General features: G+C 73.6%; 47 protein-coding genes and 3 pseudogenes (1 of these 50 running past the window's edge). 28 read left to right on the forward strand and 22 right to left on the reverse strand.

Annotated features, from left to right (window positions below; all coding sequences use genetic code 11):
* Positions 1-199, reverse strand: a pseudogene (locus RBH18_RS15450) (hypothetical protein); the annotation flags it as partial.
* Between the two features lie 254 nt (positions 200-453).
* On the opposite strand from RBH18_RS15450, the gene RBH18_RS15455 reads away from it, so the two are divergent.
* On the forward strand, positions 454-2055 hold the full coding sequence (locus tag RBH18_RS15455; protein ID WP_306208221.1) for a DEAD/DEAH box helicase: 1602 nt from the start codon (positions 454-456) through the stop codon (positions 2053-2055).
* A gap of 102 nt (positions 2056-2157) precedes the next feature.
* Here RBH18_RS15455 and RBH18_RS15460 read toward each other — a convergent pair whose 3' ends face one another.
* Both RBH18_RS15460 and RBH18_RS15465 read right to left on the reverse strand, forming a co-directional pair.
* The gene (locus tag RBH18_RS15460; protein ID WP_306208223.1) at positions 2158-2529 is read right to left on the reverse strand and encodes a VOC family protein; all 372 of its coding nucleotides are present in this window, start codon (positions 2527-2529) and stop codon (positions 2158-2160) included.
* Positions 2526-3170: a hypothetical protein gene (locus RBH18_RS15465; protein ID WP_306208225.1), complete on the reverse strand. Its 645-nt coding sequence runs from the start codon at positions 3168-3170 to the stop codon at positions 2526-2528. The genes RBH18_RS15460 and RBH18_RS15465 overlap by 4 nt, the downstream gene beginning before the upstream one ends.
* Before the next feature lie 17 nt (positions 3171-3187).
* On the opposite strand from RBH18_RS15465, the gene RBH18_RS15470 reads away from it, so the two are divergent.
* Positions 3188-3364, forward strand: coding sequence for a hypothetical protein (locus RBH18_RS15470; protein WP_306208227.1), 177 nt, complete (start codon positions 3188-3190; stop codon positions 3362-3364).
* Between the two features lie 3 nt (positions 3365-3367).
* Here RBH18_RS15470 and RBH18_RS15475 read toward each other — a convergent pair whose 3' ends face one another.
* From RBH18_RS15475 to RBH18_RS15485, 3 genes are all read right to left on the reverse strand, one after another.
* The gene (locus RBH18_RS15475; RefSeq protein ID WP_306208319.1) at positions 3368-4369 is read right to left on the reverse strand and encodes an App1 family protein; all 1002 of its coding nucleotides are present in this window, start codon (positions 4367-4369) and stop codon (positions 3368-3370) included.
* Between the two features lie 136 nt (positions 4370-4505).
* Positions 4506-5192 carry a hypothetical protein gene (locus RBH18_RS15480; protein WP_306208228.1) on the reverse strand — a complete coding sequence of 229 codons (687 nt, stop codon included), beginning with the start codon at positions 5190-5192 and terminating at the stop codon, positions 4506-4508.
* A 148-nt stretch (positions 5193-5340) separates the two neighbouring features.
* Positions 5341-5712 carry a hypothetical protein gene (locus tag RBH18_RS15485; protein ID WP_306208230.1) on the reverse strand — a complete coding sequence of 124 codons (372 nt, stop codon included), beginning with the start codon at positions 5710-5712 and terminating at the stop codon, positions 5341-5343.
* A 162-nt stretch (positions 5713-5874) separates the two neighbouring features.
* On the opposite strand from RBH18_RS15485, the gene RBH18_RS15490 reads away from it, so the two are divergent.
* The 8 genes from RBH18_RS15490 to RBH18_RS15525 all read left to right on the forward strand — a co-directional run bounded on the left by RBH18_RS15490 (position 5875) and on the right by RBH18_RS15525 (position 15423).
* The gene (locus RBH18_RS15490; RefSeq protein ID WP_306208232.1) at positions 5875-6720 is read left to right on the forward strand and encodes an NAD-dependent protein deacetylase; all 846 of its coding nucleotides are present in this window, start codon (positions 5875-5877) and stop codon (positions 6718-6720) included.
* Between the two features lie 320 nt (positions 6721-7040).
* Entirely contained in the window at positions 7041-8048 is a 1008-nt protein-coding gene (locus tag RBH18_RS15495) for a LacI family DNA-binding transcriptional regulator (protein ID WP_306208234.1), read from the forward strand.
* 112 nt (positions 8049-8160) lie between these two features.
* Positions 8161-9843, forward strand: a complete 1683-nt coding sequence (locus RBH18_RS15500) for an ABC transporter substrate-binding protein (RefSeq protein ID WP_306208236.1) — start codon at positions 8161-8163, stop codon at positions 9841-9843.
* Positions 9844-9918: 75 nt separating this feature from the next.
* Positions 9919-11007, forward strand: a complete 1089-nt coding sequence (locus RBH18_RS15505; RefSeq protein ID WP_306208238.1) for an ABC transporter ATP-binding protein — start codon at positions 9919-9921, stop codon at positions 11005-11007.
* Positions 11004-11984, forward strand: coding sequence for an ABC transporter permease (locus RBH18_RS15510; RefSeq protein WP_306208240.1), 981 nt, complete (start codon positions 11004-11006; stop codon positions 11982-11984). The genes RBH18_RS15505 and RBH18_RS15510 overlap by 4 nt, the downstream gene beginning before the upstream one ends.
* Positions 11985-11987: 3 nt before the next feature.
* Positions 11988-13061: an ABC transporter permease gene (locus RBH18_RS15515; protein ID WP_306208242.1), complete on the forward strand. Its 1074-nt coding sequence runs from the start codon at positions 11988-11990 to the stop codon at positions 13059-13061.
* Positions 13058-14065 (forward strand): ABC transporter ATP-binding protein, encoded by a 1008-nt coding sequence (locus tag RBH18_RS15520; protein ID WP_306208243.1) that lies wholly within the window; start codon positions 13058-13060, stop codon positions 14063-14065. Before RBH18_RS15515 ends, RBH18_RS15520 begins: the two co-directional genes overlap by 4 nt.
* Entirely contained in the window at positions 14062-15423 is a 1362-nt protein-coding gene (locus tag RBH18_RS15525) for a GH1 family beta-glucosidase (RefSeq protein ID WP_306208245.1), read from the forward strand. The genes RBH18_RS15520 and RBH18_RS15525 overlap by 4 nt, the downstream gene beginning before the upstream one ends.
* Here the strand turns inward: RBH18_RS15525 and RBH18_RS15530 are convergent.
* A complete protein-coding gene (locus RBH18_RS15530; RefSeq protein WP_306208246.1) occupies positions 15374-16246 on the reverse strand; it encodes a LysR family transcriptional regulator in 873 nt (290 codons plus the stop codon). The genes RBH18_RS15525 and RBH18_RS15530 overlap by 50 nt on opposite strands.
* Positions 16247-16335: 89 nt before the next feature.
* Between RBH18_RS15530 and RBH18_RS15535 the strand changes: the two genes are divergently transcribed.
* The gene (locus RBH18_RS15535) at positions 16336-17313 is read left to right on the forward strand and encodes an NADP-dependent oxidoreductase (protein WP_306208248.1); all 978 of its coding nucleotides are present in this window, start codon (positions 16336-16338) and stop codon (positions 17311-17313) included.
* Between the two features lie 120 nt (positions 17314-17433).
* Here RBH18_RS15535 and RBH18_RS15540 read toward each other — a convergent pair whose 3' ends face one another.
* Positions 17434-18690 (reverse strand): ROK family protein, encoded by a 1257-nt coding sequence (locus RBH18_RS15540; RefSeq protein WP_306208250.1) that lies wholly within the window; start codon positions 18688-18690, stop codon positions 17434-17436.
* Positions 18691-18792: 102 nt separating this feature from the next.
* Here RBH18_RS15540 and RBH18_RS15545 point away from each other — a divergent pair, with 102 nt between their 5' ends.
* Genes RBH18_RS15545 through RBH18_RS15560 form a run of 4 tightly spaced genes read left to right on the forward strand, consistent with a single transcriptional unit; the run spans position 18793 to position 20411 of the window.
* Positions 18793-19614, forward strand: a complete 822-nt coding sequence (locus RBH18_RS15545; protein WP_306208252.1) for a class I SAM-dependent methyltransferase — start codon at positions 18793-18795, stop codon at positions 19612-19614.
* A 58-nt stretch (positions 19615-19672) separates the two neighbouring features.
* Complete coding sequence (locus tag RBH18_RS15550) at positions 19673-19882, forward strand: hypothetical protein (protein WP_212987039.1); 210 nt, start codon at positions 19673-19675, stop codon at positions 19880-19882.
* The gene (locus tag RBH18_RS15555) at positions 19857-20087 is read left to right on the forward strand and encodes a hypothetical protein (protein WP_306208257.1); all 231 of its coding nucleotides are present in this window, start codon (positions 19857-19859) and stop codon (positions 20085-20087) included. The genes RBH18_RS15550 and RBH18_RS15555 overlap by 26 nt, the downstream gene beginning before the upstream one ends.
* Before the next feature lie 30 nt (positions 20088-20117).
* A complete protein-coding gene (locus tag RBH18_RS15560; protein WP_306208259.1) occupies positions 20118-20411 on the forward strand; it encodes a DUF4287 domain-containing protein in 294 nt (97 codons plus the stop codon).
* An 88-nt stretch (positions 20412-20499) separates the two neighbouring features.
* On the opposite strand, the gene RBH18_RS15565 is transcribed toward RBH18_RS15560, so the two are convergent.
* The 6 genes and pseudogenes from RBH18_RS15565 to RBH18_RS15590 all read right to left on the reverse strand — a co-directional run bounded on the left by RBH18_RS15565 (position 20500) and on the right by RBH18_RS15590 (position 32443).
* Positions 20500-23226: a DNA topoisomerase (ATP-hydrolyzing) gene (locus RBH18_RS15565; protein WP_306208321.1), complete on the reverse strand. Its 2727-nt coding sequence runs from the start codon at positions 23224-23226 to the stop codon at positions 20500-20502.
* Positions 23227-23250: 24 nt separating this feature from the next.
* Positions 23251-23751, reverse strand: a pseudogene (locus RBH18_RS15570) (LAGLIDADG family homing endonuclease); the annotation flags it as partial.
* Between the two features lie 312 nt (positions 23752-24063).
* Positions 24064-24324, reverse strand: a pseudogene (locus tag RBH18_RS15575) (DNA gyrase subunit A); the annotation flags it as partial.
* 13 nt (positions 24325-24337) lie between these two features.
* Positions 24338-26395 (reverse strand): DNA gyrase/topoisomerase IV subunit B, encoded by a 2058-nt coding sequence (locus RBH18_RS15580; RefSeq protein WP_306208261.1) that lies wholly within the window; start codon positions 26393-26395, stop codon positions 24338-24340.
* 123 nt (positions 26396-26518) lie between these two features.
* Positions 26519-31768 (reverse strand): diguanylate cyclase, encoded by a 5250-nt coding sequence (locus RBH18_RS15585; RefSeq protein WP_306208263.1) that lies wholly within the window; start codon positions 31766-31768, stop codon positions 26519-26521.
* Between the two features lie 39 nt (positions 31769-31807).
* Positions 31808-32443, reverse strand: coding sequence for an adenylate/guanylate cyclase domain-containing protein (locus RBH18_RS15590; RefSeq protein ID WP_306208265.1), 636 nt, complete (start codon positions 32441-32443; stop codon positions 31808-31810).
* A gap of 172 nt (positions 32444-32615) precedes the next feature.
* Here RBH18_RS15590 and RBH18_RS15595 point away from each other — a divergent pair, with 172 nt between their 5' ends.
* Together RBH18_RS15595 and RBH18_RS15600 are read left to right on the forward strand one after the other, a co-directional pair.
* Complete coding sequence (locus RBH18_RS15595) at positions 32616-35417, forward strand: helix-turn-helix transcriptional regulator (RefSeq protein ID WP_306208267.1); 2802 nt, start codon at positions 32616-32618, stop codon at positions 35415-35417.
* A gap of 180 nt (positions 35418-35597) precedes the next feature.
* Positions 35598-36362 carry a DUF5995 family protein gene (locus tag RBH18_RS15600; RefSeq protein WP_306208269.1) on the forward strand — a complete coding sequence of 255 codons (765 nt, stop codon included), beginning with the start codon at positions 35598-35600 and terminating at the stop codon, positions 36360-36362.
* 68 nt (positions 36363-36430) lie between these two features.
* Here the strand turns inward: RBH18_RS15600 and RBH18_RS15605 are convergent, their stop codons facing one another.
* The 3 genes from RBH18_RS15605 to RBH18_RS15615 are packed head-to-tail and all read right to left on the reverse strand — an operon-like array spanning position 36431 to position 38955.
* Positions 36431-36892, reverse strand: a complete 462-nt coding sequence (locus RBH18_RS15605; protein WP_306208271.1) for a hypothetical protein — start codon at positions 36890-36892, stop codon at positions 36431-36433.
* 34 nt (positions 36893-36926) lie between these two features.
* The gene (locus RBH18_RS15610) at positions 36927-38273 is read right to left on the reverse strand and encodes a sensor histidine kinase (protein ID WP_306208273.1); all 1347 of its coding nucleotides are present in this window, start codon (positions 38271-38273) and stop codon (positions 36927-36929) included.
* On the reverse strand, positions 38266-38955 hold the full coding sequence (locus tag RBH18_RS15615) for a response regulator transcription factor (RefSeq protein WP_306208275.1): 690 nt from the start codon (positions 38953-38955) through the stop codon (positions 38266-38268). Before RBH18_RS15615 ends, RBH18_RS15610 begins: the two co-directional genes overlap by 8 nt.
* Before the next feature lie 260 nt (positions 38956-39215).
* Between RBH18_RS15615 and RBH18_RS15620 the strand changes: the two genes are divergently transcribed.
* The 3 genes from RBH18_RS15620 to RBH18_RS15630 all read left to right on the forward strand — a co-directional run bounded on the left by RBH18_RS15620 (position 39216) and on the right by RBH18_RS15630 (position 42238).
* Positions 39216-39689 carry a hypothetical protein gene (locus RBH18_RS15620; protein WP_372338921.1) on the forward strand — a complete coding sequence of 158 codons (474 nt, stop codon included), beginning with the start codon at positions 39216-39218 and terminating at the stop codon, positions 39687-39689.
* A gap of 500 nt (positions 39690-40189) precedes the next feature.
* Positions 40190-40873 carry a DUF305 domain-containing protein gene (locus RBH18_RS15625; RefSeq protein ID WP_306208278.1) on the forward strand — a complete coding sequence of 228 codons (684 nt, stop codon included), beginning with the start codon at positions 40190-40192 and terminating at the stop codon, positions 40871-40873.
* Between the two features lie 360 nt (positions 40874-41233).
* On the forward strand, positions 41234-42238 hold the full coding sequence (locus RBH18_RS15630) for a glutathione S-transferase family protein (RefSeq protein ID WP_306208280.1): 1005 nt from the start codon (positions 41234-41236) through the stop codon (positions 42236-42238).
* Positions 42239-42694: 456 nt separating this feature from the next.
* Here RBH18_RS15630 and RBH18_RS15635 read toward each other — a convergent pair whose 3' ends face one another.
* Positions 42695-43339, reverse strand: a complete 645-nt coding sequence (locus RBH18_RS15635; protein ID WP_306208282.1) for an NAD-dependent epimerase/dehydratase family protein — start codon at positions 43337-43339, stop codon at positions 42695-42697.
* A 64-nt stretch (positions 43340-43403) separates the two neighbouring features.
* On the opposite strand from RBH18_RS15635, the gene RBH18_RS15640 reads away from it, so the two are divergent.
* From RBH18_RS15640 to RBH18_RS15660, 5 genes are all read left to right on the forward strand, one after another.
* Positions 43404-46241, forward strand: a complete 2838-nt coding sequence (locus RBH18_RS15640; RefSeq protein WP_306208284.1) for an SWIM zinc finger family protein — start codon at positions 43404-43406, stop codon at positions 46239-46241.
* Positions 46238-47299 carry an ATP-binding protein gene (locus RBH18_RS15645; RefSeq protein WP_306208286.1) on the forward strand — a complete coding sequence of 354 codons (1062 nt, stop codon included), beginning with the start codon at positions 46238-46240 and terminating at the stop codon, positions 47297-47299. The genes RBH18_RS15640 and RBH18_RS15645 overlap by 4 nt, the downstream gene beginning before the upstream one ends.
* Positions 47292-49625 (forward strand): DUF5682 family protein, encoded by a 2334-nt coding sequence (locus RBH18_RS15650; protein ID WP_306208288.1) that lies wholly within the window; start codon positions 47292-47294, stop codon positions 49623-49625. Before RBH18_RS15645 ends, RBH18_RS15650 begins: the two co-directional genes overlap by 8 nt.
* Complete coding sequence (locus RBH18_RS15655) at positions 49622-50932, forward strand: VWA domain-containing protein (protein ID WP_306208290.1); 1311 nt, start codon at positions 49622-49624, stop codon at positions 50930-50932. The genes RBH18_RS15650 and RBH18_RS15655 overlap by 4 nt, the downstream gene beginning before the upstream one ends.
* Before the next feature lie 79 nt (positions 50933-51011).
* A complete protein-coding gene (locus RBH18_RS15660; RefSeq protein WP_306208291.1) occupies positions 51012-51770 on the forward strand; it encodes a class I SAM-dependent methyltransferase in 759 nt (252 codons plus the stop codon).
* Here RBH18_RS15660 and RBH18_RS15665 read toward each other — a convergent pair.
* Positions 51754-52410 carry a 4'-phosphopantetheinyl transferase family protein gene (locus tag RBH18_RS15665; protein ID WP_306208293.1) on the reverse strand — a complete coding sequence of 219 codons (657 nt, stop codon included), beginning with the start codon at positions 52408-52410 and terminating at the stop codon, positions 51754-51756. The two genes, RBH18_RS15660 and RBH18_RS15665, sit on opposite strands and share 17 nt — an antisense overlap.
* Positions 52411-52438: 28 nt before the next feature.
* On the reverse strand, positions 52439-53248 hold the full coding sequence (locus tag RBH18_RS15670) for an alpha/beta fold hydrolase (protein ID WP_306208295.1): 810 nt from the start codon (positions 53246-53248) through the stop codon (positions 52439-52441).
* A gap of 70 nt (positions 53249-53318) precedes the next feature.
* Here RBH18_RS15670 and RBH18_RS15675 point away from each other — a divergent pair, with 70 nt between their 5' ends.
* Together RBH18_RS15675 and RBH18_RS15680 are read left to right on the forward strand one after the other, a co-directional pair.
* A complete protein-coding gene (locus tag RBH18_RS15675; RefSeq protein WP_306208299.1) occupies positions 53319-53768 on the forward strand; it encodes a nitroreductase family deazaflavin-dependent oxidoreductase in 450 nt (149 codons plus the stop codon).
* Positions 53769-53815: 47 nt separating this feature from the next.
* Positions 53816-54961: a DUF5925 domain-containing protein gene (locus RBH18_RS15680; protein ID WP_306208301.1), complete on the forward strand. Its 1146-nt coding sequence runs from the start codon at positions 53816-53818 to the stop codon at positions 54959-54961.
* Here RBH18_RS15680 and RBH18_RS15685 read toward each other — a convergent pair whose 3' ends face one another.
* On the reverse strand, positions 54962-55462 hold the full coding sequence (locus RBH18_RS15685; protein ID WP_306208303.1) for a MarR family winged helix-turn-helix transcriptional regulator: 501 nt from the start codon (positions 55460-55462) through the stop codon (positions 54962-54964).
* 55 nt (positions 55463-55517) lie between these two features.
* Between RBH18_RS15685 and RBH18_RS15690 the strand changes: the two genes are divergently transcribed.
* Positions 55518-56747: an MFS transporter gene (locus RBH18_RS15690; protein WP_306208305.1), complete on the forward strand. Its 1230-nt coding sequence runs from the start codon at positions 55518-55520 to the stop codon at positions 56745-56747.
* On the opposite strand, the gene RBH18_RS15695 is transcribed toward RBH18_RS15690, so the two are convergent.
* Positions 56677-57470 carry the 3' portion of a helix-turn-helix transcriptional regulator gene (locus tag RBH18_RS15695; RefSeq protein ID WP_306208307.1) on the reverse strand. The gene runs 133 nt beyond the window's last position, so only the last 794 of its 927 coding nucleotides appear in the window; the start codon falls outside the window, past its right edge — the gene reads right to left on this strand; the stop codon is at positions 56677-56679. The two genes, RBH18_RS15690 and RBH18_RS15695, sit on opposite strands and share 71 nt — an antisense overlap.

The following is a 57470-nucleotide window of genomic DNA, read 5'->3' on the forward strand; positions in this document are numbered from 1 at the left end:
CGGCGTACCCCGCGGACAGCAGGTCGTCGCGGTTCACGTGGGCCGGCACCCGGGCCAGCATCTCGCGGACCAGGTGACCGACCAGCGGCATGTGCGCCCGGACGACGTCCTCGCGCCGGCGATCGACCGGGAAGCCGTCGGCTCCGACACCGTTCTCGCGGTTGTCACGGCGGCGGTCGACCTGGACGACATCGCTCATGGGGGCTCTCCTCGAAGTCCCGCCGGATGGGGGGCAAGATCCCGGCGCTGAGGAGATACGGTCCGGCTCGCTGAGTGCAGTACGGGTCACTCTCGGGTGCAGCCGGGTTGCGGTGGGTGGGCGCGTACACTTGATCTCGCCCTTCGGGTCGGCCACCGCGAGCAGCGACTTAGGGACGCGTCGGAAACAGCGACATCGTCGAAGGACGCGCCGGGCGGGCCACGACCCCACTGACTTATGGAGTTCTCCACCTGATGACCTCGTTCACCGACCTCGGCGTGCCCGCCGAGCTCGTCTCGGTCCTGACCGCGTCCGGCATCACCGCGCCGTTCCCGATCCAGGCCGCCACCCTTCCCGACTCCCTGGCCGGCCGCGACGTGCTGGGCCGCGGCCGCACCGGCTCCGGCAAGACGTACGCGTTCGCCATCCCGGTCGTCGCGCGCCTCGCCGCCTCGGCCACCCCGCGCCGCCCCGGCCGCCCGCGGGCGCTGATCCTGGCGCCGACCCGCGAGCTGGCCACCCAGATCGACGCCACGCTGGCCCCGCTCGCCGAGGCGATGGGGCTGCGCACGCTGACGATCTTCGGCGGGGTGGGCGCCAACCCGCAGATCCGCGGCCTGCACAACGGCGTCGACATCGTGGTGGCCTGCCCGGGCCGCCTCGACGATCACATCCGCAACGGCCACGCCTCGCTGGACGCGGTCGAGATCACCGTGCTCGACGAGGCCGACCACATGGCCGACCTGGGCTTCCTGCCCGTCGTCCGGCGGCTGATGGACGCCACCCCGCGCGGCGGCCAGCGGATGCTCTTCTCCGCGACCCTCGACAACGGCATCGACGTGCTGGTCAAGCGCTTCCTGCCGAAGCCGGTCACGCACCACGTCGACGCCGCCGCCGAGGCCCCGGTGCAGATGAGCCACCACGTGCTGCACGTGCGCGCCGACGACCGCTTCCCGGTGCTGGTCGACCTGGTCGCGGCCCCCGGCCGTACCGTCGTCTTCACCCGCACCAAGCGGCGGGCCAAGACCCTCACCCGCCAGCTCATCCAGGCCGGCGTGCCCGCGGTCGAGCTGCACGGCAACCTCGCGCAGAACGCCCGCAACCGCAACCTGTCGGCCTTCTCGGACGGCAGCGCCGCGACGCTGGTGGCGACCGACATCGCCGCCCGGGGCATCCACGTCGACGACGTCGCGCTGGTCATCCACGCCGACCCGCCGGTCGAGCACAAGGCCTACCTGCACCGCTCCGGCCGCACGGCCCGCGCGGGCGCCGAGGGCACGGTCATCACGCTGATGACCGACGACCAGCAGGGCGACGTGCGCGACCTCACCCGCAAGGCGGGCATCAAGCCGACCACCACGCGCACCCGGCCCGGCGACGCGCTGCTGTCCCGCCTCGCGCCCGGCGAGCGGACGTTCGTGGCCCCGGCCGAGGCGGCGGCCGCGGTCGCGGGTCCGGCGCCGGCCCCGGCGGGCCGCCAGGCCCGATCCACGGGTACGTCCACCGCTGACGGCTCCGCCCCGTCGACCGGCCGTCCCCGCCGCCGTCGCGGTGGCGCGGGCCGCTCGACCGGCGCCGCCCACGAGACGGGCACGCCGCGCACCCAGGAGACCCGCGCCACCCGCGCGGCCGCGACCACCGGCGGCGCACGTTCCCAGGGCGCCGGGGGCGGACGCTCGCAGGGCGCCGGCGGTGCACGCTCGCAGAGCGGCGGCGCGCGCAGCCAGGGCGCCGGCCGGGGTCAGGGCACGCGCACGGCGGCGCCCGCTCCCCGCAACGACGGCGGGCAGGCCAAGCAGGGCGGCGGCGCGGCCGCGTTCTCCGCGTCGAGCCGCGCGGGCCGCCGCGGGCGCTGACCCGCGCGGGCACTGACCCGCGGGCGCTGACCCGCAACGGCGCTGACCCGCAACGGCGCTGACCCGCAACGGCGCTGACCCGCAAGGGTCAGACCGCGAGGGTCAGATCGGCGAGCGCTCCAGCACGCAGAACTCGTTGCCTTCGGGATCGGCGAGGACGGTCAGGTCGTCCTCGCCGGTCTGGCCGATGTCCACCCGCCGGGCGCCGAGGGCGAGCAGCCGCGCCACCTCGGCGGCCCGGTCACCGTCCCATGCGACCAGGTCGGGGTGCGCCCGGATCTTGCCCGCCTTGGGACCGGCGCTCGGCTGCAACCACAGCGTGGGCGTGCCGGGCGGGGCATCGGCGGGCGGATACAGCTTGGCGGCGCCGTCGTCACCCTGCCCGATGCGATAACCGAGCGCCCCGGCCCAGAAGCGGGCCATCCGCCCGACGTCCTGGACGTCGAGGGTCCACTGGACGAAGCGGCTGGTCACGGGGTGCGCACGGCGATCTCGGCACCGAGGCGATACCCGTCGGCGAGCTCGAGGTCGTCGCCGCTCCAGAAGCGCCCCGGGTCGTACCAGCCATGGTTGCGGCCGCGGGGCAGCAGGCCCATGTCCTCGTACGTGATGGCGACCACCTCGGCGCAGTAGGCCGTCTCCAGGCCCGCCTCGGCCGGGACACTCTCCTGCCACGGCAGGCGCACCTGGGGCAGGCGGCCGCGGGCCCAGCGGAACGCCAGCTGCGCGCTGGACGGGAACGGCGTGCCGTCGAGCCGGGCCACCGTCTTCAGCGCGCGGTCCTCCATCTCCTTGGTGGCCGGCTGCTCCAGCTGACGCAGCCAGCCGCGCTGGCCGTACCGGTGGGCCCAGACGGTGACCGCGTCGCGCAGGTCGTGCAGCTGCACCCCGCGCTGGAAGGTGCCGGACCACATGTCGGGCAGCGACTTGCCCAGCTCCGCGTGCCACATCAGCGGCGGCATGTCCTCGATGACGATCGACATGCCGACGTGGTTGACTGGGCTGTTGGTGAGGGTCTGGATGGCACGGTCCGGTCCCGAGCGGCCCCGGAAGATCCAGATGTCGCCGGTCCGCGTGAGTTCGATCGCGTCTTCGAGACTGATGTCGGCAACCACGTGTCTATCCTCGGCTGATGCGTTGGTGGAAGATTGCGGGACTGGCCGGGCTGGCGGGCGTTGCCGCCACGGGAGCGGTGCTGGCACGACAGGAGCGGAAGCGGCGGGCGTACACGCCGGACGAGATCCGGGAGCGGTTGCACGCCCGGGTCGCCGAGGCCGACAGGGTGGTGCTGCCCATCGAGGAGAGCTGAGGCTCAGACAACGTCGGTGTCCCGGAGCAGGGACCACAGGCCGGCGCCGTCCGGTGCGCTGAACCACGTCTTGCCGCCCGAGCCGACCGCCTCCGGGGTGCCCGAGGGCCCCGGGACGGCGCCGGCGAGGACGGCCTGCGTGGGTGACAGGCGGCGGATGGCGACGGCCGCGACGTTGTCCGGGTGCGCGTGCGCGAACTCGGAGTAGATCTCCTGGTCGTGCTGGCCGTCGTCGCCGATGAGCAGCCACTTGATGTGCGGGAACTCGGCGGAGAGCCGGGCCAGCGTGTTGCGCTTGTGCTCTTGGCCGCTGCGGAACCACCGGTCCGGCGTCGGACCCCAGTCGGTGAGCAGCAGCGGGCCGGCCGGATAGAGGTGCCGGGACAGGAAGCGGCTCAGCGTGGGCGCGACGTTCCAGGCGCCGGTCGACAGGTAGAAGACGGGGGCGCCGGGGTTGGCCGTGACCAGCCGCTCGTAGAGAACGGCCATGCCGGGCACCGCGATGCGCGCGTGCTCGTCCAGCACGAAGGTGTTCCACGCGGCGAGCAGCGGGCGCGGCAGGGCGGTGACCATGACCGTGTCGTCGATGTCGCTGATGACGCCGAACTTCTGCGCCGGATCGACCACCCGGATCGGCGCCTCGACCGGCTGCGCGCCCTCGGTGGTCAGCCGGACCTTGCCCCAGCCGGGCTCGAGGTCGCCGCGGACCCGGGTGTCGACGTAGCCGCTACGGTCGGTGCGGGTCTCGTGGACCTGGTCGCCGATCTGGATGCGCACGGGCGCGTTGTGCACCGGGGACGAGGTGAAGCTGCGCCAGCCGCGCACCTTCTCCAGCCGCTTGGCCGCGTCCTGGCGGCGGGTGAGCACCACCCGGGCCATGACCCGCGCCCAGCCGGGGGCGCCGTAGCCGGTGTAGGCCGTGATCACGGGCTGCCAGCCGCGCTGCCGCAACCGCCGCTCGATCACCTCGTGCACGGCATCCTCGATCCGCGCGGCGCGGTGCATCCGCACGGCGGGGGGTCGACCCGCCGGGGTCAATGACACGTCGGCCTCCTGCCAGTGGTCTTCGGGCCCCTGTGACGGTACCTGCCCTGAATGTGCCCCGCGCCGCAAGCACCCAACCGTCGATGGACGGCCTTGCTCAGTGCACGGCCACGGGCGTACGCGCGGGGCGGCCGGCGGGCACCCCAGCCCGGCGGCGCCCGGCGGTGCTGATGTCGCGACCGGTGCTGAGGGCGGCGGCCATGGCCTCGGCGCGCAGGCTGCGCAGGACGGCCGCGGCCTGCTCGGACTCGTGCCAGGCGGCCCGCTCACGCTCGACGGCGGCGCGGTAACGGTCCTGGCGGTGGTCGCGCACGGCCCAGCGCAGGGCGGCCTCCTGGGCCACCGGGTGCTTGCGGGCGTTCCAGCCGCCGCGGTGCGCGAGGGCCTCGTTGAGCTGCGCGATCGACAGCTCCCGGCGGCGGCACGCGGCGAGGGCGTTGCGGTGCAGGAAGCGCTCACGGTCGGCGATCTCGGCCCGGGTGCGGCGCTGCTTGAGGACCGGGAAGGCGGCGGCCCGCAGGCACCGCCGCGCCTCACGCTCGGCGGCGTCGAAGGCGGCCCAGGTGGTGTCGACCTCGGCCTGCGCCAGCTCCCAGGTCTCCCGGCTCAGGCGCGCGGCCTCGGCGGCCTGCCGGGCGGCGCGGTCGAGCTCGCCAGCTCGGCCGACGGCCTCGGACGGGCCGGGCTGCCGGGCGGCCCGGGGCCGGCGCGGCAGGGCGAGAGCCGCGATCGTGGCGGCGAGGACGAGCAGCAGAATCATCCAGACGAAGACGACGGTGTCCATCTCGGCTTCTCTCGTGCGTCGGTCACTCTCGGTGGGGGGATTTTCGACCGGCCCGGGTACGCACACAGCGCGACGAGCCGCACCATCGCCGGCCCGCGGCACGGGGCTTCCCGGGGGCGGCGCAGCGACGGAACAGTGCGGAAGGGCGTCAGGCGGCCGGCGGCGCGCGCCCGGCAACAGTGCGCTGATCGGCGCCGGAGTGCGGCAGGGCCAACTCGCAAAGGGCGGCGGATGCCTCGTCGCCGTCCGGAACGGACCCGGCGGACGGCGGGGCGGCCGCCACGCCGTTGTCCGGAGCGGGCTCGACGGACGACGGGGAGACGGCGGCCGAGAGGTCGATCACGCCGTCGGTGACCGGCGCGTCGACCACGGTCACGATCGAGGCGGGGCCGGAGACCTCCGGGGCGGGGCTCAGCGAGGGCACCGCGAAGGCGAGCGCGATCAGCGCCAGGCCGGTCAGGAATTGCAGCAGTCGCCGCCCGTCCCAGAGACGGGGGTGCAGGCGCGCGACGGTGGCCACGGTGTCAACTTACCCGCAACCGCAGGTCCGTGCACAGAACGCATCGACTGAGTGCTTCGTCCCACTCCACCGGGTGACCATGGGCGCCTGACGGACCGTGACGGACGGGCCTCGGAGCGCGAGGAAGTGGGTGACCGGGCGGCCGTGAGGGACCATGGGGAGGTGGAGACTGTCGCGGGCGTCGGCGAACTGGCCGAGTGGATCACGGACGGCGGCGTGGTGGTGCTCAGCGGCGCCGGCCTGTCGACCGAGTCGGGCATCCCGGACTACCGGGGGCCGTCCGGGCTGGCGCGGCGGGCGACCCCGATGACCTACCAGGCCTTCACCCGTGATCCGGAGGCCCGGCAGCGCTACTGGGCGCGCAGTCACCTCGGGTGGCGCACGATCGGCGAGGCCCGGCCCAACGACGGGCACCGGGCCGTCGCCCGGCTGCAGGAGCTGGGCCGCCTCGACGGCGTCATCACCCAGAACGTGGACGGCCTGCACCAGGCCGCGGGCGCGCACGGCGTCGTCGAGCTGCACGGCAACCTGTCCTGGATCGTGTGCCTGGGCTGCGGCGACCGCACGCCGCGCGCCGAGCACTCCGCCCGGCTCGACGCCGCCAACCCCGGCTTCGGGGCGCGGATCTCGGCAATCAACCCCGACGGCGACGTGGAGATCGACGACGCGGAGCTGACCGGCTTCACGGTCGTGGACTGCACGGCGTGCGGCGGCATGCTGAAGCCGGACGTCGTCTACTTCGGCGAGACCGTGCCGGCGCCGCGGGTGAGCCGGAGCTTCGAGCTGGTCGCCGGGGCGCGCACGCTGCTGGTGCTGGGCTCGTCCCTCACGGTCATGTCGGGCCGCCGGTTCGTGCTGCGGGCCGCGAAGGACGGCACCCGCGTGGCGATCGTCAACCAGGGCGTGACCCGCGGCCACCCCTATGCGGGGCTGATCGTCGACGCGCCCCTCGGCCACGTGCTGCCGGAGCTGGTCCGGCACGTGGAAGGCGTCCCCCTGCGCGGCTGACCGCACGCCGCCCGACTCGGAGCCGGCGCGCGTCCCCGCTCCCCGTACGCATCGGGAGCCGCGCCGGGCGGCGGCTCGGCCCGGCTGGGTCACGAGATCGTCACGGAGTCCGGGAGCCCGGTTGCCCGCTTCTCGCACATTGACCAGGATTTGTGAAGTGTCTTAAACGATTCAGGCTGCCCGTGGTTACCCAGCCGAAACCTAAATAAAGACGTCGACGCGTTGACGTGACCCGGGTCACGGGAGTTAACTGCCGGAACCGCTCCCGAAACCGGTTCCGAAACTGCGGTGTTACCGCGTTGACACAAGTCGGAGGACCAGTGCCGATCACCATCGCCGATGTCGCGGCCCGGGCCAAGGTCAGCAAGACCACGGTCTCCCGGGTCCTGAACGGCAAGGGTGAGCTGGACGAGTCCACCGCCGCCCGGGTCCGCGCGGTCATCGAGGAGCTCGGCTACGTGCCCAGCTCGCGCGCGGTCGGGCTGGCCCGGGGCCGCACCCGCGTCGTCGGCATGCTGGTCCCCTCGCTCACCTGGCCGTGGATCGGCGAGGTGCTGCAGGGCGCGGTCGACGTGCTGGAGACCGAGCGCTACGGCCTGCTGCTGTTCACCTGCAACCGCGGCGAGGAGTCGATGCGCCAGTTCGGGGCGCAGGTCAACGCGAAGAGCTTCGACGGCCTGCTGGTCATCGAGCCCGAGGGCACGCTCGACTACATCGCGACCCTGCACGCCCGCGGGCTGCCGGTGGTGCTGATCGACGACCGCGACCACCAGCCCGGGCAGATCCCGAGCGTGGGCACGACCAACTACACCGGCGCCGGGTCGGCCGCGCGGCACCTGCTCGCCATCGGCCGGCACAAGCCGCTGGTGGTCGCCGGGCCGGACCGGTTCGGCTGCACGGTGCAGCGGCTGGAGGGCTTCGCCAAGGAGTTCGCCGAGGCGGGGCATCCGATCGCGCGCGAGCGCGTGCTGCCCGGCGACTTCACCATCGCGTGCGGCTTCGAGGGCGTGAACGCGGCCCTGGCGCAGGGGCTGGAGTTCGACTCGATCTTCGCCCACAACGATCTCTCGGCCGCCGGGGCCATGCAGGCCGTGCTCGACAGCGGCCGGCGCGTGCCCCAGGACGTCGCGGTGGTGGGCTTCGACGACATCCCGCTCGCGGCGCACACCACGCCGCCGCTGACCACCGTGCACCAGCCGCTCCGCGAGATGGGCGAGGCGGCGGCCCGGACGCTGCTCGCCCACTTCGAAGGCTCTCCCCTGCCCAACCGACCGACCGTCATCCCCGCCACGTTCACCGTCCGCGGCTCCTCGGCCGCGCCCTCCTAACCCTCGGGAAAAAAGCTGAGGCGGGTCGCGCGAGCGACCGGCCGTCCCGCCCTGCGCGCACAACCAGGGCACCCCTCTCACCCCTCACCACACCCCCTTCCAGGAGTCAGAGATGCAGAGAAGGAAACTGTTCGCGGTCGCCCTGGCGGGCGTGCTCGCCACGGGCGGGCTCGCCGCCTGCGGCGACTCGCCCAACGCGGGCAACAAGAACGCGGCCGGCGCCAAGAACTACCTCACCATCGGCATGCCGAACGGCCCGCAGACCGAGAACCACAACCCCTTCCTCACCACCTCGGCCGCCGCGTCGATCGGCTGGCGCTGGGCGCTCTACGAGCCGCTGATGATGTGGAACCCGGTCAAGCCGGCCGAGCCGTACAAGCCGTGGCTGGCCACCGGCGCGGAGTGGGCGCCGGACTTCAAGAAGGTCACCGTCACCCTGCGCGACAACGCGACCTGGTCCGACGGCAAGCCCGTCACCGGCGACGACGTGGCGTTCACCTGGAACCTGCTCAAGAAGTTCGAGGCGCTCAACCTCGCGGCCATCCCGTACGGCGACATCACCGCCAGCGGCAACACGATCACCGCGACGTTCACCCGGTCGATGTTCGTCTACAAGGACGCGTGGCTGGGTCAGACCCCGATCGTGCCGAAGCACCTGTGGGAGGGCATCAAGGACCCGACCACCGACACGGTGAAGAACCCGGTCGGCTCGGGCCCGTACACGCTGAAGTCCTTCACCCCGCAGACCACCACGCTGGTCGTGCGCGACAAGGGCTACTGGCAGGACCTGCCCCAGGTCAAGGAGCTGCGCTACACGTCGTACACCGACAACAACGCGCAGACCACGGCGCTGGCCGACGGCTCCAACGAGTGGAGCTTCGTCTTCATCCCGAACTACAAGCAGGTCTTCCTGGACAAGGACCCGGCGCACTACAAGGTGTGGGCGCCGCCGGTCCTCGGCATCCACGGCCTCTACATCAACACCACGAAGGCCCCCTTCAACGACCCGAAGCTGCGCCAGGCGATGAGCATGGTCGTCAACCGCGAGGACATCTTCAACCAGGCCGAGGCGGGCTACTTCCACCCAATCGTCAACAGCGTGACGGGCCTGCCGTCGCCGGCCGGTGACGCCTACGTCACCGAGGCGTACAAGGGCAAGAACCAGGCCGTCGACGTGGCCGGCGCCAAGGCGCTGCTGCAGAGCGCGGGCTACAAGCTCAACGGCACCACGCTGACCGACCCGAGCGGCAAGCCGGTCACGCTGACGCTGACCGACCCCAGCGGCTGGTCGGACTACCAGACCTCGCTCGAGATCGTGAAGAGCAACCTCGCCGAGATCGGCATCGAGGCCAAGGTCGACAAGGCCAACCAGGACGCGTGGTTCCGCAACGTGGAGGAGGGCAAGTTCGACGCCACCTTCCGCTGGACCAACGGCGGCTCGACGCCGTGGAACCTCTACCAGACGGTGATGGACGGCAAGCTGCTCAAGCCGATCGGCACCGCCTCCCCGGGCGGCAACTTCGGCCGCTTCGACAGCCCCGAGGCGACGCAGGCGCTCGAGGCCTACGCGAACGCCGCCGACGACGCCGCGCGGACCACGGCGCTGGCGACGATCCAGAAGATCTTCGTCGAGCAGGTCCCGATCATCCCGGTCGGCGCGGACAACGTCGGCATGGCCTACAGCACGAAGAACTGGGTCGGCTGGCCCGACGACACCAACCCCTACGGTGCCGGCCAGCCCACGCAGGCCAACGCGCTCGACGTGATCCTGCACCTCAAGCCCGCCAACTCCTGATGCGCTCCGCCGCCCCTCTCCCCCCGCGATCGGGAGAGGGGCGGCGGCCGGCATTCCCCCGAAGAAGGAACTGACATGACGTCGATTCCCGAGGCCCCGGCCGCGGCCGGCGAGGTGGTGCTCGAGGCGACCGGCCTGACCAAGCACTTCCCCGTCCGCCGCTCGCTGCGCGACCTCTTCAAGCGCACCAACGAGGCGGTGCACGCCGTCGACGACGTGCACCTGACCCTGCGGCGCGGGCAGGTCGTCGCCCTGGTCGGCGAGTCCGGCTCCGGCAAGTCCACGGTGGCCCGCCTGCTGGCGCAGCTCTATCCGCGGACCGACGGCGACATCGCCCTGCACGGCACAAGTACGCGGGTGAAGGGCGGCCGGGAGTTCCGGGCGTACGCCCGCAAGGTCCAGATGATCTTCCAGGACCCGTTCGCGTCGCTGAACCCCGTGCACACCATCCGCTACCACCTCACCCGGTCGCTGAAGATCCACGGCAACGCCGGGACCAGCGCCGAGGACCTCGAGAACGCGCTGACCGACCTGCTCACCCGGGTCAGCCTGACCCCGCCGGAGCGCTACCTCGACAAGTTCCCGCACGAGCTCTCCGGCGGCCAGCGGCAGCGCGTCGCGATCGCCCGGGCGCTCGGCGCGAACCCGGAGGCCCTGCTCGCCGACGAGCCGGTGTCCATGCTGGACGTGTCGATCCGGCTCGGCGTGCTGAACCTGCTGCGCGACCTCAAGGAACGGCTGAACCTCGCGATCCTCTACATCACCCACGACATCGCGTCGGCCCGCTACTTCGCCGACGAGACCCTGGTGATGTACGCCGGCCGGATGGTCGAGGGCGGCGACAGCGAGACGGTCACCCAGGCGCCCGCCCACCCGTACACCCGGCTGTTGATCGAATCCGCGCCGGACCCGGACCGGATCGCGAGCATGGCCGCCGACGAGGGTGACCGGGGCGACGGCGAGCCGCCGAGCCTGATCCGGCCGCCCGCGGGCTGCCGGTTCCACCCGCGCTGCCCGGCGGCGATGGAGCGCTGCACGACCGACCTGCCGGTGCGCATCGAGATCGGCGACAACCCGGGCCACTGGGCCGCCTGCTGGCTCTACGACGCGGAGACCGTGGCGTCCAGCCCGAAGCTGGCGCCGGGCACGGAGGTGGTCCGGTGAAATACCTGATCCAGCGGATCCTCTTCTACGTCTTCACGGCGTGGGCGGCGATCACGCTCAACTTCTTCATCCCCCGGATGATCCCGGGCGACCCGGTCAAGTCGCTGCTGTCGCGCTTCCAGGGCGAGATGAGCACCGAGGCGATCCACTCGCTCTACGTGCTCTTCGGCCTGGACAAGCAGGAGAGCCTCTGGCAGCAGTACCTGGACTACTGGGGGCAGCTGTTCCACGGCGACCTCGGGCTGTCCTTCACCGCCTTCCCGTCCCCGGTCTCCGAGGTCATCTCCGACGCGCTGCCGTGGACGCTGGGCCTGGTCGGCATCACGACGATCATCAGCTTCTTCCTGGGTACGGGTCTCGGCGTGCTCGCCGGCTGGCGGCGCGGCTCGTGGGTCGACGGCCTGCTGCCGGCCACCACGTTCCTGTCCTCCGTCCCGTACTTCTGGCTGGGCCTGCTCGCGATCTTCCTGCTCGCCGGGCCGGACAGCTTCTTCCCGTCCAGCGGCGGCTACGAGCCGGGGCTGGTCCCGGCGTGGGACCAGTACTTCATCCCGAGCGCCCTGCAGCACAGCCTCCTGCCCGCGCTGACGATCCTCGTCTCGTCGGTCAGCGGCTGGATTCTGAGCATGCGCAACATGATGGTGACGGTGTCGGCGGAGGACTACATCACCGTCGCGCACGCCAAGGGCCTGTCCGACCGGCGCGTGGCGCTCAGCTACGCGGCCCGCAACGCGTTGCTGCCCAACGTCTCCGGCTTCGCGCTGTCGCTGGGCTTCATCGTCGGCGGCACGCTGCTGGTGGAGATCGTGTTCTCGTACCCGGGACTGGGCTTCCTGCTCTTCCGGGCGGTCACCGCCAAGGACTATCCGCTGATGCAGGGCATCTTCCTCGTCATCACGATCTCGGTGCTGGTGGCGAACCTGATCGCGGACATCGCGTACCTGCTGCTCGACCCGCGCACCCGCAAGGAGGGCTGAGCGATGACCATCCCCACCTCGACCACCGAGCAGGTGATCCCGGGCCAGGGTGCCATGGCGCAGCCCGCGGTGAAGGCGAAGCGGCAGCGGTTCCGGTTCATCGCCAACAAGAAGGCGTTCACCGGCGTCGTGGTGCTCGGCCTCTACATCCTGTTCGCGATCATCGGGCCGTGGGTCACGCCGTACGACCCCGACGCCCGCAGCGCCGACCTGGTGCAGCCCCCGTCGTCCGCGCACTGGCTCGGCACCACGCACCTCGGGCAGGACGTGCTGAGCCAGATCCTCGACGGCACCCGCACGGTCATGGTCGTCGGCCTCGCCGCCGGCGCCATGGCGACGATCCTGTCCGTGCTCATCGGCGTCACCGCCGGCTACCTGGGCGGCGGCTGGGACGACAGCCTCTCCGCCCTGTCGAACGTCTTCCTGGTCATCCCGGCCCTGCCGCTCATCATCATCGTGACGGCGGCCGTGCCCAGCGGCGGCGCGGTGCTGGTCGCGCTGATCATCGGCTTCACGTCGTGGGCCTGGAACGCGCGGGTGCTGCGCGCGCAGACGCTGTCGCTGCGCCGGCGCGACTACATCGAGGCGTCGCGCGCCAACGGCGAGAAGACCTGGCGGATCATCATCTTCGAGATCCTGCCCAACCTCACCGCGATCATCGCGTCGGGCTTCGTCGGCACGGTCATCTTCGCCGTCACGTCCGAGATCACGCTGGCCTTCATCGGCATCGGCGCGGACTCCGGCTGGAACTGGGGCACGATCCTCTTCTGGGCGCAGAGCCAGCAGGCGCTCGGCCAGGGCGCGTGGTGGTGGTTCGTGCCGGCCGGCCTCGCGATCGCGTTCCTCGGCACGGCCCTGTCGCTGATCAACTTCGGCATCGACGAGTTCGTCAGCCCGCGCCTGCGGAGCGCGGGCAAGACCAAGGTCAAGACCGCTTCCGGCCGTACGGTCCGGATGCGCGTCGGTTTCACGCCGGTCCTGAGCAACTCGTCCGCGCCGCACACCCACGCCAGGCCGATCCCCACCATCACCTCGGCGGCGGCGACTCCCGTGCTGAAGAAGGAGGCTTCGCAGTGAGCGGCGAGCCGATCCTCGAGATCAAGAACCTGAACGTGGACTACGGCCTCGGCGACCAGGCCGTGCACGCCGTCCGCGACGTCAACCTGACGCTGCACCGGGGCGAGGTGCTCGGCCTGGCCGGCGAGTCGGGCTCCGGCAAGAGCACCCTCGCGTACGGGCTCACCCGCCTGCTCGCCCCGCCGGGGGTCATCAGCGGCGGCGAGGTCATCTATCACTCGCCGGACCACGGCACGTACGACGTGCTGGCCCTGAACGACAAGGGGCTGCGCGAGTTCCGGTGGGCCGAGACGGCGATCGTGTTCCAGGGCGCGATGAACTCGCTCAACCCCGTGCACAAGATCTCGACGCAACTCACCGACGTGCTCGAGGCGCACGAGCCGAAGATGTCGGCGGCCGACCGCACCGCGCGGGCCCGCGAGATGCTCAAGCTCGTCGGGATCGCGCCGGACCGGATGGACGCGTACCCCCATCAGCTCTCCGGCGGCATGCGGCAGCGCGTGATGATCGGCATGGCGCTCATCCTGCAGCCGCAGGTGGTCATCATGGACGAGCCGACCACCGCGCTCGACGTGGTCATGCAGCGGCAGATCCTGGGCCAGCTCATCGAGCTGCGCGAGCGGCTGGGCTTCTCGGTCATCTTCATCACGCACGACCTGTCGCTGCTGGTCGAGTTCTCCGACCGGATCGCGATCATGTACGGCGGCCGGATCGTGGAGGAGGCGCCCGCCGGGGCCCTCTACAAGGACGCGCTGCACCCGTACAGTGCGGGGCTGCTCGGGTCCTTCCCCGCCCTGCGCGGGCCGCGCCGCGAGCTGACCGGCATCCCGGGCTCGCCGCCCGACCTCAAGGGCATGCCGACCGGGTGCTCGTTCCACCCGCGGTGCCCCAAGGTCTTCGACCCGTGCGCGGACAACATCCCCGTGCTGGGCCCGCCGGCGACGCCCGACGGTTCCACGCGCACGGTCGCCTGCTGGCTGCATCCGGTGGCGGTCACCGCATGAGCCACGGGTTTCCGGCCTCGTTCCAGTGGGGCGTGGCGACGTCGGCGTACCAGATCGAGGGCGCGGTGGCCGAGGACGGCCGCACACCGTCCATCTGGGACACATTCTGCCGGGTGCCGGGCGCGATCGACGGCGGCGACAACGGTGACGTGGCGTGCGACCACTACCACCGGATGCCCGCCGACGTCGCGCTGATCAAGAGCCTGGGCGTGGACACGTACCGGTTCTCGGTCTCCTGGCCGCGGGTGCAGCCCGGCGGCCGGGGGCCGGTCAACCCCGCGGGCCTGGCCTTCTACGACCGGCTGACGGACGAGCTGCTGGGCGCGGGCCTGAACCCGTGGGTGACGCTCTACCACTGGGACCTGCCGCAGGAGCTGGAGGACGCGGGCGGCTGGCCGGCGCGGGACACGGCGTACCGGTTCGCCGACTACGCGATGCTCGTCTTCGACAAGCTGAGCGACCGGGTCGACGCGTGGACGACGCTGAACGAGCCCTGGTGCTCGGCGTGGCTGGGCTACTTCGAGGGCGTGCACGCTCCCGGGCGGCGCTCGTTCGACGACGCGATCGCCGCCGTGCACCACCTGCTGCTCGGGCACGGGCTGGCGACGCAGCGGATGCGGGCGGCGGCAACGCGCGACCACACGTTCGGGATCACGCTGAACATGGGCCAGGCCGACCCGGCCACCGACTCGCCGCTGGACGTGGCGGCGGCGCGGCGGGCGGACGGCATGGGGACGCGCATTTATCTGGATCCGCTGCACAAGGGGGCGTACCCGGCGGACGTGGTCGCGGATCTCGCCGCGCGCGGCACGTCGTTGCCGATCCGGGACGGGGATCTGGACATCATCTCGACGCCGCTCGACGTGCTCGGGGTCAACTTCTACTTCGGGCAGGACTTCAGCGGGACGTCTCCCGCCGGCAGCGAGACCGACGAAGCCGGTCGTCCCGTGGTGCGCGAGGTGCCCATCCCCGACCGGCCGAGGACCGCGATGGGCTGGCCGGTCACGCCGGAGCGCTTCACCAAGCTGCTGGTCCGGCTGCACCGGGACTACCCGGGCCTGCCGCTGATCGTGACCGAGAACGGTGCGGCGTTCGACGATCCGCCGCCCGCCGACGGGACGGTGGCCGACCTCGACCGCCTCGACTATCTGCGCACGCACATCGCCGCCGTGGCGGACGCGCGGGCGCAGGGGGCCGACGTGCGGGGCTACTTCGCGTGGTCCCTCATGGACAACTTCGAGTGGGCGTACGGGTACGCGAAGCGCTTCGGCATCGTGCACGTCGACTACGAGACGCAGCAGCGCACCCTCAAGCAGTCGGCGCAGTGGTACCGGGATCTGATCTCCCGCTCGCGCTGAGCCTCGTCCGGGCGATCCCGAGGAACTCCCTGATGAGGGGGTTGGGGTCGCCCGGCCGGCTCGCCAGCACCACCCGGCTCGCCGGCGCGTCCACGATCGGCACGGCCACCAGGTCCGGGCGGAGCGTGCTGCGCCTGTCCCCCACCGGCACCACGGCTATCGCCCGGCCGGTCGCGACGAGCTCCAGCTTGTCCGCATAGCCCTCGACCGGGTGCGGATCGGGACCCAGCAACTGGTACGCACCCCAGCCGTCCGCGGTCAGGGTGCACGGGTACGGCTGCTCGTCCGCGAAGTCCTCCGCACGCACCGTGCCCCGGTCCGCCAGCGGGTGGCCGGCCGGGACGACGAGCATGCGTGGCTCCTCGTACAGCACGTGTTCGTCGGCTTCGATCGGCACCGGCGCACGGGCGACCAGGACGTCGGCATCCTTCAGCCCGCCGCAGTCCATGTGCCGGGTGGTGATGCCGGCCTCGGGGTGCCGGCGGCGCAGCTCCTGGACCGCGGGCGTGACGATCAGATCCTCGACGTAGCCGACGGTGAGCCGGCCCGCCGGGGTGTGCGCCCGGGCGGTGCGGACCGCGCGGCGGGCGGCCCGCAGCAGCGCGTGCGCCTCCGGGAGGAACGCCTTGCCGGCCTCGGTGAGCTGGTTGCCCCACGGGGTGCGGTCGAGCAGGCGCACGCCGAGCCGCTCCTCCAGCCGCTGGATCTGCCGGCTCAGCGACGGCTGGGCCAGGTGCAGCTCGGCGGCGGCGCGCCCGAAGCTGAGCTGCTCCGCGACGACCGTGAAGTAGCGGACCAGCCGCAGGTCGAGATCATCGTCCACCGGTCGAACGTACCCCCATGCGATGTCCGCATCGGCCCATGCGAACCAGGTCTTGGACAGGTCCCACGCCCCGGCGCTTGACTCGGATCATGAAAGCGATCCAGGTGCACGAACAGGGCGGTCCCGAGGTTCTGCGGTACGACGAGGTGCCGGTGCCCGTGCCGGGGCCGGGCGAGGTGCTGATCCGGGTGCACGCCGCGGGCATCAACCCGCCGGACTGGTACATGCGCGCCGGGCTGTCGGAGATCCCGGGCGACGCGACGGCGCGGCTCCGGTTGCCCGCGATCCCGGGTACGGACGTCTCGGGCGTGGTGGCAACCGCCGCCGGGCCGTTCGCCGCCGGGGACCCGGTGTTCGGGATGGTGCGCTTCCCGAGCCTTCGCGGCGGGGGTTACGCGGAGTACATCACCGCGCCCGTCACGGACCTCGCCCGCAAACCGGCCGGCATCTCGCACGTCCAGGCCGCGGGGGCGCCGATGGCGGCCCTGACCGCATGGCAGTACCTCATCGCGCTCGGACACGACGCACCCAACCCGTTCCAGTCCTTCCCGCACCGCCCGGTGCCGCTCGGCCCCGGCATGACAGTGCTGGTCAACGGCGCCGCGGGCGGGGTCGGTCACATCGCCGTGCAGCTCGCCAGGTGGCGGGGCGCCCGGGTCGTCGCCGTGGCCTCGGGCGGGCACGAGGCGTTCCTGCGCTCGCTGGGCGCCGACGAGTTCGTCGACTACACCCGGGGCGAGATCGCCGTCCGCGACGTGGACGTGGTGCTCGACACCGTCGGCGGTCCCGGGGCCGGGCGGCTCCTGCGCACGGTGAAGCGCGGCGGCGCGGTGTTTCCGGTGTTCCCCGGCGAGTACGACGCCGCGGAGGTGGCCTCGCGCGGTGTCACGGTGTCGGGCACGCAGGTGCGGTCGAGCGGGGCGCAGCTCGCGGAGGTGGGCAGGCTGCTGGAGGCGGGCACGGTAGCTGTCGGTATCGACAGCACGTTTCCGCTGGCGGAGGCTGCCCGGGCCCACGGGCGGGCCGCGCGGGGACACCTCCGCGGCAAGATCGTGCTGACGGTGTGAACACCGCGGGCAGGTCAGGTCCTCGACCCGTCGCGCCCGGCGGCGGGCGGGCAGATCCTCGACCCGTCGCGCCCGGCGGCGGGCGGGCAGATCCTCGACCCGTCCCGCGCGGCGGGCGGGTCAGGTCCTCGACTTGGAGAGGGCGCGGCGGTGGGCGGCGCGGGAGAGGGGGGCCGGGCCGGCGGTCGCGGGGAGGCCGCCGTCGGTGAGGAGGCGGGCGATCGGCAGGGTGGCCGCGCCCATGGCGACGGCTTCGGGGCCGAGCTGGCAGAGGTCGATGCGGGTGCCGGCGTACGGGTGGCGGAGCGCGTTGCCCGCGGCGGCGTCGCGGATCTCGGGGAGAAAGCGCTCTCCCAGCGCCGACCCCGCGGAGCCGCCGAGCACGATGCGCTCCGGCGAGAAGAGGTTGACCAGGTTCGCGATGCCGGCGCCCAGGTAGCCGACCGTCCGGCGGATCACCTCGGCGACCTCCGGGGCGAGCGTGCCGTCCGCCGCCAGCGCCCGGCTCAGCAGCTCCGGGGCGGGCTCCTCGCCGGTCGCCTCGGCCAGGCGCGCGATCACGGTGCGCGACCCGATGTACGCCTCGAGGCAGCCGCGGGCACCGCACCGGCACGGCTCCCCGTCGTACACGATGGTGGTGTGGCCCCACTCGCCCGCGTTGCTGTTGGCGCCGCGGTAGCTGCGGCCGTCCATGACCACGGCGGCGCCGACGCCCGTACCGATCATGATGATGACGGCGTCCCGGGCCCCGCGCCCGGCGCCGAACCACATCTCGGCCTGGCCCGCGGCCTTGGCGCCGTTCTCGACGAAGATCTCCACGGTGGTCCCGGCGCTCAGCAGCTCGCCGAGCGGCACGGCGTCCCAGCCGGTGGTCTGCGAGTGCACGACCGCGCCGGCCGGCCCCTGGTCGACGACCCCGGGCACCCCGACGCCGAACCCGAGCACCTCGGACATCTCGACCCCGGCCTCGGCGACGACCGCGGCCAGACCCTCGAGGAGCCGGTCCGCCACCGTCCGCGGATCCGGGTCTCCGGCCGGCAACTGGTAGCGCGCGAAGCCGAGCCGGGACATCGCCAGGTCGTACAGCTCCACGGTCACGCGGGTCTCGCCGACGTCCGCCCCGGCGACGTAGCCGTAGCCGGGGGCCACCCGCAGCAGCGCGCGCGGCCGGCCGCCGTCCGAGCCGACCAGGCCGGCCTCCTCGACCAGGCCCTCGTCGATCATCTCGCCGATGAGGTTGCTGACGCTCGCCTGGCTGAGCGCGGTGGACTCGCCCAGCTGCTGACGGCTCTGCCGCCCGCCGTGGAAGAGGTCCGTGAGCAGGCTGGCCCGGTTGGCGCGGCGCACGTCCCGCACCGTCGTACGCCTGGTCTCCAAGCCGCACCCGCCTTCCGATCCACCGCCGTCGACCTGCCCATTCAACGCTATCCGCGGAAAACCACGTGGGACGGGGGCGGAACCCGGGTTACGGTCCCGGACGTGACCGACTATCGCACGATCAACAGGGCCAACTGGGACGAGCGCGCCCCGGCCCACGCCGCCTCCGCGGGCTACAACCTCGCGGCCTTCGCCGACCCGGCGCACCTGAGCGACACCGTGACCTTCGACCGGCCCCGGCTCGGCGACCTGACCGGCCTGCGCGGCGTCCACCTGCAATGCCACATCGGTACGGACACCCTGTCCCTGTCCCGCCTCGGCGCCGCCATGACCGGCCTCGACTTCTCGCCGGCCTCGCTCGCGGAGGCGCGCCGCCTCGCCGAGTCGGCCGGCGCGTCGATCCCGTTCGTGGAGGCGGATGTCTACGACGCCGTCGAGGCGCTGGGCGCGGGCGGGTTCGACCTCGTCTACACGGGGATCGGCGCGCTGGGCTGGCTGCCGGACGTGCGGCGCTGGGCCCGTACGGTGGCGGGGCTGCTGCGGCCGGGCGGCCGGCTCTTCATCCGGGAGGGCCACCCGGTGCTCTGGTCCCTGCAGGACGGGCGGACCGACGGGCTGGTGTGCCTGGAGTACCCGTACTTCGAGCAGGCCGAGCCGCAGGTCTGGGACGAGCCCGGCACGTACGTCGACACCGACGCGACCTTCCAGCACACCGTCACGCACGAGTGGAACCACGGGCTGGGCGAGATCGTGACGGCCGTGCTCGACGCGGGGCTGACCGTGACGGGGCTGACCGAGCACGACTCCGTCCCGTGGGAAGCGCTTCCCGGCCAGATGACCCTGCTGCCCGGCGGCGAGTGGCAGCTGACCGACCGGCCCGAGCGGCTGCCGCACACGTACACGTTGCAGGCGCGGCTCGTTTAGAGATCGAACGGTACGGGGTATCTGGCGGCCAGTTCCCCACCTGGTTAGGAGCCCCCCGATGCGCGCAGGATCCATAGGCGGAGTCATCGTCATCATCTGGCTCGTGCTCGGCGCCGTGGCCGCGTTCGAGCGCGGCTACTTCAAGGACACGGGCGACGCCAGCTGCGCCGAGGCCGGCACGGTCATCGTCACCGTGGTCGCCGGCCCGCTCAACTGGCTGGGCGTCAACCCGAAGATCACCTGTGACATCCCCGAGCCGTCCAAGTAGACCTCCCACGAAACGAGCGCGCCCGGCCCCCCGGGCCGGGCGCGTCTCCTTTCCGCCCTCGGCGCCGGCGTCCCGCGCCGCGGAGGAAGCCGCCGCCGAGGTGCTCGGCCCGTGGGCGGACCGGCTGCCGCCCGATCAGCTGCCCGTGCTGCGGGACGCGCTCGCCCGGCTCGCCACGCCGGGCCGTCTGCGTCCGACCTGGTGATGATGACGCCGGTGGGCGAGGATGAGGCCCATGTCGTTCCAGGCTTACCTCGACGCGATCGAGGACAAGACCGGCAAGACCCCGCGCGAGCTGCTCGCGCTCGCCCACGAGAAGGGCCTCGAGCCCCCGCAGGCCAAGGCCGGCGACGTCGCGGCCTGGCTCAAGAACGACTATGACGTCGGCCGCGGCCACGCCATGGCCCTCTGGCACGTCCTGAAGAACGGCCCCACCATCAGCGACAAGCACGTCGGCACCGACGGCACCCACCGCGACGATTCCACGGAGCTCTGGCTCGACGGCAAGGCCACCCGCCCGGCGGGCTGACCCGCACGCCCGAAAGCGGAGAACCGGCAGAGCGACGCAAACCGCCCGGGTGGGAGACCCACCCGGGCGGCGGACGATGCGCGGGGGCTCAGCCGCGCTCGATGAGGTGGCCGACGATCTGCGGGCTCATCGCGACCGGGGTGCCCGAGCCGTCCCGGCGCCCGTCCGGCTCCGGCAGCTCGATCGGGTCGCCGTTGGTGCCCGCGCCGACCGGGCGGGGGCCGACCCAGGCGACCGTGAGCCGGTCCTCGCCCTTGAGGAAGCGCTGCACCCGGACGCCGCCCGTGGCGCGGCCCTTGGCGGGGTAGGACGCGAACGGGGTCAGCTTGACCTGCGTGGTCGTGCCGGTGACGACCATGGGCTCGCCGTGCTGGTCGTCGCGGGTGTCGACCACGTTGAAGGACAGGACCTCGGCGTCGGGGGCGACGTTGATGCCCGCCATGCCACCGCCCTTGAGGCCCTGCGGGCGGACCAGCTTGGCCGGGAAGCGCAGCAGCGACGCGTCGGACGTGACGAAGACGAACGCCTCGCCGCCGTCGCCGAGCCAGGTGGCCTGGAGGACCTCGTCGCCGTCCTTGAGGGTGATGACCTCGAACTCGTCGGAGCGCACCGGCCACTCGGGGGCGCACACCTTGACGATGCCGCGGCGGGTGCCCAGGGCGAGGCCGGGCGAGCTGCCCGGGGTGAGCGGGGCGAGGCCGACGACCTTCTCGCCCTTCTCCAGGGGGATCAGCTCGGAGGCCGACATGCCGCCGCGCAGCGAGACCGTGCCGGTCTGCTCGGGGAGGACCGGCAGGGGCAGGACGTCCGTCTTGAAGGCGCGGCCCCGGCTGGTGACGAGCAGGATCCGGCCGCGCGCGGTCGCGTGGACCACGGCGCGGACGGCGTCGTGCTTGCCCCGGCCGCTGCGCTGCTTGCCCTCGGCGGCCTCCTCGCTCTCCGCGGCCGTCCGCGCGATGAGCCCCGTCGCGGACAGGATGATCTGGCACGGGTCGTCGGCCACCTCGAGCGGCCCGGCCGGCGCGGACGCGGCGAGCACCTCCTTGAGATCGCCGTCGATGAGCGTGGTGCGGCGCGGCGCCCCGAACTCCTTGACGACCTCGGCGAGCTCGTCGGAGACCACCTGCTTGAGCACGTCCTCGTTGTCGAGGATGCGCGACAGCTCGGCGATCTCGGCGTTGAGCCGCTCCTGCTCGGTCTCCAGCTCGATCCGGTCGAAGCGGGTGAGCCGACGCAGCGGGGTGTCCAGGATGTACGTCGCCTGGATGTCGGTGAGCCCGAACTCGCTCATCAGCGCCGCCTTGGCCGCCGCCGCGTCGTCGCTGCCCCGGATGATCGCGACCACCCGGTCGATGTCGATCAGCGCGATGAGCAGGCCGTCGACCAGGTGCAGCCGGTCCTGGCGCTTGGTACGCCGGAACGTCGTGCGCCGGGTCACCACGTCGTAGCGGTGGGCCAGGAAGACCTCGAGAAGCTCCTTGAGCCCGAGCGTGCGCGGCTGCCCGTCGACCAGCACCAGGTTGTTGATGCCGAAGGACGTCTCCAGCGGGGTCAGCCGGTAGAGGTCGGCGAGCAGGGCCTGCGGGTTGACGCCGACCTTGCACTCGATGACCAGCCGGGTGCCGTGCTCGCGGTCGGTCAGGTCCTTCACGTCGGCGATGCCCTGCAGCCGGGCGGCCTGCCGCTGGCCCTTCTTCGGCCCGGAGACGTAGAGCTTGCCCTTCACCTCCTCGGTGATGGCCTCGATGATCTTCTCGCTGCCGATGCCGTAGGGCAGCTCGACCACCGTGATGGCCTGCCGCCCGCGGCCGCCCTCGAGCGGGCCGGTCGTCGCCTTCGCGCGCATGCGGACCACGCCGCGCCCGGTCTCGTACGCCCGGCGCACCTCGTCGAGCCCGAGCAGCTGACCGCCCGTGGGCAGGTCGGGCCCGGGCACGAAGCTCATGAGCTTGTCCAGCGTGGCGCCGGGGTGCTTGATCAGCCAGCGCGCGGCCGCCACGACCTCGCCCAGGTTGTGCGGGATCATGTTGGTCGCCATGCCGACCGCGATGCCTGACGTGCCGTTGACCAGCAGGTTGGGGAAGGCCGCGGGGAGCACCTTGGGCTCCACGGCGTCGCCGTCGTAGGTCGGCTTGAAGTCGACGGTCCCCTCGCCGAGCTCCCCGACGAGCAGCATCGCCTCGCGCGACATCCGCGCCTCGGTGTACCGCTCGGCGGCCGGCCCGTCGTCCGGCGACCCGAAGTTGCCGTGCCCGTCGATCAGCGGCACATTGAGCGAGAAGTCCTGCGCCAACCGGACCATGGCGTCGTAGATCGCGGTGTTGCCGTGCGGGTGGTACTTACCCATGCAGTTGTGGACGACGTGGCCCTCGGCGACGAAGGCATGGTCGTCGCTGCCGACCTGGATGTCGTACGTCGTGCCGGCCTCGACCGGCTCGACCGCGACGACCTCCGCGAAGGAATAGCCGCACAGCTCCTCGAGGCGCCCGGCCAGCGGTGAGCCGATCCTGTGCAGCTTGTCGAGCCAGCCGTCCCGGCGCGCACGGTCGAGCGGGAACATGCGCTCGGCGAGCGGCTTGCCGTTGCGGTCCCGGCCGTACCGCACGACCGCCCCCTCAGCGGCCAGCCCCGCCCGGAACGCCTTGCCCTCGATGTCGCGGAACCAGCCGCCACCCTGATGCGCGGCCGAGAACTCCTCGAAAATCCGCTTGGCGGGAAGGCGGTCGCTGCTCTGCTTGCCCGGGTAGTGGTAGCCGGTCTCCGCCAGAATGCGCAGGCCGTCCTGTTTGTAGCCGATCTGGACCAGGGGAAGCATCAACAATGCCAGCGCCTGGGCATCGCGCCCGGACACTGAGAGCCCGTGGAGGGTCTTGTGGCCCGTGTCGCTTTCCCGCGCCCAGTGGTGACCGGCGATGCCGAAGTCCGCGAGCATCGCGTACACCTGCCGCAGCAGGCCGGCGCTCGTGCTGACGAACACGATCTCGCGGTTGCGCTTGCGGACATAACCGTCGCCGTCGAAGTAGCCGGCGAGGAAGGCGACCCACGAGCGCCGGTCGCCCAGCACGTCGCCCGGCACCAGCTTGGCGTCGCTCCGCGGGGTCCCGGCCTCCAGCAGGCCGGCATGGCGGCTGAACGTGAGAATGTGCTGATCACGATGCGCCGGATTCTTGGCCACTCGCTTGCCGCGCGACACATTGACGCCCGCCTCGATCGCCCAGCCATGCGCGACATCGAGCGGTTCCACGTCGCACATGTGCAGCCGGACCCGGCCGTCGGCTGCGCGGCTGCGGTCCACGGCGAAGCCCTCCGCGACGATGAGGCCGCGGACATAGGCGTACATGTCCCGGGTGCCGACCCCGGCCTCGATCCGGCCGTCGCCGTATCCGACGGTCAGCCGACCGCCCAGGTCGCGGGCGGCGACCCACTCGGTCTCGTAGGCGGATGTCACGACGCGGAACCGCTGCCCCGGGGTGACGATCTGGGAGTGGCCGTTCGACCAGGTGATCCGCACCAGCTCGGAGGCGGGGTTCTCGTAGACCGCGGTGACCGGCACCGGCCGGCCCGCCGGATCCAGCACGAGGTCGCCGACGTCGAAGGATTCGATCGGCCGCAGCCCGTCCGGCGTCGAGACCAACGTGCCCCGGACGAAGCAGTCACCGACGACGCGAGCGGACTTGACGTAGGGCCGGTCGGGTCGATGACCCTGCTCGGACATCGACCACAGGATGCGGCGGTGCACGGGCTTGAGGCCGTCGCGGGCGTCGGGCAGCGCGCGGCTGTGGATGACCGAGTAGGCGTACTCCAGGTAGGAGTCCTCCACCTCGGTGGTGATGGGGTTGTCGATGACCCGGGCGCCGGCCTGGTCGAAGGCCGACAGGTCCACCCGGGACTGCTCTTGCTTGCGGCGTGCCATGGTCAACCGTTCCTCAGGCGTCGATCGTGTCTTCGTCGATGCGGCCACCGGCCTCGATGAGCCAGTTCTTGCGGGGCTCGACCCGCTCCCCCATCAGCAGCTCCAGCGTGGCCTCGGCCCGCTCGGCGTCGTCGAGGGTGATGCGGCGGACGGTGCGGGAGGCCGGGTTCATGGTGGTGTCCCACAGCTCGTCGGCGTCCATCTCGCCGAGGCCCTTGAACCGGGGCACCGGCTTGCTGACCGTCTTGCCCGCCTTCTCGAAGCGGCCGACGGTCGCCTCCATCTCCTGCTGGGTGTAGGTGTAGATCACCTCGGGGCTGCGGCCCTTGGTGCTCACCTTGTGCAGGGGCGGCATCGCCGCGAAGAGGCGGCCGGCCTCGATCACCGGCCGCATGTACTTGGCGAAGAGCGTGATCAGCAGCGTGCGGATGTGCGAGCCGTCCACGTCGGCGTCGGCCATGATCATGACGCGGCCGTAGCGCATGGTGGAGATGTCGAAGGTGCGCCCGGACCCGGCCCCGAGCACCTGGACGATCGCCGAGCACTCGGCGTTGTCGAGGACCTGCTGGAGGCTGGCCTTCTGCACGTTGAGGATCTTGCCGCGGATCGGCAGCAGCGCCTGGTATTCGGAGCTGCGGGCCATGCGGGCGGTGCCGAGCGCGCTGTCGCCCTCGACGATGTAGAGCTCGCTGCGGCCGATCCCGGTGGCCCGGCAGTCGACCAGCTTGGGCGGCATCGACGCGCCCTCGAGGGCGGTCTTGCGGCGGGCCGCGTCCTTCTGCTGCTTCTGCGTGAGGCGCACGCGCGCGGCGTCGACGACCTTCTGCAGGACCGTGCGCGCCTCGACCTTGGTCTTACGGTCGTCGATCCACTGCTTGAGGTGCTGCTCGACCAGGCCCTGCACGACCCGGGTGACCCCGGCGGTGGACAGCTCGTCCTTGGTCTGCGAGGTGAACTGCGGCTCGGGCACCCGGACGTGGATGACCGCGGTCAGCCCCTCCAGGTAGTCGTCGAGGACCGGCGCGTCCTCCTTGGGCTTGAGCAGGCCGCGCGTGTTGCGCACGGCGTCGCTGAGGGCGCGGACCATGGCCCGCTCGAAGCCCTTGCGGTGGGTGCCGCCGTGCATGTTGCGGATCGTGTTGGTGAAGCACTCGACCGTGCGCTCGTAGCCCGTGCCCCAGCGGAACGCGACCTCGATCTCGGCCTTGCGCTCGACGTTGGACTGCATCACGCCGTTGGCGTCGGCGGCGTTCTCCTTGTAGGAGCCCTCGCCGGTGACCATGAGGATGCCGGAGACCGGCTTGTCGGCGGCCGGGGTCAGGAACTCGACCATGTCGGCGAGCCCGTGCGGGTAGTGGAAGGTCTCCTCGACCGGCTCCTCGCCGGTGAAGTCGGCGATCACGTACTCCACGCCGGGGACCAGGAACGCCGTGTTGCGCAGCTTGGCCTTGACGACCTCGACGTCGAGCCTGGCGCCGGTCTCGAAGTAGCGGGCGTCGTACCAGTAGCGGATCGAGGTGCCGGTGCTCTCGCCGCGCTTCATCCGGCGGGCGACGCGCAGGCCGGGCTGCGGCGTGAACTTGGCGCCGGGGCCGGGGCCGGCGAAGACGCCGGGCACGCCGCGCTGGAAGGAGATCTCGTGGACCTTGCCCTGCTGCTTGACGGTCACGTCGAAGCGCAGGGAGAGCGCGTTGACGGCGGAGGCGCCGACGCCGTGCAGGCCGCCGGAGGTCTTGTAGCCCGAGCCGCCGAACTTGCCGCCCGCGTGCAGCCGGGTGAGCACCAGCTCGACGCCGGAGAGGCCGGACTTGGCGTTGATGCCGGTGGGGATGCCGCGGCCGTCGTCGTCGACCTGCACCGAGCCGTCGGGGTGCAGCACCACGGCGACGTGCTGGGCGTGGCCGCCCACGCCCTCGTCGGTCGCGTTGTCGATGATCTCGTTGGCGAGATGGTTGACGCCGCGGCTGTCGGTGGACCCGATGTACATGCCCGGACGCTTGCGGACCGCGTCGAGGCCCTCGAGGTGCGTGAGGTCATCGGCCCCGTAGAGGATCTCTTGTTGCGCAGTCACGAGGTACTACTCCCGAGCAGTCACAGCCGTCAACGACGCGGCGAGCCTACCGGGGAGGTACGACATGATCGGTGAGGCGGGACCGGAGGTGACGTACCCGCCACGCGACAAAGCGGTCAAAAGCTACGCATCGTGAGCCATGACACGGTTGCGGCCGGCCTGCTTGGCCTCGTAGAGCCCCGCGTCGGCCCGGGCGAGCAGCGCGTCGGGCGTGTCGTCGGCGCGCAGCACGGACAGGCCCACGCTGACCGTCACGGGGATGTCCCCGATCCGGGTGTCCACCTCGGTGCCCGCGATCGCGGCGCGCACCTTCTCGGCGATGGCCGGCCCGTCGTCCGCCACGCCGGGCAGCAGCACCGCGAACTCCTCGCCGCCGTAGCGGGCGACGATGCCGTCCGGCGGGACGCACGCCACCACCCGCCCGGCCACTTCCTTGATGACGTCGTCGCCGGCCTGGTGCCCGTACGTGTCATTGATCTTCTTGAAGTGGTCGATGTCGAGCATGAGCGCGGTGACCGGGCGCCGGCCGTCGAGCGCCGCCACCAGCTGACGCTCGGCCAGCTCGAAGAAGCGCCGGCGGTTGGCGACGCCGGTGAGGCTGTCGGTGGTGGCCAGCTCGTTGATCCGGGTGAACATCCGGGCGTTGTCGTAGGCGACCATGCCCTGGCTGACCAGCGCCGCCGCGACGCCCAGCTCGGCGGCGGTGTAGACGCCCTCCTTCTCGCTGGCGAGGATCAGCACGCCGACCATGCCCTCGCGGTCGTCCAGGGTGACGGTCAGCCAGCTGGTGCCGGCCCAGTCGCCCAGCGCGGACGCCCACGGCGGGGTGCCGGCGGTGAGGTCGGCCTGCCGGTTCTCGAAGAGCTTGCGCAGCTCGGGGTGCTCGGCCAGGACCAGCGACGCCGGGCCGGCGGAGCTGCCCAGCACGCTGATCTCGGCGGACTCGGCGGTGCCGAGCAGCAGCCAGCCGCGCTCGCCGCCGGGGGTCTGGCGGGCGGTGAGCAGCAGGCGCCGCAGCACCAGCTCCGGGTCCAGGGTGCCGGTGAGGCGGGCCATCGCGCGGCGCAGCGTCTCGGCGACGTCGCGCTGCCGGTTGGCGGCGGCCACGGCGACCTCGAGCTGCGCGGCCCGGGCGGTCTCCAGGCCGACGGCGATGTGGTGGGTGATCGCGGTGAGCACGTCGGCGTCGTCGACCGTGAAGACGCCCTTCGCGACCCGGCTGTCCAGGTAGACCACGCCCAGCAGGCGGTCGTCCAGCTCGAGCGGGGCGACCAGGATGCTGCGCAGGCCGTACTGCACGACGCTGGCGGCGCCCAGGGCCTCGCCCTCGTCGGTGCCGGTGACCACGAGCGGCTCGCGGCTCCGGCGCACCTTGTTGACGACGGTCTTGCTGTAGCCCTTGAGCTCGGTCAGGTCCTGTCCGGCGGCGTCGCGGCCGACGTACGGGGTGAGCCGGCCCTTGGCCGAGTCGACCAGGAACAGCAGGGCCCGCTCGGCGCCGAGCAGCCGGACGGTCTCGTCCAGCGCCACCCGGGTCAGCCGCTCGGGGTCGATGACCCGGGAGGCAGCGTTGCTGAGCTGCTCCAGGGCGGCCCAGCGCTGCCCCTCCCGGCCCCGGCCGGCGGCGACCGGCACGCGGTTGCGGCGCCCGGCGTCGATGCGGAACTCGGCCGCGGCCTTGCGGGCCCGGTGCGGCCAGCCCCGCTTCTCGGCGATGCCGGCGGCCAGGTAGGCCTGCCGCTCGGCCTCGCCACGGACGCCCGACGCGGCGAGCGCACGGGCCCGGACCAGGGTCGACTCGTACGCGGTGAGCGGCGCGTCGACCGTACGGAACAGCTCCTCGGACTCCGCGAGCAGCGTCAGCGCGGACGCCGCCCCGCCCGGGGTGAGCACCGCCAGGGCCGCGCGGGCGATCCGGTGGTGGGCCGCGATCAGCGGCCGCGGGGTGACCCGGCCGAGCAGCGCGACGGCGTCCCCGGCGGCCCGCATCGCCCGCTCCTGCTCGGCGGGGGCGGCGCGGCGGGCCTGCTCCAGCCGGCCGTACGCCAGGTAGACGTAGAAGCCGTGGTGGCTGGGCAGCACGTCGCGGACGCCCAGCCCCAGCCCCTCGAACTCGGCGACCGCGTCGTCGAAGGCGGCGCCCAGGTCGTCGCGCTCCAGGGCGCCCACCATCCGAGCCATGATCGTGTGGACGATCTCGTGCACCTCGCGGGCGGCCTCGCCGGCCCGGGTGAGCTCGGTGAGCGCCTCGCCGGCCCGGCCGCGCAGGGCGAGCAGCGCTGCCTCGACCGCGACCATGCAGGACCGGTCGTCGTGGCCGGTGATGTCCTGCCAGCGGCGCCGGCCCACGGTGGCGGCCTCGGCCTCGGCGACCTCGCCGCGCAGCAGGCCCTCCCAGCCGAGGATGGAATAGCTGTCGAGGACCAGGCCGGGGTCGAGGAAGCGGTCGCGCTCGTGCAGCACCCGCCGCAGGCGCTCGCCGGAGTCGCCGCCGGTGGCGTGCATCGCCACGGCGGTCATCCAGTCCATGCGGGCGGTCAGCGTCGGGTCGCCCAGCTCCGCGGCGAGCCGCCCGGCGTGGCCGGTGACCCGGCCGGCCAGGCGCTTCATCCCGAGGAAGCGCAGGGCGACGCCGAGCGCGGCCAGGTCGCGGGCGCGCTCCGGGGAGCGGCCCAGCCGGTTGACCGGATAGAGCGTACGCATCCCGTGCAGCAACGCCCGCCCCGGCCGCAGGATCCGGATCGCGCCGGAGGCCCCGAAGTGGTGCAGGGTCGCCTCGAGGCGCAGCCGCTCACGGGTGCCGCCCTTCGCGGTGCCGTGGCCGAGCCCGGTGAGCCGGCACAGCCCGGCGACGACGACCAGCCAGAACGTCGTGGCCACCCGGACCAGCTTGTGCGCGGGCAGGGTGCGGCCCAGCTCGGCCAGGCCGTTCTCGACCGCCTGGAGCTGCGCGGCGCCCGCGCCGGAGCTCTCGTGCACGCGGGCGAGCAGCAGCTGCAGCCCGGCGCGCCGGACCCGGTCGGGCGTCTCGGCGAGCGCCTCGGTCAGGGTCTCGGCGGCCTCGGCGAAGCGGGCGTTGTGGTGGTACGCCGTGCCCAGCAGCTGCTTGAACCGGCCGTTGAGGTGGATGCCCCCGGCGACGGCGGCCGCGCGGGCCGCCTCCAGCAGGGTCAGGGCGGTGTCGGCGGCGTGCTCGGCGAGGGCCCGGGCGCCCGCGTCGGTGCAGGCACGCAGCGTGCGCTGCGGGTCCGCGGCGGGACCGGCCAGGACACAGTGCCGGGCGAGGACGTACGCGTCGGAGTCCGGCCGGGCGTCGAGCGCGTCGGCGATGCGCCCGTGCAGCTCGGTCACCGTCGCGGCGGCCAGTCCCGCCTGGGCGGCCGTACGGATGCTCTCGTGCACGAACCGGTAGGCGCCGTCGCGTGCCTCGACGACCCCCTGGCGGATCGCCCCTTCGAGGCTGTCCAGGGTCGCGCGCCGCTCGGCCCCGGCCACCTCGGCGACGACCTCGGGGTCGAACGTGGTGCCCACGACCGCGGCGATGCGCAGCAGGTCCCGGGCGCGCTCGTCGATCCCGGCGAGGCGGCGCAGGATCAGCTGGGCGGAGTCGGCGGGGAGCTGCAGGGCGCGTACGCCGTCCTGGTCGACCTCCCACGCGCCCCACACGGGCCGCAGCAGGCCGGCGTCCATGACCGCGCGGGCGTACCCGACGGTGGCGAAGGGGTTGCCCCCGGTGAGCGTGGCGATGCGGACGCCCGCGGCGTCGGCGAGCCGGATCCCGCCGGACATGCGGGCGATGAGCTCGACGATGTCCGCCGGCCCGAAGGGCGCCAGCCCGATCTCGGTGGTCCGCACCGCGGTGAGCCGGCCGAGCACCGGCGACGGCTTGTCCTCGTCGCGGCGCGCGGTGGCGACGACCAGCATCGGGACGTCCGCCAGCCGGGTGGCGAGCTGCTCCAGGACGCGGACGGTGCCCTCGTCGTACCACTGGGCGTCGTCGAGGTGCAGCAGCACCGGGCCGGCCGTGCGGGCCAGGCCGGCGAGCAGGTCGGCGACCGCCGCGGCGTGCCGGCCGAAGCCGACCTCGCCGGTGAGCTCGGGCCCGGCGAGCAGCTCGTCGAGCGCCGGGGACAGGCTGGTGAGCAGGGCAGCGCTTTCGCCGGCCGCGGCGCGCACGATCCCGGTGGCGCGCTCCCGGCCGCCCGGGGCCGCGAGCAGATCCCGGACGTACGCGTCCACGGCCGCCCGCAGCGGTCCCATCGGCCGGCGGTCGCTGGACGACGCCCCGCCGCGCAGCACCACGCCACCGGTCGTGGCCACGTGGGCGGCCAGCTCGGCGGCCAGGCGCGTCTTGCCCGCGCCCGTGGGCCCGTGCAGCAGCACGAGGCCGCCGTGGCCCCCGCCGGCCCGGGTCCAGTGGTCACGCAGCGTTGCGAACTCGGCGTCCCGGCCGGTCAGCGGCGTCTCGGCGCGGACGGGCGGGCAGTCCCGCTCGGCCAGCGCGAAGACCGCACCCGGCTCGGCCGCGAGGCGGCGCAGGTCGGCGAGGAGCCCGGCGGCGCTGCGGTAACGGTCGTCCGGGTCCTTGGCGAGCAGCCGCACGAGGATCGCGGCGAAGGTCGCCCCGAGGCCCGGGGCCAGGGCCCGCGGATCCGGTACGGGCGCCGTGGCGTGCAGGTGCAGCAGCTCGCCGACGTCGTCCGCGGCGAAGGGCGGCGCGCCGGTCACGCACTCGAACAGCACGGCGCCGAGGGCGTACAGGTCGGAGCGGGCGTCGACCGGGCGGTTGAGCATGCCCGCCTGCTCAGGGGCGCAGTAGATCAGCGTGCCGGCGATCGCGTCGCCGGGGCCGAGGGCCTCGCCGCTGGGCATGGTGGCCAGGCCGAAGTCCACGAGCGTGCCGGTCCCGGCCTCGGTGACCAGGACGTTCTCGGGCTTGATGTCGCGGTGCACGAGCTCGTGCTCGTGGGCGGCGTGCAGCGCGGCGGCCAGGTCCATGCCCAGTCCGACGGCCTGCCGCTCGTCCAGCGGCCCGCGCAGCAGCCGGCGGGCCAGCGGCTCCCCGGGGACCAGATCCATGATCACGTACGGGCGGCCGGCGATCTCCCCGGCCTGGTGCACGCGGGGCAGGTGCGGGTCGGTGATCGCCGCGAGCAGGGCGGCCTGGCGGCGGAACTCGCGGCGCCGCTCGGGGGCGAGGTCGTCGGCGAGGAGCTGCTTCAGGGCGTACTCGGTGCCGCCGCGCCGGACCCGCAGGACCACCGCCTCGGCACCCCGGCCGATCTCGCCCAGCACTTCGAGCCCGGCGTCATATGCGCCGGGGTCGAACTGTGCCGCTGCCGGCTCGGCCGGAACGGAAGGCGAGGCACCCACGTTTGCCTCTATCGGCTCCCCGGCGGCGTGCTGAAGGTTTTACCCGCAAGCCTGCAGCACCGGAACCGCCGCCAGGTCGTTGCGCGGGTGCAGGGCGCGCCACAGCTCGACGGGGGCCCGCTTGCCGGCCACGGAGACCGGGGGAAGTTCCTGGTAGGCGACCGCCTCGGCGCTGGCCTCCCAGGTGGCCGCGCACACCACGACGGTGTCATGCGGAGCGTACGCCTGCAGGCGCGACGCCGTGGCCACAATGCTGCCGTGCACCATGCCGTAGCCGCCTTGCCGGGTCGCCTCGAGGTCGACGATCGCGTCGCCGGTGGCGAGCCCGACCCGGGTGCGCACCGGGTGCCGGCCGGCGAGGAGACGCCCCCGCAGCGCCTCCTGCACCAGCATCCCGGCGTTGACGGCGGCCGCCGCCGAGCGCTGCGCCGCCTCGGGCGTCCCGGCATCCGGACATGTGGCGCCGAACACAGCCATGACGGCGTCCCCGATGAACTTCTCGACCACCCCGCCGGCCTCGCGCACCACGGCCGAGACCGTCCGGAAGTAGTCCACCTGCAGTTCGTGCACGTCGGCGCAGTCCAGCGTCTCCACGAGGCTCGTGAAGCCGACGATGTCGATGAAGAGCACGGTGACGGTCTGTCGCCGGCAGCTCAACGGTGCGGTTGCATTCATGTCTGGCGCTCCTCTCCCGCCTAGGGCGTGGAGAACAGTGCCAGCCGGTCACGGACCCCGGATCGGCAGAATGACGTATCTGCGACAGTGCGGAGTCCGTCGGTATTTCGTGACGCAGAACAGTCCGAACCGACGAGAACGACGGCCGGTCGTTACCACTAGGCTGCCACGCATGGCCAGCGAAGGGGATGACGCGCCACTTGTCGGACGTTCCGGCATCCTGGCGTCCCTGCGCGCCGGTCTGGCGGCGGCCGGGCCCGGGGGGACCGCGGCGGTGTTCGTGACCGGCGAGAGCGGCGTCGGCAAGACCCGGCTGCTCACCGAGGTGGCGGGCACGCTCGGTGACGACACCGCGGTACTGTGGGGCGCCTGCCTCGACATCGGCGACGCCTCCCCCCTGCACCCCGTCCTGCAGGCGCTGCGCCACGCCGGCGCCTGGTCCGGGCCGGCCACCCCCGACCCCGACGGCGCGGGCGCGCTGCTGGAGCGGGTCTCGCACGAGCTGCGCACGCTCGCCAGCGGCCGGCGCCTGCTGCTCGTGCTCGACGACCTCCAGTGGGCCGACCGCAGCACCCGTCAGCTGCTGCTCTATCTGCTCGCCGGCCTCGGCGAGATCAACCTCTCGGTGCTCGCCGCCGTGCGGGCCGAGTCGCTGCACGGCTCCCACCCGCTGCGGCGCGTGCTGGCCGAGCTGCGGCGGCTGCGGTCCGTCCAGGTGATCGACCTCGCCCCGCTCGACCGCGAGGCCACCGCCGAGCTGGTCGCCGCCGTCGCCGGGCCCGAGGCCGCGGCCGAGGACGCCGCCCGCATCTTCAAGCGCAGCGGCGGCAACCCGTTCGTCGCCGAGGAGCTGGCGCGCGACCTGCGCGACGGCCGGGTCGAGCTGTCCGACACGCTGCGCGAGATCTTCCTGTCCCGGGTCGAGGAGCTTCCGCCGCACGCCCACGAGGTCGTGCACACCGTGGCCGCCGGCGTCGAGCCGGTGGAGCACGCGCTGCTGGCCCGGGCGCTGCCGCTGAGCGAGCCGGAGCTGCTGGAGGGCGTGCGCGCCGCGGTCGCGCACCGCTTCGTGACCAGCGCCACCGACGGCTACCGGCTGCGCCACCGGGTGGTCGCCGAGATCCTCGAGCAGGAGGTGCTGCCGGCCGAGCACGCGCTGCGCCACCGCCGCTGGGCCGAGGCGATCGAGGCCACGCCGGGCGACGACGACCACGCCCGCCTCGCCCACCACTGGCAGCGGGCGGGCGAGCCGGTGCGGGCGCTGCCCTCGGTCGTGGCCGCCGCGCGCGCCGCCGAGGAGCTCTACGGCTATGCCGAGGCGTTCCGCCAGTGGGCCCTCGCGCTCACCCTGACCTGCGACGAGGACCAGCGGCGCACCGAGCTGCTCGGCCACGCCGCCGAGGCCGCCCACCGCTGCGGGGAGCACCAGCGCGCGCTGACCACGCTCGAGGAGCTGGCCGCGCGCGCGGACGGGCCCGGGCGGTGCGAGATCCACCTGCGCCGGGCGCGCTATCTGGCTGCCGCCGGGCGTACGGCCCATGCGGAGGCCGAGTACGAAGCGGCGCTCGCCGCGCAGGAGTGCACGCCGCGCGAGAAGGCCAGCGCGGCGGCGTACCTGGCGGAGCTGCTGGTGCACCTGGGCCGCTATGCCGACGCCGCCGACCGGGCCCGCGAGGCGCTCGACCTCGCCGAGGGCACCGAGGGCTCGACCGCCGACCTGGTCCGTGCCAGCGCCGCGCTCGGGTTCAGCCTGGCCCTGCGCGAGGACACCGACGCCGGGCTGGCCGTCATCCGCCAGGCCGTGGCCATCGCCGAGCGCTCCGGGCACCCGGAGGACATCGGCATCGCCTACCAGCACCTCGCCGAGCTGCTCGCCAACCCGCTCAGCAGCGTCGAGGAGGGGGTGGTCGTCGCCCGCCGCGGCGCGGAGAAGCTCGCGGCGCTCGGCCAGGGCCGCGTCTACGCGACCCGGCTGCTGGCGATCGCCGCCAACGGACTCTTCCGGATAGGCCAGTGGGCCGAGGCCGAGCTGCTGCTCAACGACGCGATGAAGCACCGGCCCTCGGGCGCGGACGCGGTCGAGATCCTGCTCGCCCGCTGCCGGCTCTACGTGGGCTTCGGCGACGCCGACAAGGCCGACCGCGACCTCGACGCCGTCGCCACCATCCTCGCCGGGGGCGGCGCCCGGCACGTCTTCCCGATGCTGACCCTGCGCGCCGGCAACGCGATGTGGCGCGGGCAGCACGACGTGGCGCGGGCCGCCGTGCAGCGGGGGCTGACCGAGACGAAGTCCGACGACCTGGTGCTCCTGGGCATCCTGGCCTGGCACGGCCTGCGCGCCGAGGCGGAGGCCCGGGCGGGCGGCGAGATCCCGGTCGACCAGCTCGCCGTGCGCCGCCTGCAGTCCGTCGTCCACCGCATGGCCAAGGGCGCGGCCGCCGCCACCGGGCCGGTGCGGGCCATGATCGACGCCTATCTCGACCTGTGCGCGGCCGAGATCAGCCGGATCGAGGAGCGCAGCGACCCCGACCTGTGGGCCCGTTCCGCCGCCGCGTGGGACAGGCGCAAGCAGCCCTACCCGCGGGCCTACTCGCGGCTGCGGCAGGCCGAGGCGTCGTTCGCCCGGCGCACCCGGCGGGCCGCGGCGACGGCGGCGCTCAAGGAGGCGTACGAGACCGCGCAGGCGATGGGCGCCAAGCCGTTCCTGGCCGAGATCGTGCAGGTGGCGGATCGCGCCCGGGTGGCCCTCGTCTCCTCCGCACCCGCGGCCGGGGTGCAGGGCGAGCTCGCCGCGCTGACCGACCGGGAGCGGGAGGTGCTCGCGGCGGTGGCCGAGGGGCTGACCAACCGCGAGATCGGGCGGCGGCTCTTCATCAGCGAGCGCACGGTCGGCGTGCACGTCGGGCACATCTTCGACAAGCTCCAGGTACGTACCCGCGTGCAGGCCAGCCGCGTCTTCCTCGGTGCCGCCTGACCAGGCATTCGTTATCTTCTCGTGACCTGCCGTCCGAGGATACGTATATCTACCGATCCCGCCGGCGTATCTGTGCGGCAGGCTGGTTCTCGTTCGGGGGAGCACCGCCCGGCGGCCCTGGTTCAGGCAGTCGCCGGGCGGTGCTAGGGGCCCGGTTCGACCTGACCCGTGGGGGGATCGATGATGCTCACCGAGGCGTCCGTCTGGGGGCCCGTGCAGCGGGAGATGGCCGGCGTCCTCGCCGGGCATCCCGGCGACGTCCCCGGGGTGGTCGATCAGCTCACCCGCCTGCAGGAGGTCGTGGGCCAGGTGCCGAACCCGCTCGCCGACTTCAACCGGCTCTACCTGGCGATCAGCGAGAACGTGCTGGAGCGCCTCTTCGCCGGCAGCTTCGCCGACCCCGGCTTCGTCGCCCGCCTCGACGTCGAGTTCGCCGGCCGCTACTTCGACGCGCTGCGCCAGTGGTCCGACGCCGGCACCGGCTGCCCGCGCTCGTGGACGCTGCTCCTCAGCCGCATCCCCTGCCCCGAGACGGGCGCGACGGCCTCAGCAGCCGCCGGCCTCAACGCGCACCTGCACTACGACCTGCCGTTCGCCCTGGTCACCACCCTCGACTTCGAGGGCTGCGAGCCGGTCGACGGCAGCGACCAGCACCGCGACTACCTGCAGATCAACGAGATCTTCGCCGAGCGCATCCCGGGCCTGCGCCGCGGCTACCTCGACCGCTGGCAGCTGCTCATCGACATGATGAACGGCGACCTCGACGACTGGTGGCAGGGCACCGCCGTCGAATGGACCCGCAACGTCGCCTGGCGCAACACGCAGAAGCTCTGGTCCATCCGCCACGACCTGCGCGCCGTCGCCGCCGAGCAGGCGCGGCTGGACCGGACGGCCGAGTCGCTGGGCAAGCTGCTGCTGTCGCCGATGGGATCGCTGCTGCAGTAGGGACTTCACCGAGGGGGCGGGGCAGGGCCCGCGGCCGGTGCGAAACCGGCCGCGGGCCCTGAACCAGGTCACCCCGTCACGACGACCAGGCGCGCGACCGGCTTGCCGCTCTCCGCACGGCCGGCGACGCCGACCTGGGCGCCGGCCTTGAGGTCGCCCTTCGTCGTCCGTACCTTGGCCTGCTCGCCCAGCGTCCAGGTCTGGGCGAAGCCGTCGGACGACTCCACCGTCAGCGTCCGGCCGTCCGTCGCCTGCACCGCGCCGCGCTGGACGACCAGCGTGCGCGGGCCCTGCTTGCCCTGCACGGTGATCTCGCCGTGCAGGGTGTTCTTGCGCAGGTACTTGCGGTTCGGCTTGGTCCCCGCGCTCGACGGGGACACCGACGGTTCGGCGTCCGTCGTCACGCCGACCGCCTGCAGGGCCGCGGTCTCGTCGGCCAGTGCCGCCGCGGGGGCGGCCGCCGCGCAGCCTGTGGTGAGAAGTCCGGCGACACCGAGCGTCGCCAGGGCGAGTGCCATACGAGAAGTCATGCCCCGACCCTGTCGCCCGGGTGCTCGGCCGGCGTCAGTGCTCTGTTCGGGTCACGTAAGGAAACGTCAGCGTGAACATCGCGCCGCCCTCGGGAGCGTGCCCGGCGGTGATCGTGCCGCCGATGCGCGAGGTGAGGCGGGCGGCCAGCGCCAGGCCGAGCCCGCTGCCCGTCTTGCGGACGTGCCGGTAGCGCTGCTGCAGGGCGCCCCGGTCGAAGGCCACCCGCAGGTCCTCGTCCGTGAAGCCCGGTCCCCCGTCGCGGATCTCCACCACGCCGCCGGCGCGCACCTCGAGGACCAGCGGAGCACCGGCCGGGACGACGCGCAGGGCGTTCTCGCAGAGCCCGTCGACGATCTGGCGTACGCGATCCGGGTCGGTCGTGACCAGCACCGGCTCCCCGGGCACGCGCACGGTCAGGGCCGGGCCGGACGGCGTACACCGGGGGGTCCAGGCCTCACCCGCGGCCGCGACCACCTCCCCCAGGTCGACCGTCGTCAGGTGCACGGGCAGGTCGGCCGCCTCGAGCCGGGACAGCACGAGCAGATCGGCGATGCGCCGCTCCAGCCGGTCGGCCTCCGCGAGCATCGTCGTACCCGCCCGGGGCACGGCCTCCCCGTCCACCACCCCGTCGGCGAGCGCCTCCGCGTAGCCCTTGAGCGTGGCGAGCGGCGTCCGCAGCTCGTGCGAGACCGACAGCAGGAACTCGCGTTCGCGGCCCTCGCTGATCTCCAGGGCCGCGCCCAGGCGGTTGAGCGCCGCCGCCAGCTCGGCGGCCTCGACCGGCGGGCGCTCCGCCAGCCGCACCGACCGGTCACCCGCCGACAGGCGCGCCGCCACGGCCGCCGCCTGCCGCAACGGCCGGGCCAGGAACTGGGCGAGCAGAGCCCCGGCGCCGATCCCGCCGCCCAGCCCGGCGAGCAGCGCGATCCACACGCCGCCCAGCACCCGGGCACCGGTCCCGGACACGGCCGGACGGGTCAGCACGACTCCCGCGTCGACCCCCCTCAGCGGCCGGCCCGAGATGAGCACGGCGGCGCCACCGACCGTCCCGACGGTGTCGACCGGGCTGCCCGCGGCGACCTGCTCGACCACCCGCGGCGGCAGGCCCGGCCGGTCGGCGGCGCCCCGCCGCATCAGATAGACCTCGATGCCGTCGTCACGCAGCCGGTCGACGATGCGCGCCCGGGCCGGCGCCCGCTCGGTGGCCAGCAGCTCGACCGCCAGCGTGGACTTCTCGGCGAGATCCTCGGCGGCGGCTTGGCGCGCCGCGCGCACGGCGATCGGCAACGCCACCGCGGCGGTGACCAGCACGGCGACGACGGCGGTGGCGGCAGTGACCAGCACGGTGCGCCCGGCCAGCGTGCTGAACCACCTACGCATCGGCGGTATAGCCCACGCCACGGACCGTCCGGATCACCCCGGCGGCGTCGCCCAGCTTGGCGCGCACCTGCGCCACGTGCACGTCGACCGTACGGGTGCCCTGGTGCGCCGCGTACCCCCAGACGCCGGACAGCAGCTCCTCGCGGCTGAACACCCGCCCGGGTCGGCCCAGCAGATGGCCCAGCAGGTCGAACTCGGTCGACGTGAGCGCGAGCGGCACCCCGTGCACCGTCACGCGGCGGCGGGCCGGATCGAGTGTCACGGGCCCCAGGGTGCGCACCTGCTCGGCGTCCGCCGGGCCGTTCGCCCGCCGGACCAGCGCGCGCACCCGGGCGACCAGCTCCCGAGGACTGAACGGCTTCGTCACGTAGTCGTCGCCGCCCAGCTCGAGCCCGAGAATCCGGTCCACCTCGTCGTCGCGCGCCGTCACGAACACCACCGGCGTCCAGTCGCCGTCCGCCCGCAGGCGCCGGCAGATCTCGGTGCCCTCCAGCCCGGGCAGCGCGATGTCGAGCACGCACGCGACCGGGCGCAGGCGGCGGGCGGCGGCGAGGCCGGCGGCGCCGTCATGCTCCACGTGGACGCCGAAGCCGTCGCGGCTCAGATAGAGGCGGACGAGGTCGGCGATGGGCCGCTCGTCCTCGACGACGAGGACGAGGCCCTTGCCGGATGTTGCTGCCACGGGTTCATTCTGCCCTCGGGCGGGTTCGGGCGGTGTTCGAGGAATGTACGGGGTTGCGGGCGGGGTGGCCGGTTCCGCCATCGCGCGCCCGCCTTTGGGGTACACCCGCCAACACGCGCCTGTTTTCGGGGCGGGTCTGCCTTCGGGTGGGTCTGCCTTGGGGTGGGTCCGCCTTCGGGTGGGTCCGCCTTCGGGTGGGTCCGCCTTCGGGTGGGCGGGCCGGGGTGAAAGTGTCGGAGGGCCGGTGTTGGATGGTTCCCGTGAACCGACCCTTGCTACTGCTGGATCTCGACGGCGTGCTGAACCCGTTCGGTGCGTCCGCCTGTCCCGAGGGATACGTCGAGCACGAGTTCTACCCGGGTCAGGGACCCGAGCGTTACAGCCCCGCCCACGGCGAGTGGATCCGCGAGCTCGCCGCGGTGACCGACCCGCAGTGGGCCACGAGCTGGGGCGACGACGCGAACGAGCTGCTCGCACCGCTGCTGGGCATCGACCCGCTGCCGGTCGTCCCGTTCCCTCCGCTCCCCTTCCCGCCCGCCGCCAAGGTGCCCGCGATCGCGGCCGCGGCCGGTGACCGCCCCGCCGCGTGGGTCGACGACAACCACACCGACGCCGGCCGGGAGTGGGCGGCGAGCCGCTCCGCGCCGACGCTGCTGGTGCCGGTCGACTCGGCGGTCGGATGGACCCGGGCGGACGTCGACGCCGTGCTGAAGTGGGCGAGCGAGCTGACCTGACCCTTCCCCGCTGAACCGCCGCCGAGGGCCCGGTGTGCCGCCGCGGTCGGGCCGCCGCGGGTGGGGCCGCCCGGCCGCCGGTCGGCACCGCCGCGGGTGGGACCGCCCGGCCGGCCGGCACCGCCGCGGGTGGGGCCGATGTCGACCCGCCCGGCCGTTCGGCACCGCCGCAGGGCTGCTGCCGGTGGCTCGGCCCGGCGCGCTGCTGCCGGTGACTCGGAGAGGCGGGCTGCTGCCGGTGACTCGTGCCGGCGGGCTCTCGCGGCTAGGGCTTCCCGGAGTCACACGCCGGCACCGGCTTTGAGGCCCCTGCGCGCCGCCTCCTCTGTGGGTGCGGCGGCGCGCAGGGGTGGCTGGGAGAACGCTCTCAAGCGTGCGGCCAATATTACGCCGATGTTGCCTCCCGTCAATGTGCTAACGTGCCGGAATTGTTGCTTCACGGCGCGATGGAAGAACCGGGCCACATTGACACGAGCGGCCGGCGCACCGAGACTCCCTGTGTGATTCGGTATTTCCCCCGCCCCCTCGCCCACCACCGCGCCGGTGAGCGCGGCACGCACAGGCCGGTTGTCGATGCGCGCCGGGCCGGGCGCTCGCGGGCAACCGGCGGCCTGCGGATGCTGGCGGGAGCGGCCGCGGCGGTCGCACTGCTCGGCGTCGGCGGCTGCAGCGGCACGGACGCGCCTCCGCCGGCGAGCGCCGAGGCCAGCTCCCCGGCGTCCGGGACCGCGGGCGGAGCCGCGGTGTTCGGGGGCACCGACCGGGCGTGGATCGAGATCAACATCGCCATGGACGAGGAGCTGCTGCCGCTGCTGGCGCTGGTCCCCGAGCGGGGAGGCGCCGGGGTCAAGGAGCTGTCGGCCGAGGTCAGCAGCTTTCACGAGCAAGAGCTGACGGTGCTGCGGGCGCTGCACGACCAGGCACAGCTGCCGGCGGAGAACCCGCACAAGGGCATGCCGATGCCGGGCATGGTGACGCCCGAGCAGGTGACGGCGGCCGGCAAGGTGCGCGGGGCAGCCTTCGACGCGCTGGTGACCGAGCAGCTGCGGGCGCACCTGGAGCAGGGCGTCAGCCTGGCCGAGAGCGAGCGGAAGGCCGGGGTCGAGCCCCAGACCAAGGCGCTGGCTGAAAAGGTGATCGAGAGCCGCCGGACGTATCTCGCCCGGCTCGGCGAACTCGGCTGAATTTTCTTTCCAATTTTCTGTTATCGGCGGACGCGAAAAACGTCCATCCGCATGCTCGGCGGGTTCCGCAACGCGATTCCCCCGTTCGGCCGGCACGCTTCCGGAACGCGATTAATTCTTGTTACAAGGGAGCCGCCGGCTGGAACAACCGCCAGCTACGCGGCGACGAGGACAGCCGGGTGCGTCTCCGGGACGGCCCGGCGACGCGTGGCGCCCCACGCGGGCAGCTCGATGCTGAGGATCGGGCGCCGCTCGCCGCTCGCCGCTCGCCGGACGCCGAGTGCGGGAAGGACGGGCCGTGGGGCACCGGAGTGCGCGGCAGCACAGTGCGAGGCGGCTTCCCGGGGGCAAGATGAGGGCATGGCTTACGTCTCCACCACGGGAGAGTTCACCCGTGACCAGCGCTACATCGCCACCCGGATCACCGCGGACGGCCGGGACGGCTATCCGGTGGAGCCCGGCCGCTACCGGCTGGTCGTGAGCCGCGCGTGCCCCTGGGCCAACCGCACGATCATCGTACGGCGGCTGCTCGGCCTCGAGGACGTGCTGTCCATGGGGATCGCCGGGCCGACGCACGACGAGCGCAGCTGGACCTTCGACCTGGATCCGGGCGGCAAGGACCCGGTGCTCGGGATCGAGCGGCTGCAGGAGGCCTTCTTCCGGCGGTACCCGGACTACGACAAGGGCATCACCGTGCCCGCGATCGTCGACGTGCCGACCGGTCAGGTGGTGACGAACGACTTCGCGCAGATCACGCTGGACATGTCCATGGAGTGGCGGGAGTTCCACCGCCCCGGGGCGCCCGACCTCTACCCCGAGGTGCTGCGCGCGGAGATCGACGAGGTCAACCGGCACGTGTTCCGGGACGTCAACAACGGCGTCTACCGGGCCGGGTTCGCCGGGTCGCAGGAGGCGTACGAGAAGGCGTACCACCGGCTCTTCGACCGGCTCGACTGGCTGACCGAGCGCCTCGCCGGCCAACGCTATCTCGTCGGCGACACCATCACCGAGGCGGACGTCCGGCTGTTCACGACCCTGGTGCGCTTCGACCCCGTCTACCACGGACACTTCAAGTGCAACCGCAGCAAGCTGACCGAGATGCCGGTGCTGTGGGCGTACGCGCGGGATCTCTTCCAGACGCCCGGCTTCGGCGACACGATCGACTTCGTCCACATCAAGCGCCACTACTACGAGGTGCACCGCGACATCAACCCGACGGGCGTCGTCCCGTCCGGCCCCGACCTGGCCAACTGGCTGACCGACCACGGGCGCGACACCCTGGGCGGCCGCCCGTTCGGCGACGGCACCCCGCCGCCCCCACCAAAGCCGGACGAAACCGTCCCCGCCGCCCACGGCGCCGTCTGACCACGCCCCACACCCTCACCGGCCGGCGCTACCACATACTCCGCCGACGAAGCGCGCTGTCCACAGCCGCGGGTTACCCACAGCGGACCCGCGGCTGCGGCGCGCTTCCGGCAGACTGGTTTCGGGCGGGGGTTTCCCCCTTGGAGGGCGGGCCGCTGTGCAGGAGCAGGGCGGCCATGCAGGGGCAGGGCGGCCACGCAGGAACAAGGCGGGGCGCTGTGCAGGAGCAGGGCGGGCACGCGCGGCCACGCAGGCGCGAGCGGGCGTGCAAGGGCGGGTGGTCGCGTCGGCGCGAACGACCGCTGAAGCACGGGCGGCCACGCATGCACGGGCCGCCACGCAGGCGTGAACGACCGCGAAGCACGAACGACCGCGCGAGGACGGGCGGCCACGCGGGCGAATGACGGGGCGGGAGCCGACGACCGGGCGGGGAACGGGGCGTTGACGGGGCGGAGGTCAGCGGAGGTCGACATTCTCCACGACGTGGGTCGGGAAGCCGGTGCGGGCGGCGCGGAGCATGGCGCGGCCCAGGGCGTCGGTGGTGGTTGTCCAGCGGGGCAGGTGGCGGACCAGCCACGGGGTGATCGGGGCGGTGACGGCGTAGCCGAGGCGGTAGAGGCGGGTTCGTGAGGTGGCGCCGTACGTCGGTTGGATGAAGCCGGGCCGGAAGGCGTACCCGTGGGGGAAGGTTTTGATCACTTCCAGCTCGGTGCGGCCCTTGATGCGGGCCCAGGCGGCCCGGCCTTCGAGGTCGGTGCCGGCTCCGGAGACGTACACGAAGGTCATGGCGGGGTTGATCGTCGCCAGGAGGTGGGCGGCGGACACCGGCCAGTCGTGGGAGATTCTGGTGTAGTCGGCCTCGCTCATGCCGGTGGACGAGACGCCCAGGCAGTAGAAGCAGGCGTCGAAGCCCGCGAGCCGGTCGGCCAGCGAGGTGAGGTCGGCGAGGTCGCTGTGCGTGATCTCGGTGAGCTTCGGATGGCGTACGCCGGTGGGGCGCCGCCCGATCGTCACCACCTCCTCGACGTCGGCAGCCAGCAGGCTCTCCCGCAGGGCGCCCTGGCCGACCATGCCCGTGCCGCCGAAGATGATGATCCGCATGCCCCCCAGTGTCCCCCACCAGGGCGCCCCCGGAATTGTCGTACCCGGCTTCTACATTGCTCCGGTGCCCGTTGAACGATGGTCCACCGCCCAGGTGTCCGCCGCCGCCCCCGACGCCTCTTCGCTGAAGAGCGCGCAGAAGCTCGCCGCGCCCACGTCGTGGGAGCAGCGCGGCGCCGTCGACGAGGTGCTGTGGGGGTTGTGCCGGGGCAGCGGCAAGAATCCGTACCAGGTCTGTGTCGACGTCGCCGGGCCCGCTTACAAGTGCTCGTGCCCGAGTCGGAAGTTCCCGTGCAAGCACGCGCTCGCCCTTCTGATGCTCTGGAGCGCCGGGGAGGCGGGCGAGGGCGAGCCCGCGCCCGGTTTCGTCGACGAGTGGCGCAAGGGCCGGGCCGAGCGCGCGGTGAAGGCGTCCGCGCCGAGGAGCGCCGATCCGGCCGCCGCCGCCAAGCGCGCCGGGCAGCGGGCCGAGCGGGTCGCCGCGGGCGTGAGCGAGCTGCGGCGCTGGCTCGACGACCAGGCGCAGCAGGGCCTGGCCGCGGCGGAGCGGGCGGGCCACCGGCCGTACGAGACGATGGCCGCAAGGTTGGTCGACGCGCAGGCGCCGGGAGTCGCCGGCACCGTGCGCAGGCTGGGCGGGGTCGCGGGCATCGGCCCGCAGTGGGCCGACCGGCTGCTCGGCGAGCTCGCGATGCTCCGGCTGCTGGTGGCCGGGCACGACCGCCTCGCCGACCTGCCGCCCGAGCTGGCCGCCACGGTCCGGTCGCGGATCGGCTTCCCGGTGGCGACCGAGGACGTGCTGGCCGGCGAGGCCGTGCGCGACCGCTGGCAGGTGCTGGGCCGGGAGGACAGCGACGACGGCGCGCTCACCACCCGGCGTACGTGGCTGCTCGGCGCCGACCGGGGGCGGTTCGCGCTGCACCTGTCGTTCGCGGCGCCCGGGCAGACGCTGGCCGCCGATCTGGTGCCGGGCACGTTCTTCGAGGGCGACCTCTGCTTCTATCCGGGGGCGCTGCCGCTGCGGGCCGTGATCAAGGACCGGCTCGGGCCGACCCGGCCGCTGCTGCCCGAGCCGATCGGCGCGACCGGGCTGCGCGCGGCGCTGGAAAGCTGGACGGCCGCGCTGGCCGCCGAGCCGTGGCGCACCGGCTTCCCGGTGCTGCTCGCCGGGGTGGCGCCCAGCGCCGACGGCTTCCTCACCGACGCGGCCGGCGAGTCGCTGCCGCTGGCGGCGGGGCATCGGGAGCCGTGGTGGCTGCTCGCGGCGTCGGGTGGCGAGCCCGCGACCGTCGCCGGCGAGTGGACCCCGGCCGGGCTGCGCCCGCTGGCGGCCTGGTCGGGCGGCCGGTTCGTGCCCGCCGCCCCGCCCGGTCCCGCGGGCAGCGCGGCGCGCACCCCCGAGCTGCCGCCCGACCTGCTCGCGACCGCGCTCGTCGGCACCGCGCGGCGGCCCTTCACGGCGACCACCGTCGCCGCCGGGGACACCTCGATCCCGCTCGGCGCCGGGACCTCCCTGCTGGAGGCGGCCGCCACGGCGCTGACCTATCGGCGGGCCGGAGTCACGCCCGCCTCCGGGCACCCCGCCGTCACTCCCGCGCCCGCCGAGACGGACCGCGCGGTGCCGTCCGCGGCGGGAGACCGGCTGTTGCGGCTGCTGGACGGCAGCGGTCCCCATGACCTCCTCGCACAGTGGCTGGGGGCGGCGGCCCGGTGGGGCGGGCATGTTCCGCCCGAGGCGCTGCCGGCGCTCTTCGACGCGGGCCGGCGCAACAGTGTCGTCCGGCCCGCGATCGCCCGGGTGGCCGGCGAGCGGGGCCGCTGGCTGGCCGGCCTCCGGCCCGACTGGGGCTGGGTGCGCGACGAGGCGCCCGGCACGGTCGCGCAGGACGACCCCGAGATCTGGGACACGGGTACGCCCGGGGAGCGCCTGGCGTACCTGACCCGTCTGCGCACTGTGGACCCGGCGGCCGGGCTGGCCCTGCTGCGCAAGGCGTGGGCCACGGAGGCTCCCGAGGACCGGGCCCGCTTCGTGGGAGCGCTGTGCACCGGGCTGTCGCCGGCCGACGACGAGTTCCTCGACGCGGCGCTGGACGACCGGCGCAAGGAGGTCCGCGAGGCGGCGCTCGAGCTGCTGCAACGGCTCCCGGGGTCGGCGCTCGGGCAGCGGATGGCCGAGCGGGCGCGGGCGGCCGTGCGGTTCGAGCGCCGCGCGCTGGGCCGGGACCGGCTGGTCGTCACGCCGCCCGAGGAGCTGACCCCGCAGCTGCGCCGTGACGGGCTCGCCGCCAAGCCGGCCCGCGGCACCGGCGTGCAGGCGTGGCTGCTGGAAGAGGTCCTCGCCGGGGCGCCGCTGAGCACGTGGACCGGCGATCGCGAGCCCACGGAGGTCGTGAAGCTGGCCCGCGGCAACGACTGGGAGGTTCCGCTGCTGCACGGGTGGGCCAAGGCGGCTATTGCCCAGGGCGCGGCGGACTGGGCGACGGCCCTCGTGCACCACGACAGCCGCGACAAGACGGGCGGGCTGCGCGAGGCCGTGCGCTGGGACCTGCACCTGCTGCTGCCGCCCGCCGACCTGGCCCGGATCGCCGCCGACTTCCTGCGCCGCGAGGACCACCTGGCGCACCGGCTGCTCGCCGTGCATCCCGGCCCGTGGCCCGACGAGCTGGCCGTCGCCGTGATCGAGACCGTCGCCCACCGTGCCCGCCAGGACAAGCACAGCTGGCAGCTCGCCGAGCTGTGCCGGGCGGCGGCGCCCGTCATGCCGCCGCGCTACGCCCCGCACCTCACCAAGCTCGCGGACCAGCTGCTCCGCGACGGCACCGATCCCGCCCGGATCCGCGCCGTGACCGAGCTGGCCCGCACCCTCACCTTCCGCCACGAGATGCTTCAGGAGTTCGAGTGACCGCTCTGCGCCCGCACGCCGAGGACCAGTACGCCGACGAGCTCGCCCAGCTCGCCGCCGCCGACGACCGGCCGCGCCCGCCGGGGTGGAAGCTGTCCCCGCAGGCGGTGGTGACCTATCTGCTGGGCGACGGCGCCAAGATCACCCCGAAGTACGTGGGCCCGCGCCGGCTCATGGAGGTCGCCGTGTCCACGCTGGTCACCGATCGGGCGCTGCTGCTGCTCGGCGTGCCCGGCACCGCGAAGACCTGGGTCTCCGAGCACCTCGCCGCGGCCATCAGCGGCGACTCGACCCTGCTGGTGCAGGGCACGGCCGGGACGGCGGAGGAGGCCATCCGGTACGGGTGGAACTACGCGCGCCTGCTCGCCGAGGGCCCGTCCGAGGCGGCCCTGACCGAGAGCCCGATCATGCGCGCCATGCGGACCGGCACGATCGCCCGGCTCGAGGAGCTGACCCGCGTCCCGTCCGACGTGCAGGACGCGCTCATCACGATCCTCTCCGAGAAAACACTGCCCGTCCCGGAGCTCAACACCGAGGTCCAGGCCCAGCGCGGCTTCAACCTCATCGCCACCGCCAACGACCGTGACCGGGGCGTCAACGAGCTGTCCAGCGCCCTGCGCCGCCGCTTCAACACGGTCGTCCTGCCGGTCCCGGCCAGCGCCGACGACGAGGTGGACATCGTCGCCCGCCGGGTCGCCCAGCTCGGCCGCTCCCTCGAACTGCCCGAGGTGCCCACCGCGCTGGAGGAGATCCGGCGCGTGGTCACCGTCTTCCGCGAGCTGCGCAACGGCATGACCGAGGACGGCCGCACCAAGCTCAAGTCGCCGACCGGCACGCTCTCCACCGCCGAGGCGATCTCCGTCGTCACCAACGGGCTCGCCCTGGCCGCCCACTTCGGCGACGGCCGGCTGAGCCCGGGCGACGTGGCCGCGGGCATCGTCGGCGCGGTCGTGAAGGACCCGGTGTCGGACGCCGTCGTCTGGCGCGAGTACCTGGAGACCGTCGTCCGCGAGCGCTCCGACTGGCGGCCGTTCTACCGCGCGGCGCGCGATGCCTGAGCGGCACTACGGCATCCGCCACCACGGCCCGGGCTCGGCCCGCGCCGTGGTCCGGGCGCTGCAGGAGCAACGCCCCTCGATCCTGCTGGTCGAGGGGCCGCCCGAGGCCGACGACCTGGTCCGCTGGGTGGGCGACACCGGCCTCGAGCCGCCGGTCGCGCTGCTGGGCTACGCGACCGACGACCCGCGGCGGTCGGCGTTCTGGCCGTTCGCGGTCTTCTCACCGGAGTGGCAGGCGATCCGGTGGGCGAGGGAGAACGGCGTGCCGGTGCGGTTCTTCGACCTGCCGTTCGCGTTCCGGCTGACCGACCCCGGCACACCCGACACTCCCCCGGCCGCCGGGCCGCCGGCTGTCCCGCCCCCGGCCGCCGGCGCGCCGGGATTGCCCGACGCCGCACCCGGGTCGGCCGACGCCGCGCCCGAGCCTTCCGCCGACGCCGCGCCGGGGTCGCCGGACGCTGGGTCGCCCGGCGCGGGGGACGGGACGCCGGTGGCGCGGACGCGGCCGGTGGATCCGATCGGGGAGCTGGCGACGGCGGCCGGCTACGACGATCCCGAGCGGTGGTGGGAGGACGTCGTCGAGCACCGGGGCATGCCGGCGTTCGAGGCGATCGCCGAGGCCATGGGCGCGATCCGTGAGTCCGCGCCCGAGGACCCGGAGGACCTGGTGCGCGAGGCATACATGCGGACCGTGCTGCGTGAGGTGCGCCGCGAGCACGACGAGATCGCCGTGGTGTGCGGGGCGTGGCACGTGCCCGCGCTCACCCGGAAGGTCGCGGTCAAGGACGACACCGCGCTGCTCAAGGGGCGCAAGAAGGCGAAGGTCAGCTTCACCTGGGTGCCGTGGACGTACGGGCGGCTGGCGTCCTGGTCCGGCTACGGCGCCGGGGTGCGGTCGCCCGGCTGGTACCACCATCTCTTCACGACCGGCGCCGACGTGGTGCCGCGGTGGCTCGTGGACGCCGCCGGGGTGCTGCGCGCGGAGGGGGTGCCCACGTCGTCGGCGCACGTCATCGAGGCGACCCGGCTGGCGGAGGCGCTGGCCACCGTGCGGGGACGGCCGCTCGCCGGGCTGGCGGAGGTGACCGAGGCGGCGGAGGCGGTGCTCTGCGAGGGGGAACCGCTGCGCACCGAGCTCATCGACCGGCGGATGGTCGTGGGTGAGCGGCTCGGCGGGGTGCCGGAGGACATGCCGGCCGTACCGCTGGCGAAGGATCTCGCGGCGCACCAGAAGGCCGTACGCCTCAAGCCGGAAGCGCTCGAGAAGGTGCAGGAGCTGGACCTGCGCCGCGACATGGACCTGGCACGCAGCCGGCTGTTGCACCGGATGCGCGCGATCGGCGTGCCGTGGGGCGAGCCGGATGCCGGGCGGCGGGGGCTCGGGACGTTCCGGGAGCAGTGGCGGCTGCGGTGGCTGCCCGACTTCGCGGTGCAGCTCGTCGAGGGCAGCATGTACGGCACGACGGTCGCCGCCGCGGCCACGGCGAAGGTGGTGGAGGCGGCGGGCAAGGCGCAGTCGCTCGGGGAGGTCACCGCGCTCGTCGAGGTGTGCCTGCTCGCCGATCTCACCGATGCCTTCCCGCCCGTGCTCGCCGCGCTGGACACCCGGGCCGCCCTCGACGCCGACCTCGAGCACCTGATGGCGGCGATCCCCGCCCTGGCCCGCACCCTGCGCTACGGCGACGTGCGGCGCACCGACGTCGCCGGGCTCGCGACCGTGACATCGAGCCTGCTCACCCGCGTCTGCGCCGGACTGCCCGCCGCGGTGGGCTCGCTGTCCGACGAGGCCGCCAAGACGCTGCGCGGGCACGTCGACGGGGTGCACCAGGCGGTCGGGCTGCTCGACGACGCCGGGCTGAGCGACCGCTGGCTCGGCACGCTGACCTCGGTCGCCGGGCGCGCCGGGCTGCACGGGCTGATCGCCGGGCGGCTGACCCGGCTGCTCCTGGACGCCGGGCGGCTCGACGGCGCGGAGGTGCGCCGGCGGCTGGGGCTCGCGCTGACCGTCGGCACGCCACCCGCGGAGGGCGCCGCGTGGGTGGAGGGCTTCCTGTCCGGCGGCGGGCTGCTGCTGGTGCACGACGAGGAGCTGCTCGACCTCGTGGACTCGTGGCTCGCCGACATCGCGGTGGAGGCGTTCGACGACGTGCTTCCGCTGCTGCGGCGGACGTTCGGGAGCTTCGCGGCCGGCGAGCGGCGCGCGATCGGCGACCGGATCGCCGGAGGCGTGCGCGCGGCGGGCGAGGCGCCGCTTGTGCTCGACCATGACCGTGCCGCGCGGGTGCTCCCGACGCTGGCGGCGCTGCTGGGAAAGGAGATCGGATGAGCAACGCTGCTGCGGAGGATCGAGTGAGCGACCCGGCTGCGGGAGAGGACCGGACGGGCGACACCACGACGGGAGCCGGCGGGCCGGGCGGGACAGCGGCGGGATCCGGCGGGCCGGGCGGGACGGCTGCCGGAGCGGGCCGGACGGGCGACGCGGCGGCGGAGCGCCGGCGGCGGTGGCGGCTCGTGCTCGGCGGGGCGGCGGAGGAGTCGCTCGGCGGGGCCGAGGGGCGGGACGGCCGGATGGACGCCGCGCTGGCCGCGCTCTACGACGCGGGCGACGGCACGGCGGCCACGACGGCGGGCCGGTCGGCGGGGCTCGGTGGCTCGGCGCCCAAGGTGGCCCGGTGGCTGGGCGACATCCGCGAGTACTTCCCGAGCACGGTCGTCCAGGTCATGCAGTCCGACGCGATCGAGCGCCTCGACCTGACCCGGCTGCTGCTCGAACCGGAGATGCTCGACGCGGTGGAGCCGGACGTGCACCTGGTCGGCACGCTGCTCACCCTCAACCGGGTCATGCCCGAGCAGACCAAGGAGAGCGCCCGCCAGGTCGTCCGCAAGGTGGTCGACGAGCTCGAGAAGCGGATCAGCCAGAAGACCCGCGCCGCGGTGTCCGGCGCCCTCAACCGCGCGGCCCGCATCAATCGGCCGAAGCTCCGTGACATCGACTGGGACCGCACCATCCGCGCGAACCTCAAGCACTACCAGCCGGAGCACCGTACGGTCGTCCCCGAGCGCCTGATCGGATACGGCCGGCGCACCACCGCGATCCAGCGCGACGTCGTCCTGTGCGTCGACCAGTCCGGCTCGATGGCCGCGTCCGTCGTGTTCTCCGGCGTGTTCTCGGCGGTGCTCGCGTCGATGCGGTCGCTGCGGACCTCGCTCGTGGTCTTCGACACCGCCGTCGTCGACCTGACCGACCAGCTCAGCGACCCGGTCGAGGTGCTCTTCGGCACCCAGCTGGGCGGCGGCACCGACATCAACCGGGCGATCGCCTACAGCCGGCAGCTGATCACGCGGCCGCGGGACAGCATCTTCGTGCTGATCAGCGACCTCTACGAGGGCGGCGTCCGCGAGCAGATGCTGCGCCGGGTCGCCGAGATGACGGCGGCCGGCGTGCAGGTGGTCGTGCTGCTCGCCCTGTCCGACGAGGGCGCCCCGGCCTACGACGCGGAGAACGCCGCCGCGCTGGCGGCGATGGGGGTGCCGGCCTTCGCGTGCACGCCCGAGGCGTTCCCGGACCTGATGGCCGCGGCGATCGAGCGGCGGGACCTCATGGCCTTCGCCCAGCGGCAGGCCGAGCAATGAATCCCGGGCAGGCCAGCTTATTGCACATTGTTGGCAACAGGGCTTGCCCGGGAGGGTCGGTGTAACTAGCGTGAGCGTCATGAGTGCTTACACCGCTGCCGCGTGGCAGGAGAGCTGGGACCGTCAGCAGGAGGGCTATCTGCCCGACCGGGAGCAGCGGTTCGCCGCCATGCTCGACGCCGTCGAGGCGGTGAGCGCGGGCGGGGCGCCACGGGTGCTGGACCTGGCGGGCGGCACCGGGACGATCAGCCTGCGGACGCTGGCGCGCTTCCCGGAGGCGACCACCACGGTGCTCGATCAGGACCCGGTGCTGCTGTCGCTGGCCCGCTCCTCGCTGGGCGGCGACAGCCGGGCCGCCGTCGTCTCGGCGGACCTGAAGTCGCCGCGGTGGGCGGAGGCGCTGCCGCACACCGAGTTCGACGCCGTGCTGACCGCCACCGCGCTGCACTGGCTGCCGGGCGAGCGGGTGGCCGCCCTCTACGCGGAGATCGCGTCCCTGCTGCGGCCCGGCGGCATCTTCGTCAACGCCGACCACATGCCGGACGACGCCCTGCCCGGCCTGACCAAGCTGCTCACCGCGCGCGCCGACGCCGAGCGCACGGCGCGCCAGGCGACGGGGGCGGCGCTCGACTGGGCGAGCTGGTGGGCGCGCGTGGCCGGCGACGAGGAGCTGGCCCCGCTGCTGCCCGAGCGCGAACGGCTCTACCCGGACAGCACCCACACCGAGTGGAACCCGCCGGCCTCCTGGCACGTCCGGGCGCTGCGCGACGGCGGCTTCGCCGAAGCGGGCATCCTGTGGCGCGGCGGAACGGACGCCGCGGTCATCGGGATGCGCTGACCGGAAGAGGCAGGGCGATGGCGGTCGCCACGAGACCGTCGCCGACCGCGTAACGGCCGTGCAGCGACGCGAACGGCCCGTCCCGCAGGATCCGGGCGGTGAACGACGCCGACTCCGGGTCGAAGGTCAGGGACGCCTCCTCGAAGCCGAGCCATTCGCCCGTACGCGGGAACCAGACCTTGTAAACCGACTCCTTCGCGCTGAACAGCAGCCGCTCCCACCACACGTCGGGCCGCGCGGCGGCGAGCCCGGCGAGATGGGCGCGCTCGTCCGGCAGGGTGACGAGGTCGAGCACGCCCTCGGGCAGCGGCCCGGCAGGCTCGGCGTCGATGCCCACGCCGGCGAGGTCGGACGACCGGGCGACCGCCGCCGCCCGGTAGCCGGCGCAGTGCGTCATGCTGCCGACGATGCCCGCCGGCCAGATCGGGGCGCCGCGCTCGCCGCGCAGGATCGGCACCGGGGCGACGCCCAGCCCGGCCAGGGCCGTACGCGCGCAGTGCCGCACGGTGGTGAACTCCGCACGCCGCTTGGGGACGGCGTTCGCGATCAGCTCCGGCTCGCCCGGCAACAGCTCGACGCCGTCGGGATCGTCCCACGCCTCGACGGCCCGCACGACCCCGGGAAGCAGCCCGGCGATCATGCGCACCTCCCACAAGGCGGCCGGGCGATCATGCGCGCCCCAGGAAGCGCAACAGCTCGGCGTCCACCACATCGGGCTGTTCGAGGTATCCGTAGTGGCCGGCGTCCGGGATCTCCGTATAGGTCGCGCCCGGGATCGCCGCCGCCAGCTCCCGGCCGCGCTCCGGCGGGGCGATGAGGTCGTCGGCGAAGGAGATCACGTGCACGGGCGTGCGCACCTTCGCGTACGCGGCCCGGCGGTCCGTCGTCAGCAGCACGCCGAGCTGGGCGCGGGCGCCGGGGCTGGTGCGGTCCTCGGGCGAGAACTCGAACAGGTCCAGCCAGTCCTGGCTCAGGCCGGGGTCGGCGAGCGTGGCCGGGGAGAGATTCTGCAGCGCCCGGGTGACCGCGGCGTAGCGGGGCGGCAGGGTGATGCCGCTGTCCCCCAGCTCCCGGTCGCCCTCCGCGAGCGCGAGCGACACCGGGTCGGGGCGGGCGCGGGAGGCCATCAGCACGGCCCGGGTCACCAGGTGGGGGCGGACGAGCAGCAGCTCCTGGACGATGAGCGCGCCCATGGAGGTCCCGACGAGGGCGCACGGGCCGCCCACGACCCGCTCGACGACCGCCACGGTGTCGGCGACCAGGTCCGCGACGGTCAGGCCCGGGTGGGCCGGCCCGCTCTCACCGATCCCCCGGTTGTCCATCGTGTACGCCCGGAGCCCCGCCCCGGTCAGCGCCGGCACCTGGTGCAGCGCCCACGAGCGGCCGCGGGCCCCCGTGCCCGCGAGCAGCAGGACCGGATCACCGCTGCCCGACTCCTCGTAGCTCAACTTGACGCCGGAGACATCGATCGTGGGCATGGGCGCACCCTACCGGCGGCCGCCTTCTCATTAGTGTGGTGGGGGGATCACCGAGCGAAGGGGTCACACCATGCCGCTGACCGGAGAGTACGCGCCGAGCCCGTCCGACTGGGCGCGCGAGCAGGCCGAGCAGTTCGAGGCGTCGAACGGGACCGAGGCGCAGTTCCTGCGCGGGAAACCCATCATCGTGCTGACCTCGGTCGGCGCGAAGAGCGGCAAGCTGCGCAAGACGCCGCTGATGCGGGTCGAGCACGACGGGGAGTACGCGGTGGTCGCCTCGCTGGGCGGCGCCCCGAAGCACCCCGTGTGGTACTGGAACCTCGTCAAGAACCCGCACGTCGAGCTCCAGGACGAGGCCGAGAAGCACGACTATGTCGCGCGCGAGGTGCACGGCGAGGAGCGCGAGGCGTGGTGGGCGCGGGCGGTGGAGGCGTGGCCGCCCTACGCGGACTACCAGACGAAGACCGAGCGGGTCATCCCGGTGTTCGTGCTGACGCGGGCTCCCGATCGGAGCAACTGAATCGAAAACCGGGTGCCGGGCCGGCGGCGAGGGAAGATCATGGGCAGATGCGTACGCCCCATCAGTCCGTCGACCGGCTCGGCAGCCGCGCCGTGGAGCCGGCGGTCGTCCTGCCCGCCCCCACGGCGCTGCCGCTGTCCGGTTCCGTCGACGACACGGACCGGCTGGTGGACGTCGTCGATCTGCTCGCGCTCGACGCCTTCGTGCAGGGACGCGAGCCCTTCGGCCGCACCAGCTACCTGGAGAACGTCCGCGCCGACGCCCCGCTGACCAGCGACGCCGCCCGCGTGGTGCGCGACGCGCTGGAGGAGGACAGCCACAGCCGGCTGTCCGTCGGCGACGGCTGGACGCTCTACGTCATGCGATGGAAGCAGAGCCGCCGGGCCCGGGTGACCGTCACCGCGGTGAGCGCCGAGCTGGCCGAGTCGATGCTGGCGGCGGTCGTCGCCGACGCGGTGGAGGAGCCCGCGCCGGCGGCGGAGAGCGTACCCATCGGCTTCTGGCACTTCGGTCCGCACGGACCGCGCCGCGCGCAGCGGGAGATCGACGCCGCGCCCTGGGAGAGGATCCGCGGCAACTATGCCGAGCCGGTGGCGCAGACCCTCGAGCGGCTCATGCGGCTCGACCACACCAGCATCCACGGCCGGCTCCTGCTGCTGCACGGCGAGCCGGGCACCGGCAAGACGACGGCGCTGCGCGCGCTCGCCCAGCAGTGGCGCTCGTGGTGCCAGGTCGACTGCGTGCTCGACCCGGAGCGCCTGTTCAGCGATCCGGCCTATCTGATGAGCGTGGCGCTGGGCAGCGGCGACGACGACGAGCCGCGCTGGCGCCTGCTCATGCTGGAGGACTGCGACGAGCTGGTCAGCGGGGAGGCGAAGGCGAGCGCGGGGCAGTCGCTCTCCCGGCTGCTCAACCTCACCGACGGCCTGCTCGGCCAGGGACGCAACGCGCTGATCGCCCTCACGACCAACGAGGACCTGGCGTCGCTGCACCCCGCGGTGGTCCGGCCGGGGCGGTGCCTGGCGAGCATCGAGGTCGGCCGCCTCCCGTACGCCGAGGCCGTCCGCTGGCTCGGCAGGTCCACCGGCATCGGCCCGGCCGGGGCGACCCTCGCCGAGCTCTACGCCCTGCGCACCGGGGCCGAGCCGGTGACCGTGCCGGTGACCGCCCCCGCGACCGGGATGTATCTCTGATCACCGCTCGTGGTGCCGCAGCACCTTGCGCAGCAACGAGTTGAGCTGCCGAAGCTCGGTGAGGCTGAGCGCGGCCAGCAGGTCGCGGTCGCGGGCCATGCCGGCGTGGATGTGCTGCTCCCACGCGGCGCGGCCCGCGGCGGTCGGCCGGACGATCACCCGGCGGCGGTCCTGCGGCTCGACCTCGCGGGTGATCAGCTCGGCGCGGGCGAGGCGGTCGAGGCGAGCGGTCATCGCGGCGCGGGTCACCTTGGCGGCCTCGGCCAGCTGGGCGGGCGTGGCCTCGAGCGGGTAGGGCTGCACCATCAGCACGTGCAGCGTCTTGTAGTCCTCGGCCGTGAACGACGGGTCGGGGAAGGCCGCCGCGTCGGCCCGCTTCTGCCGGCGCAGCAGGAACTGCATGCGGGTGATCGCGCCCTCGATCTCCGGGGCGACGTCGGGCTCGCCCTCCCACAGGCTCGCCCACCGCATGACGTGCTGATCGACCTCGTCCCGTTCCACGCCGCCAGCATAGTTCATTGCCAAATAGTTAGACGGTGAACTATCGTCCCGGCCCATGAGTGATTTCCGGCTGCTCGCCTCCGGCATGACGTTGTCGTGGCTCGGCAACGGCTTCCAGACCGTGGCGCTGGCCGTCGCCGTCCTCGTCGCCGGGGGCGGCGCCGGCGACCTCGGCCTCGTCATGGCCTCGACGGTCGTGGCGCTGCTGGCCTGCACCCTCTTCGGCGGCGTCTGGGCCGACCGGGTCCAGCCGCAGCGGCTGATGGTGCTCTCCGACGCCGTCCGCGTCCTGACCACGTCCGCGATCGCGGTCATGTTCGCCTCGGGCACGTACCACCTGGGTGTCCTGTGTGCGCTCACCGCGCTGTCCGCCGGGGCCGGGGCATTCTTCGAGCCGGCGATGTCCGCCCTCAAGCCGATGCTCGTCCCGCCGGACGACCGCCGGCGGGCCAACGCGACGCTCAGCATGCTGCAGAACGCATGCCGCGTCGCCGGACCGGCCCTCGGCGGCGTGGTGGTCGCCGCGTTCGGGGCGCCGGCCGGCTTCACGGTCAACGCCGTGAGCTTCGCCGCGTCCGGCCTCGCCGCCCTGCTCATCAAGGCGCGCACGACCCGGGTCGCCGGGGCGGGGCTGCTGCGCGAGCTCGGCGAGGGCTGGCGCGCGATCCGGGCGCGCGACTGGCTGCTGACGGGCACGCTCGCGGCCACCGTCTACCACCTGGCGAACGGCGTGGTGCTCGTCCTCGTGCAGGTGGTCGCGGTGGAACAGCTGGGCGGCGCCCGTACGGCCGGTTTCGTCGCCGCCGCCGAGGGCCTGGGCGGCGTCCTCGGCGCGGCCGTCGCCCTGCGCTGGCGGACCCGGCGGCTGCTGCTGGCCGGCTGGCCCGGCGTGCTGCTGATGCCGTTGTGGGCGCTGGCCTACGTGTGGCCGGGCACCCTCGCCGCCGTGCTCACCGGCGCGGTGATCGGCTACGCAGGGCTGTTCTTCTACGCCGTCGCCTGGGACACGGCGGTGCAGGACCACGTCCCGCACGAGGTGCTCGCCCGGGTCGTCTCCTGGGAGATCCTCGGCTCCTACCTGGCGCTGCCGGTGGGCAACACCCTCGCCGGCCCGCTCTCCGCCGGCATCGGCATCGACAAGTCACTGATCTGCGCGGCGGTGGTGATGTTCGGCGCGGCGCTGGTCCCGCTCACCGTGCGGGGCACCCGGGAGCTCACTCGACCGCGGCAGCGAAGCGAGCCGCCACCGTCGCCACGGCGGCGCGCAGCTCGGGCCCGCCGGTGACGGTGAAGCCGAAGGGGACGGCGGCGAGCCACTCCTGGGCGTACATCGCGGGGTTGCCAGTGCTGCCGGTGAGCACGCAGCCGTCGCCGTCGGGCTCGAGCGTGCCCATCGGCGGCCGGATCCAGGGCGCCACCGCCGGCAGCGGCGCGTGGAAGACCACCCGGGTGGGGAACCGCCAGCCCTTCCCCAGGTTCTCCTCCAGGACGGCCACCGGGTCCAGCCCGTCGGGCGGCGTGAACCGCTGCGTCGTCCGCCGGACGGCCCGGATCCGGTCGACCCGGTACGTGCGCACGGCGTTCGCGTGGTGCGAGTGGCACAGCAGGTACCAGCGTCCGTAGCGCACGACCACCGCCCACGGGTCGACCTCGGACTCCCAGTCGCGGTAGCCGATCGCCACGCGGCACTTGTCGGCGACGGCGGCGACGAGGGTGCTGGTGATCGTGGGATCGGGGCGCCGCTGCTCCGGATCGGGGGCGGCCGACGCGTACTCGCGGAGCATCGCCGCCTGCCGGCCGATCCGCTCGGGCAGGGCGCGGATGACCTTGGCCAGCGCCTCGCCGGCGTCGTGCGCGGCCGGTTGACCGTCGAGCACGGCCATGACCAGCGCGAGAGCCTGCTCCTCGGTGAAGACGACCGGCGGCAGGCGCACGCCGCGGCTCAGCCGATAGCCCCCGTACGGGCCCCGGGCCGACTCGACCGGGATGCCGGCCTCGCGCAGGATCC

Source organism: Actinoplanes oryzae, assembly GCF_030757795.1.
Classification (GTDB): domain Bacteria; phylum Actinomycetota; class Actinomycetes; order Mycobacteriales; family Micromonosporaceae; genus Actinoplanes.

Excerpts from the sequence above, each read along its gene's own strand:
- RBH18_RS15660 (WP_306208291.1), top strand. The coding sequence starts at position 51,012 with ATGAGTGCTTACACCGCTGCCGCGTGGCAGGAGAGCTGGGACCGTCAG.
- RBH18_RS15600 (WP_306208269.1), top strand. The coding sequence starts at position 35,598 with ATGATGCTCACCGAGGCGTCCGTCTGGGGGCCCGTGCAGCGGGAGATG.
- RBH18_RS15455 (WP_306208221.1), top strand. The coding sequence starts at position 454 with ATGACCTCGTTCACCGACCTCGGCGTGCCCGCCGAGCTCGTCTCGGTC.
- RBH18_RS15670 (WP_306208295.1), bottom strand. The coding sequence starts at position 53,248 with ATGCCCACGATCGATGTCTCCGGCGTCAAGTTGAGCTACGAGGAGTCG.
- RBH18_RS15680 (WP_306208301.1), top strand. The coding sequence starts at position 53,816 with ATGCGTACGCCCCATCAGTCCGTCGACCGGCTCGGCAGCCGCGCCGTG.
- RBH18_RS15690 (WP_306208305.1), top strand. The coding sequence starts at position 55,518 with ATGAGTGATTTCCGGCTGCTCGCCTCCGGCATGACGTTGTCGTGGCTC.
- RBH18_RS15475 (WP_306208319.1), bottom strand. The coding sequence starts at position 4,369 with ATGCACCGCGCCGCGCGGATCGAGGATGCCGTGCACGAGGTGATCGAG.
- RBH18_RS15500 (WP_306208236.1), top strand. The coding sequence starts at position 8,161 with ATGCAGAGAAGGAAACTGTTCGCGGTCGCCCTGGCGGGCGTGCTCGCC.
- RBH18_RS15675 (WP_306208299.1), top strand. The coding sequence starts at position 53,319 with ATGCCGCTGACCGGAGAGTACGCGCCGAGCCCGTCCGACTGGGCGCGC.
- RBH18_RS15470 (WP_306208227.1), top strand. The coding sequence starts at position 3,188 with ATGCGTTGGTGGAAGATTGCGGGACTGGCCGGGCTGGCGGGCGTTGCC.
- RBH18_RS15630 (WP_306208280.1), top strand. The coding sequence starts at position 41,234 with ATGGCTTACGTCTCCACCACGGGAGAGTTCACCCGTGACCAGCGCTAC.
- RBH18_RS15655 (WP_306208290.1), top strand. The coding sequence starts at position 49,622 with ATGAGCAACGCTGCTGCGGAGGATCGAGTGAGCGACCCGGCTGCGGGA.
- RBH18_RS15560 (WP_306208259.1), top strand. The coding sequence starts at position 20,118 with ATGTCGTTCCAGGCTTACCTCGACGCGATCGAGGACAAGACCGGCAAG.
- RBH18_RS15635 (WP_306208282.1), bottom strand. The coding sequence starts at position 43,339 with ATGCGGATCATCATCTTCGGCGGCACGGGCATGGTCGGCCAGGGCGCC.
- RBH18_RS15565 (WP_306208321.1), bottom strand. The coding sequence starts at position 23,226 with ATGCTTCCCCTGGTCCAGATCGGCTACAAACAGGACGGCCTGCGCATT.
- RBH18_RS15665 (WP_306208293.1), bottom strand. The coding sequence starts at position 52,410 with ATGATCGCCGGGCTGCTTCCCGGGGTCGTGCGGGCCGTCGAGGCGTGG.
- RBH18_RS15605 (WP_306208271.1), bottom strand. The coding sequence starts at position 36,892 with ATGACTTCTCGTATGGCACTCGCCCTGGCGACGCTCGGTGTCGCCGGA.
- RBH18_RS15650 (WP_306208288.1), top strand. The coding sequence starts at position 47,292 with ATGCCTGAGCGGCACTACGGCATCCGCCACCACGGCCCGGGCTCGGCC.
- RBH18_RS15505 (WP_306208238.1), top strand. The coding sequence starts at position 9,919 with ATGACGTCGATTCCCGAGGCCCCGGCCGCGGCCGGCGAGGTGGTGCTC.
- RBH18_RS15480 (WP_306208228.1), bottom strand. The coding sequence starts at position 5,192 with ATGGACACCGTCGTCTTCGTCTGGATGATTCTGCTGCTCGTCCTCGCC.
- RBH18_RS15550 (WP_212987039.1), top strand. The coding sequence starts at position 19,673 with ATGCGCGCAGGATCCATAGGCGGAGTCATCGTCATCATCTGGCTCGTG.
- RBH18_RS15595 (WP_306208267.1), top strand. The coding sequence starts at position 32,616 with ATGGCCAGCGAAGGGGATGACGCGCCACTTGTCGGACGTTCCGGCATC.
- RBH18_RS15535 (WP_306208248.1), top strand. The coding sequence starts at position 16,336 with ATGAAAGCGATCCAGGTGCACGAACAGGGCGGTCCCGAGGTTCTGCGG.
- RBH18_RS15590 (WP_306208265.1), bottom strand. The coding sequence starts at position 32,443 with ATGAATGCAACCGCACCGTTGAGCTGCCGGCGACAGACCGTCACCGTG.
- RBH18_RS15515 (WP_306208242.1), top strand. The coding sequence starts at position 11,988 with ATGACCATCCCCACCTCGACCACCGAGCAGGTGATCCCGGGCCAGGGT.
- RBH18_RS15525 (WP_306208245.1), top strand. The coding sequence starts at position 14,062 with ATGAGCCACGGGTTTCCGGCCTCGTTCCAGTGGGGCGTGGCGACGTCG.
- RBH18_RS15610 (WP_306208273.1), bottom strand. The coding sequence starts at position 38,273 with ATGCGTAGGTGGTTCAGCACGCTGGCCGGGCGCACCGTGCTGGTCACT.